The sequence below is a fragment of the Pseudomonas muyukensis genome, assembly GCF_019139535.1.
Lineage (GTDB): Bacteria > Pseudomonadota > Gammaproteobacteria > Pseudomonadales > Pseudomonadaceae > Aquipseudomonas > Aquipseudomonas muyukensis.
In genome coordinates, this window is record NZ_CP077073.1 from 872,672 (window position 1) to 926,924 (window position 54,253).

55 protein-coding genes (2 of these 55 cut by a window edge) are annotated in these 54,253 nt (G+C 65.1%); 36 read left to right on the plus strand and 19 right to left on the minus strand.

The genetic code is table 11. From position 1 onward, the window contains the following. From ubiD to KSS95_RS04010, 3 genes are all read left to right on the plus strand, one after another. On the plus strand, positions 1-1,191 hold the 3' portion of the coding sequence (ubiD, locus tag KSS95_RS04000) for a 4-hydroxy-3-polyprenylbenzoate decarboxylase (RefSeq protein ID WP_217851857.1). Its footprint begins 276 nt before the window's first position; only the last 1,191 of its 1,467 coding nucleotides appear in the window; the start codon falls outside the window, past its left edge; it ends in the stop codon at positions 1,189-1,191. Further along, positions 1,191-2,159, plus strand: a complete 969-nt coding sequence (locus KSS95_RS04005) for a CDP-6-deoxy-delta-3,4-glucoseen reductase (RefSeq protein ID WP_217851859.1) — start codon at positions 1,191-1,193, stop codon at positions 2,157-2,159. The genes ubiD and KSS95_RS04005 overlap by 1 nt, the downstream gene beginning before the upstream one ends. Before the next feature lie 298 nt (positions 2,160-2,457). Then, entirely contained in the window at positions 2,458-3,108 is a 651-nt protein-coding gene (locus KSS95_RS04010; protein ID WP_217851861.1) for a gamma-glutamylcyclotransferase, read from the plus strand. Positions 3,109-3,126: 18 nt separating this feature from the next. Here the strand turns inward: KSS95_RS04010 and tcyN are convergent, their stop codons facing one another. From tcyN to tcyJ, 3 genes are read right to left on the minus strand one after another with little or no spacing between them, the layout of a single operon-like run. Then, positions 3,127-3,888 carry an L-cystine ABC transporter ATP-binding protein TcyN gene (gene tcyN / locus KSS95_RS04015; RefSeq protein ID WP_217851863.1) on the minus strand — a complete coding sequence of 254 codons (762 nt, stop codon included), beginning with the start codon at positions 3,886-3,888 and terminating at the stop codon, positions 3,127-3,129. A gap of 2 nt (positions 3,889-3,890) precedes the next feature. Further along, positions 3,891-4,559, minus strand: a complete 669-nt coding sequence (gene tcyL, locus KSS95_RS04020; RefSeq protein ID WP_217851865.1) for a cystine ABC transporter permease — start codon at positions 4,557-4,559, stop codon at positions 3,891-3,893. Then, positions 4,556-5,362 (minus strand): cystine ABC transporter substrate-binding protein, encoded by an 807-nt coding sequence (gene tcyJ / locus KSS95_RS04025; protein ID WP_217851867.1) that lies wholly within the window; start codon positions 5,360-5,362, stop codon positions 4,556-4,558. The genes tcyL and tcyJ overlap by 4 nt, the downstream gene beginning before the upstream one ends. Before the next feature lie 294 nt (positions 5,363-5,656). On the opposite strand from tcyJ, the gene epsC reads away from it, so the two are divergent. Further along, positions 5,657-6,589, plus strand: coding sequence for a serine O-acetyltransferase EpsC (gene epsC / locus KSS95_RS04030; protein WP_217851868.1), 933 nt, complete (start codon positions 5,657-5,659; stop codon positions 6,587-6,589). Between the two features lie 331 nt (positions 6,590-6,920). After that, complete coding sequence (betT, locus tag KSS95_RS04035) at positions 6,921-8,882, plus strand: choline transporter BetT (protein WP_217853927.1); 1,962 nt, start codon at positions 6,921-6,923, stop codon at positions 8,880-8,882. A 133-nt stretch (positions 8,883-9,015) separates the two neighbouring features. On the opposite strand, the gene tauD is transcribed toward betT, so the two are convergent. From tauD to tauA, 4 genes are read right to left on the minus strand one after another with little or no spacing between them, the layout of a single operon-like run. Continuing rightward, entirely contained in the window at positions 9,016-9,849 is an 834-nt protein-coding gene (gene tauD, locus KSS95_RS04040; protein WP_217851869.1) for a taurine dioxygenase, read from the minus strand. Between the two features lie 49 nt (positions 9,850-9,898). Next, positions 9,899-10,738: a taurine ABC transporter permease TauC gene (gene tauC / locus KSS95_RS04045; protein ID WP_217851870.1), complete on the minus strand. Its 840-nt coding sequence runs from the start codon at positions 10,736-10,738 to the stop codon at positions 9,899-9,901. Next, a complete protein-coding gene (gene tauB, locus KSS95_RS04050) occupies positions 10,735-11,514 on the minus strand; it encodes a taurine ABC transporter ATP-binding subunit (protein WP_217851872.1) in 780 nt (259 codons plus the stop codon). Before tauB ends, tauC begins: the two co-directional genes overlap by 4 nt. An 18-nt stretch (positions 11,515-11,532) precedes the next feature. Next, the gene (tauA, locus tag KSS95_RS04055; RefSeq protein ID WP_217851874.1) at positions 11,533-12,504 is read right to left on the minus strand and encodes a taurine ABC transporter substrate-binding protein; all 972 of its coding nucleotides are present in this window, start codon (positions 12,502-12,504) and stop codon (positions 11,533-11,535) included. A gap of 619 nt (positions 12,505-13,123) precedes the next feature. Here tauA and KSS95_RS04060 point away from each other — a divergent pair. From KSS95_RS04060 to KSS95_RS04095, 8 genes are all read left to right on the plus strand, one after another. After that, the gene (locus KSS95_RS04060) at positions 13,124-14,479 is read left to right on the plus strand and encodes an OprD family porin (protein ID WP_217851876.1); all 1,356 of its coding nucleotides are present in this window, start codon (positions 13,124-13,126) and stop codon (positions 14,477-14,479) included. 165 nt (positions 14,480-14,644) lie between these two features. Further along, complete coding sequence (locus KSS95_RS04065) at positions 14,645-15,283, plus strand: peroxiredoxin (protein WP_217851878.1); 639 nt, start codon at positions 14,645-14,647, stop codon at positions 15,281-15,283. Between the two features lie 343 nt (positions 15,284-15,626). Further along, complete coding sequence (gene ssuE, locus KSS95_RS04070) at positions 15,627-16,220, plus strand: NADPH-dependent FMN reductase (protein WP_217851879.1); 594 nt, start codon at positions 15,627-15,629, stop codon at positions 16,218-16,220. A gap of 92 nt (positions 16,221-16,312) precedes the next feature. Continuing rightward, positions 16,313-17,278 (plus strand): sulfonate ABC transporter substrate-binding protein, encoded by a 966-nt coding sequence (locus KSS95_RS04075; RefSeq protein WP_217851881.1) that lies wholly within the window; start codon positions 16,313-16,315, stop codon positions 17,276-17,278. A gap of 59 nt (positions 17,279-17,337) precedes the next feature. Next, positions 17,338-18,486 (plus strand): FMNH2-dependent alkanesulfonate monooxygenase, encoded by a 1,149-nt coding sequence (gene ssuD, locus KSS95_RS04080; RefSeq protein ID WP_217851883.1) that lies wholly within the window; start codon positions 17,338-17,340, stop codon positions 18,484-18,486. Positions 18,487-18,496: 10 nt separating this feature from the next. Then, positions 18,497-19,294, plus strand: a complete 798-nt coding sequence (ssuC, locus tag KSS95_RS04085; RefSeq protein WP_217851885.1) for an aliphatic sulfonate ABC transporter permease SsuC — start codon at positions 18,497-18,499, stop codon at positions 19,292-19,294. Continuing rightward, entirely contained in the window at positions 19,294-20,106 is an 813-nt protein-coding gene (ssuB, locus tag KSS95_RS04090; protein ID WP_217853928.1) for an aliphatic sulfonates ABC transporter ATP-binding protein, read from the plus strand. The genes ssuC and ssuB overlap by 1 nt, the downstream gene beginning before the upstream one ends. A gap of 30 nt (positions 20,107-20,136) precedes the next feature. Further along, the gene (locus KSS95_RS04095) at positions 20,137-20,352 is read left to right on the plus strand and encodes a TOBE domain-containing protein (protein ID WP_008095172.1); all 216 of its coding nucleotides are present in this window, start codon (positions 20,137-20,139) and stop codon (positions 20,350-20,352) included. A 152-nt stretch (positions 20,353-20,504) separates the two neighbouring features. Here the strand turns inward: KSS95_RS04095 and KSS95_RS04100 are convergent, their stop codons facing one another. The 4 genes from KSS95_RS04100 to KSS95_RS04115 form a co-directional block, all read right to left on the minus strand. Then, positions 20,505-21,131, minus strand: a complete 627-nt coding sequence (locus tag KSS95_RS04100; RefSeq protein WP_217851886.1) for a TetR/AcrR family transcriptional regulator — start codon at positions 21,129-21,131, stop codon at positions 20,505-20,507. Next, a complete protein-coding gene (gene gshA / locus KSS95_RS04105; protein WP_437179570.1) occupies positions 21,131-22,708 on the minus strand; it encodes a glutamate--cysteine ligase in 1,578 nt (525 codons plus the stop codon). Before gshA ends, KSS95_RS04100 begins: the two co-directional genes overlap by 1 nt. A gap of 237 nt (positions 22,709-22,945) precedes the next feature. Beyond that, the gene (locus KSS95_RS04110) at positions 22,946-23,329 is read right to left on the minus strand and encodes a PaaI family thioesterase (protein ID WP_217851890.1); all 384 of its coding nucleotides are present in this window, start codon (positions 23,327-23,329) and stop codon (positions 22,946-22,948) included. Beyond that, complete coding sequence (locus tag KSS95_RS04115; RefSeq protein WP_217851892.1) at positions 23,329-25,653, minus strand: Tex family protein; 2,325 nt, start codon at positions 25,651-25,653, stop codon at positions 23,329-23,331. Before KSS95_RS04115 ends, KSS95_RS04110 begins: the two co-directional genes overlap by 1 nt. 229 nt (positions 25,654-25,882) lie before the next feature. Here KSS95_RS04115 and ompR point away from each other — a divergent pair, with 229 nt between their 5' ends. Continuing rightward, positions 25,883-26,623 carry an osmolarity response regulator transcription factor OmpR gene (gene ompR, locus KSS95_RS04120; RefSeq protein WP_217851894.1) on the plus strand — a complete coding sequence of 247 codons (741 nt, stop codon included), beginning with the start codon at positions 25,883-25,885 and terminating at the stop codon, positions 26,621-26,623. A 93-nt stretch (positions 26,624-26,716) separates the two neighbouring features. Beyond that, positions 26,717-28,030: an ATP-binding protein gene (locus KSS95_RS04125; protein WP_217851896.1), complete on the plus strand. Its 1,314-nt coding sequence runs from the start codon at positions 26,717-26,719 to the stop codon at positions 28,028-28,030. 135 nt (positions 28,031-28,165) lie between these two features. Here the strand turns inward: KSS95_RS04125 and rimK are convergent, their stop codons facing one another. Together rimK and rimB are read right to left on the minus strand one after the other, a co-directional pair. Beyond that, positions 28,166-29,071 carry a 30S ribosomal protein S6--L-glutamate ligase gene (gene rimK, locus KSS95_RS04130; RefSeq protein WP_011531656.1) on the minus strand — a complete coding sequence of 302 codons (906 nt, stop codon included), beginning with the start codon at positions 29,069-29,071 and terminating at the stop codon, positions 28,166-28,168. Then, the gene (rimB, locus tag KSS95_RS04135) at positions 29,068-29,550 is read right to left on the minus strand and encodes a retropepsin-like aspartic endopeptidase RimB (protein WP_134692903.1); all 483 of its coding nucleotides are present in this window, start codon (positions 29,548-29,550) and stop codon (positions 29,068-29,070) included. The genes rimK and rimB overlap by 4 nt, the downstream gene beginning before the upstream one ends. 109 nt (positions 29,551-29,659) lie before the next feature. Here rimB and KSS95_RS04140 point away from each other — a divergent pair, with 109 nt between their 5' ends. Continuing rightward, complete coding sequence (locus KSS95_RS04140) at positions 29,660-30,061, plus strand: RNA-binding S4 domain-containing protein (protein WP_217851898.1); 402 nt, start codon at positions 29,660-29,662, stop codon at positions 30,059-30,061. Between the two features lie 65 nt (positions 30,062-30,126). Here the strand turns inward: KSS95_RS04140 and KSS95_RS04145 are convergent, their stop codons facing one another. Further along, entirely contained in the window at positions 30,127-30,927 is an 801-nt protein-coding gene (locus KSS95_RS04145) for a phosphatase PAP2 family protein (RefSeq protein ID WP_217851900.1), read from the minus strand. Between the two features lie 109 nt (positions 30,928-31,036). Here KSS95_RS04145 and hslO point away from each other — a divergent pair, with 109 nt between their 5' ends. The 12 genes from hslO (at position 31,037) to KSS95_RS04205 (ending at position 42,102) form a co-directional block, all read left to right on the plus strand. Beyond that, a complete protein-coding gene (hslO, locus tag KSS95_RS04150) occupies positions 31,037-31,939 on the plus strand; it encodes an Hsp33 family molecular chaperone HslO (protein WP_217851902.1) in 903 nt (300 codons plus the stop codon). Between the two features lie 179 nt (positions 31,940-32,118). Next, positions 32,119-33,660: a phosphoenolpyruvate carboxykinase gene (locus tag KSS95_RS04155; protein WP_217851904.1), complete on the plus strand. Its 1,542-nt coding sequence runs from the start codon at positions 32,119-32,121 to the stop codon at positions 33,658-33,660. A gap of 268 nt (positions 33,661-33,928) precedes the next feature. Next, the gene (locus KSS95_RS04160) at positions 33,929-34,717 is read left to right on the plus strand and encodes an energy transducer TonB (protein ID WP_217851906.1); all 789 of its coding nucleotides are present in this window, start codon (positions 33,929-33,931) and stop codon (positions 34,715-34,717) included. A 30-nt stretch (positions 34,718-34,747) separates the two neighbouring features. Next, complete coding sequence (locus KSS95_RS04165) at positions 34,748-35,470, plus strand: MotA/TolQ/ExbB proton channel family protein (protein WP_217851908.1); 723 nt, start codon at positions 34,748-34,750, stop codon at positions 35,468-35,470. A gap of 1 nt (position 35,471) precedes the next feature. After that, positions 35,472-35,873, plus strand: coding sequence for an ExbD/TolR family protein (locus tag KSS95_RS04170; RefSeq protein WP_217851910.1), 402 nt, complete (start codon positions 35,472-35,474; stop codon positions 35,871-35,873). A 242-nt stretch (positions 35,874-36,115) separates the two neighbouring features. Next, positions 36,116-36,697, plus strand: a complete 582-nt coding sequence (locus tag KSS95_RS04175; RefSeq protein WP_217851912.1) for an alpha/beta hydrolase — start codon at positions 36,116-36,118, stop codon at positions 36,695-36,697. A gap of 64 nt (positions 36,698-36,761) precedes the next feature. After that, positions 36,762-37,709 (plus strand): sigma 54-interacting transcriptional regulator, encoded by a 948-nt coding sequence (locus tag KSS95_RS04180; RefSeq protein ID WP_217851914.1) that lies wholly within the window; start codon positions 36,762-36,764, stop codon positions 37,707-37,709. A 211-nt stretch (positions 37,710-37,920) separates the two neighbouring features. Then, on the plus strand, positions 37,921-38,706 hold the full coding sequence (locus KSS95_RS04185; protein WP_134692912.1) for a MetQ/NlpA family ABC transporter substrate-binding protein: 786 nt from the start codon (positions 37,921-37,923) through the stop codon (positions 38,704-38,706). 451 nt (positions 38,707-39,157) lie between these two features. After that, complete coding sequence (locus KSS95_RS04190) at positions 39,158-39,823, plus strand: amino acid ABC transporter permease (protein ID WP_217851915.1); 666 nt, start codon at positions 39,158-39,160, stop codon at positions 39,821-39,823. Beyond that, a complete protein-coding gene (locus tag KSS95_RS04195) occupies positions 39,804-40,463 on the plus strand; it encodes an amino acid ABC transporter permease (RefSeq protein ID WP_217851917.1) in 660 nt (219 codons plus the stop codon). Before KSS95_RS04190 ends, KSS95_RS04195 begins: the two co-directional genes overlap by 20 nt. Continuing rightward, positions 40,460-41,233: an amino acid ABC transporter ATP-binding protein gene (locus tag KSS95_RS04200; protein WP_217851919.1), complete on the plus strand. Its 774-nt coding sequence runs from the start codon at positions 40,460-40,462 to the stop codon at positions 41,231-41,233. Before KSS95_RS04195 ends, KSS95_RS04200 begins: the two co-directional genes overlap by 4 nt. Next, entirely contained in the window at positions 41,230-42,102 is an 873-nt protein-coding gene (locus KSS95_RS04205; protein ID WP_217851921.1) for a transporter substrate-binding domain-containing protein, read from the plus strand. The genes KSS95_RS04200 and KSS95_RS04205 overlap by 4 nt, the downstream gene beginning before the upstream one ends. Positions 42,103-42,235: 133 nt before the next feature. Here KSS95_RS04205 and KSS95_RS04210 read toward each other — a convergent pair whose 3' ends face one another. After that, positions 42,236-44,602 carry a penicillin acylase family protein gene (locus tag KSS95_RS04210; RefSeq protein WP_217851923.1) on the minus strand — a complete coding sequence of 789 codons (2,367 nt, stop codon included), beginning with the start codon at positions 44,600-44,602 and terminating at the stop codon, positions 42,236-42,238. A gap of 87 nt (positions 44,603-44,689) precedes the next feature. Here KSS95_RS04210 and KSS95_RS04215 point away from each other — a divergent pair, with 87 nt between their 5' ends. Then, on the plus strand, positions 44,690-45,256 hold the full coding sequence (locus tag KSS95_RS04215) for a sugar O-acetyltransferase (protein WP_217851925.1): 567 nt from the start codon (positions 44,690-44,692) through the stop codon (positions 45,254-45,256). Here KSS95_RS04215 and KSS95_RS04220 read toward each other — a convergent pair. Further along, positions 45,235-45,792, minus strand: coding sequence for a DUF6436 domain-containing protein (locus tag KSS95_RS04220; protein WP_217851927.1), 558 nt, complete (start codon positions 45,790-45,792; stop codon positions 45,235-45,237). The genes KSS95_RS04215 and KSS95_RS04220 overlap by 22 nt on opposite strands. Positions 45,793-45,961: 169 nt before the next feature. Here KSS95_RS04220 and bipL point away from each other — a divergent pair, with 169 nt between their 5' ends. Continuing rightward, complete coding sequence (gene bipL, locus KSS95_RS04225) at positions 45,962-46,888, plus strand: phospholipase BipL (protein WP_217851929.1); 927 nt, start codon at positions 45,962-45,964, stop codon at positions 46,886-46,888. Here the strand turns inward: bipL and KSS95_RS04230 are convergent, their stop codons facing one another. Next, positions 46,889-47,641, minus strand: a complete 753-nt coding sequence (locus KSS95_RS04230) for a DUF2059 domain-containing protein (RefSeq protein ID WP_217851931.1) — start codon at positions 47,639-47,641, stop codon at positions 46,889-46,891. 121 nt (positions 47,642-47,762) lie between these two features. On the opposite strand from KSS95_RS04230, the gene KSS95_RS04235 reads away from it, so the two are divergent. Together KSS95_RS04235 and KSS95_RS04240 are read left to right on the plus strand one after the other, a co-directional pair. Continuing rightward, entirely contained in the window at positions 47,763-48,386 is a 624-nt protein-coding gene (locus KSS95_RS04235) for a 2OG-Fe(II) oxygenase (protein ID WP_217851933.1), read from the plus strand. After that, positions 48,373-48,876, plus strand: a complete 504-nt coding sequence (locus KSS95_RS04240; protein ID WP_217851935.1) for a 2-thiouracil desulfurase family protein — start codon at positions 48,373-48,375, stop codon at positions 48,874-48,876. The genes KSS95_RS04235 and KSS95_RS04240 overlap by 14 nt, the downstream gene beginning before the upstream one ends. A 65-nt stretch (positions 48,877-48,941) precedes the next feature. On the opposite strand, the gene KSS95_RS04245 is transcribed toward KSS95_RS04240, so the two are convergent. Next, on the minus strand, positions 48,942-49,403 hold the full coding sequence (locus KSS95_RS04245) for a transporter substrate-binding domain-containing protein (RefSeq protein WP_217851937.1): 462 nt from the start codon (positions 49,401-49,403) through the stop codon (positions 48,942-48,944). A gap of 227 nt (positions 49,404-49,630) precedes the next feature. On the opposite strand from KSS95_RS04245, the gene KSS95_RS04250 reads away from it, so the two are divergent. Continuing rightward, complete coding sequence (locus KSS95_RS04250) at positions 49,631-50,107, plus strand: DUF4399 domain-containing protein (protein WP_217851939.1); 477 nt, start codon at positions 49,631-49,633, stop codon at positions 50,105-50,107. A 153-nt stretch (positions 50,108-50,260) separates the two neighbouring features. Here KSS95_RS04250 and serA read toward each other — a convergent pair whose 3' ends face one another. Beyond that, complete coding sequence (serA, locus tag KSS95_RS04255; RefSeq protein ID WP_217851941.1) at positions 50,261-51,490, minus strand: phosphoglycerate dehydrogenase; 1,230 nt, start codon at positions 51,488-51,490, stop codon at positions 50,261-50,263. Positions 51,491-51,661: 171 nt separating this feature from the next. On the opposite strand from serA, the gene KSS95_RS04260 reads away from it, so the two are divergent. The 3 genes from KSS95_RS04260 to KSS95_RS04270 all read left to right on the plus strand — a co-directional run. Beyond that, a complete protein-coding gene (locus KSS95_RS04260) occupies positions 51,662-53,059 on the plus strand; it encodes a D-2-hydroxyglutarate dehydrogenase (RefSeq protein ID WP_217851943.1) in 1,398 nt (465 codons plus the stop codon). 25 nt (positions 53,060-53,084) lie between these two features. Next, complete coding sequence (locus KSS95_RS04265; protein WP_217851945.1) at positions 53,085-53,750, plus strand: fumarylacetoacetate hydrolase family protein; 666 nt, start codon at positions 53,085-53,087, stop codon at positions 53,748-53,750. Between the two features lie 171 nt (positions 53,751-53,921). Beyond that, positions 53,922-54,253, plus strand: the start of a protein-coding gene (locus KSS95_RS04270; protein WP_217851947.1) for an SdiA-regulated domain-containing protein. 589 nt of this gene lie beyond the right edge of the window; only the first 332 of its 921 coding nucleotides appear in the window; it begins with the start codon at positions 53,922-53,924; the stop codon falls past the right edge of the window.

Here is a 54,253-nt window from a genome sequence, read left to right on the forward strand (position 1 = left end):
AAGGAACCCGAGCCGCCGAAGGGCCTCAAGGATGCCTGGTCGAAGCTGCCGATCTTCAAGAAGGTCGTGTCGATGGCGCCCAAGGTGGTCAAGGATGCCGTGTGCCAGGAAGTGGTGGTCGAGGGCGACGACGTCGACCTTGGCCAGTTGCCGATCCAGCACTGCTGGCCGGGCGACGTGGCGCCGCTGATTACCTGGGGCCTGACCGTGACCCGCGGGCCGAACAAGGAGCGCCAGAACCTCGGCATCTACCGCCAGCAGGTGATCGGCCGCAACAAGGTGATCATGCGCTGGCTGAGCCACCGGGGCGGCGCGCTGGACTACCGCGAGTGGTGCGAAAAGCACCCTGGGCAACCCTTCCCGGTGGCCGTGGCCCTGGGCGCCGACCCTGCGACCATCCTCGGCGCCGTGACCCCGGTGCCGGACACCCTGTCCGAATACGCCTTTGCCGGCCTGCTGCGGGGCAACCGCACGGAGTTGGTCAAGTGCCGCGGCAGCGACCTGCAGGTGCCAGCCACCGCCGAGATCATCCTCGAGGGGGTGATCCACCCCGGCGAAATGGCCCCGGAAGGGCCATACGGCGACCATACCGGCTACTACAACGAAGTGGACAGCTTCCCGGTGTTCACCGTCGAGCGCATCACCCACCGGCACAAGCCGATCTACCACAGCACCTACACCGGCCGGCCGCCGGATGAGCCGGCGATCCTCGGCGTGGCGCTGAACGAAGTGTTCGTGCCGATCCTGCAGAAGCAGTTCCCCGAAATCACCGACTTCTACCTGCCGCCGGAAGGCTGCTCGTACCGCATGGCGGTGGTGACCATGAAGAAGCAGTACCCGGGCCACGCCAAGCGCGTGATGTTGGGTGTTTGGTCGTTCCTGCGACAGTTCATGTACACCAAGTTCGTTATCGTAACCGACGACGATATCAACGCCCGCGACTGGAACGATGTGATCTGGGCCATCACCACGCGCATGGACCCCAAGCGTGATACGGTGATGATCGACAACACCCCGATCGACTACCTCGACTTTGCGTCGCCGGTATCGGGGCTGGGGTCGAAGATGGGCCTGGATGCCACCCACAAGTGGCCGGGCGAGACTACACGCGAATGGGGTCGGGTCATCGTCAAGGACGAGGCCGTCACCCGCCGTATCGATGAGTTGTGGGACCAGTTGGGAATAGATTGATGCAGGTAACCTTGCAGCCTTCCGGGGCGGTACTGGCGGTCGAACCGGGTGAAAGGATTCTGGATGCCGCGCGGCGCCTGGGCTACGACTGCCCGAACAGCTGCCGCAACGGTAACTGCCATGTGTGTGCCGCGCTGCTGGTCGAAGGCCGTGTGCGCCAGGAAGGCCAGGTCCGCGACCACGGTGAGCTGTTCACCTGCATCGCCGAGCCGCTGGAGGACTGCGTGTTGCTGTGGGATGGTGTGCTGGCCCTGGGCGAGCTGCCGGTGCGCAAGCTGGCCTGTACCCTGAGCGAGTGCCGCGAGGTCGGTGGCGACGTCTGGCGCGTGCGCCTGCGCGCGCCGGCCGGCAAGGTGCCGCGCTATCACGCCGGGCAGTACCTGATGATCGAGCGCGAGGGCATGGACAAGGCAGCGTTCTCCCTGGCCTCGGCGCCCCATGGCGGGCGCGACCTCGAGCTGCATGTGCTGGCCCGCGAAAGCAGCGCGGTGCAGTTGATCGAGCAGTTGCAGCGCACCGGCATCGCCCGGGTCGAGCTGCCATTTGGCGACGCCCACCTGGCCGAGCTGCCCGATGGCCCGTTGGTGCTGATTGCCGCGGGCACCGGCATGGGCCAGATGCACAGCCTGGTCGAGCACTGCCGGGCCAAGGGCTTCAAGCACCCGGTGCACCTGTACTGGGGCGTGCGCCGGCCCGAGGATTTCTACCAGATCGAGCACTGGGACGAGTGGGAGCGCCTGCCGAACCTGTTCCTGCACAAGGTGGTCAGCGACCTGTGCGGTTGGGAAGGGCGTTGCGGCCTGTTGCACGAAGCGGTGTGCGAGGACATTGCCGACCTCAACCAGGTGCATGTCTACGCCAGCGGCTCGCCGAACATGGTCTATGCCACCCTCGATGCCCTGGTCGAGGCGGGTATGGATGCCCATCGCATGCGCGCCGACGTATTCGCTTACGCGCCGCGGGGTTGAAACAACCTGGCACGCCGCGAGAGTGTGCCGGGTTTAATAACCAAGCGTTTTGCGCTTGATTATAGGGCGGGGATTGTTACCGGTGCCGGTAATAAGTTTCGCTATACTCGGACTATTAGTTTCCGTTCAGCGGATGCTTTAATGAAATCCTGTTTTTGGGGTTGAGTGCAAAGTACCTTCTGTCTTACGTTAGGTGCAACGCCCATCGCGGGGCAAGCCCGCTCCCCAGCGATAGCCGCCGAACAGATACGGCAATACCTGCACTTTAGTAGTTCACAGGAAATAATGGCGGCAGCTCATGTCGACACTTGAAAGTTCATCCTGGCAAGTCTCCTATCCGCCGTCGCTCGACTTCGGCCAACAACTCACCGCCGAACAACTGCAGCGCTCGATGCAGGACACCATGTCCCAGCATGAGGGCGGCCCAGTTTGGCTGTTCGCCTACGGTTCATTGATCTGGCGCCCCGAATGCAACTCGATCGAGCGTCAGCGGGCACGGGTGCATGGCTACCACCGTGGCCTGTACCTATGGTCCCACGAGCACCGTGGCACCCCAGAGTGCCCGGGCCTGGTGTTCGGCCTGGACCGTGGTGGTTCCTGCAGCGGTTTCGCCTACCGCCTGGATGAAAGCAACCTCGACGACTCGCTCATGGCCCTGTGGCAGCGCGAAATGCCGTACCCGGCCTATCGTCCACACTGGCTCAGCTGCCGCCTGGGCGATGGTAGCAAGGTGCAGGCGTTGGGCTTTGTGCTGGAGCGGCACCTGCCGTGCTACGCCGGCAACCTGCCGGACACCCTGTTCAGCCAGATTCTCGCCAGCGCCAAGGGGCGCTATGGCAGTACCCGGGATTATGTGGAACAGACCCTCAACGCCCTGCGCAGCCACCAGATGCCCGATCGCAACCTGGAAGCGCGCTTTCGCCGGTGCCACAACCTGCGCGAGGCCTGAGCCCCGCGCGGCTGCCGGTCAGTCCTGGGCGGCGGCGGTGCCGAGGAACTTGCGCAGGAACTGCCGAGTGCGTTCCTCCTGCGGGTTGGCGAACAACGCCTTGGCCTCGCCTTGCTCGACGATCACCCCCTTGTCGAAGAAGATCACCCGGTTGGCCACGTCGCGGGCGAAGCTCATCTCGTGGGTGACGATGATCATCGTGCGCTTTTCCTCGGCCAGGCCGCGGATGGTCGCCAGCACCTCGCCCACCAGCTCGGGGTCGAGCGCCGAGGTGGGCTCGTCGAACAGGATCACCTCCGGCTCCATGGCCAGGGCGCGGGCGATGGCCACCCGCTGCTGCTGGCCACCGGACAGGCGCCGTGGATAGGCGTCTTCCTTGCCCGCCAGGCCGACCTTGGCCAGCAAGCGCTTGCCCAGCTCGATGGCTTTGTCCCGTGGGGTCTTCTTGACGATCACCGGCCCTTCGATGACGTTCTCCAGGGCGGTGCGGTGGGGGAACAGGTTGAAGTTCTGGAACACGAACCCGGCCTGCTGGCGCAGGCGCCGAATCGCCCCTTGCTGGCTGCCCAGCGGGCGGTTGGCGTCGATGCTGATATCACCGATCTGGATCCGCCCGGCATCGGGCGTCTCCAGCAGGTTCAGGCAGCGCAGGAAGGTGGTCTTGCCCGAGCCGCTGGGGCCGATGATGGCCACCACTTCGCCGGGCTGCACGGTCAGGTCGATGCCCTTGAGCACGGTCTGGCCCTTGAACTGCTTGGTCAGGCCTTCTACTACGATCATCTTCAGTGCTCCTGGTCGTGCTGGTTGACCCGTGCTTCCATGCGGTTCTGCAAGTGCGCCAGGATACTGCACAGGATCCAGTAGACGACGGCAACGGCCAGGTACATGGTGAAGACTTCGAAGGTCCGGGCGGTGATCAACTGCGCCTGGCGGAACAGCTCGGGCACCTGGATGGTCGCCGCCAGGGCGGTGTCCTTGACCAGCGAGATGAAGCTGTTGCCCAGTGGTGGCAGGGCGGTGCGCAGCGCCTGCGGCAGGATCGCCCGGCGCATGGCCTGGGTACGGGTCATGCCGATGCTGGCCGCGGCTTCCCACTGGCCGCGGTCGATCGAGGAGATCGCCGCGCGGAGGATTTCGCAGATATACGCCGCCATGTTGAGCGACAAGCCGATCAGCGAGGCCGGGATCGGGTCGAGCTCGATGCCGATCTGCGGCAGGCCGAAGTAGATCACGAACAGCTGCACCAGCAGCGGTGTGCCGCGGAAGAACGACACGTAGATGCGTGCCAGCCAGTCCAGCGGCAGGATCTTCGACAGGCGCATCAGCGCCAGGGCAAAGCCCAGCACCAGGCCGAAGAACATGCCGCCGACGCTGAGCACTACGGTATAGCCCGCGCCCTTGAGCAGGAAGGGCGCGGAATCGACAACGAGTTGCAGGCTTTCAGCGATCATTTGGTGACATCGGCACCGAAGTATTTCTCGGACAGCTTGGCCAGCGAGCCGTCGGCCTTGAGCTTGTCGATGGCCTTGTTCAGCGCAGCGAGCAGCTCAGGTTCGCCCTTGCGCAGGGCAACACCCGACTCCAGCTTGGAGAATTTCTCGCCGGCCAGTGCGGTCGGTTTCTTGTCCTTGGCGGTTTTCTGCACGTACTCGAGGGCGGCCAGGCGGTCGATCAGGATGGCGTCGATACGGCCATTGCGCAGGTCTGCGAACTTGGTGGGGTCATCTTCGTAGGTGCGCACATCGGCTGTCGGCACATCCTGTTTCACCCATTGCTCATAGTTGGTGCCCAGGCCGACACCGACCTTCTTGCCACCGAGGTCCGCGGCGGTCTTGATGTTCTTCTCGTTGTCACTGCCCTTGAGCACCAGGGCCTGAATGCCGGAAACAGTGTAAGGCTCGGAGAAGTCGTACTTCTTCTTGCGCTCTTCGGAGATGGTCACCTGGTTGATCACCACGTCCAGGCGCTTGGACTCCAGGGCAGCGAGGATGCCGTCCCATTTGGTCGGCTGTACCTTGGCCTTGACGCCCAGCTCCTTGGCCAGCAGTTCGGACAGCTCGACTTCGAAGCCGGCCAGCTTGCCATTCTCATCCTGGAAGCTGAACGGTGGGTAGGTGCCTTCCAGGCCGACGTTGATCACGCCCTTTTCCTGGATGGTCTTCAGTTGCTCGCCGGCGAACGCCTGGCCAAGCAGGCCGGTGCCGAGCAGCAGCGCCAGGCTGGCATTGAGAAGGGGTTTGGTGAATCTGGTCATTGGCAGGCCCCGCGCTTGTTGTGGAAGTAGTGAGGTGGCGACTATAGAGGTGGGCTGCATAGGCTGGGAAATAATAAAAAAACAGTTTGTTATTCCCATATTGCCTTTTGGCATGCATTGGCAGCATTGAGGGTAGCCATGAATGGAAAGCCCGTCAGCATTGCTTATGCCCGACTTAGCGCAGGATGGAATAAAGCGTTGTTTTTTCCAAGGGGGGGATATGCCGTATCGTGTTCACACCCGCTCCTACGGGGGACGGGGCATATCGAGAAAGCCGCCTGGCAGGAGAACACCGTGAGCGAACAACCATCAATCGGGCATTGGCAATTGCAGGGCATCGTCAGTGGCCTGCGCAGCGCCCGCGAGCAGTGGCGCAGCAGCAATGGCCGCAGCAGCGGCGAGCAGGGTGGGCGCGAGCTGCCGTCGCGCGAGGCGCTGCGCCAGATCCTCGAGCAGTTGTGCGGCGCGCTGTTCCCGATGCGCCTGGGCCCGGTGGACCTGCGCGAGGAAAGCGAGGACTTCTACGTCGGCCACACCCTCGATGCCGCGCTTACCGCGCTGCTGGCCCAGGCGCGCCTGGAGCTGCGCTACGCCGCGCGCCACGGCAAGACCGAGGTTAGCGATGTCGATGCCCATGCCTTGCGCCTGATCCAGGACTTCGCCGCGGCCTTGCCGGCGCTGCGCGTGCTGCTCGACACCGATGTGCTGGCCGCCTACCACGGTGACCCGGCGGCGCGCAGCGTCGACGAGGTGCTGCTGTGCTACCCGGGCATCCTCGCCATCATCCACCACCGCCTGGCTCACCACCTGTACCGCGCCGGCCTGCCGCTGCTGGCGCGGATCAGCTCGGAGCTGGCGCATTCGGCCACCGGCATCGACATCCATCCCGGCGCGCAGATCGGCCCGAGCTTCTTCATCGACCACGGCACCGGCGTGGTCATCGGCGAGACCGCGATCATCGGCGAGCGGGTGCGCATCTACCAGGCCGTGACCCTGGGCGCCAAGCGCTTCCCCAGCGACGAGTCAGGGACCCTGCACAAAGGCCTGGCGCGGCACCCGATCGTCGAGGACGACGTGGTGATCTATGCCGGCGCGACCATTCTTGGGCGGATCACCATCGGCAAGGGTTCGACCATCGGCGGCAACGTATGGCTGACCCGCAGCGTGCCGGCCGAAAGCAATATCACCCAGGCCAACTTGCAGCTCGATTGCCAGGACAAGAACTGATCACCCATTGCTGTTGTTTTTTCTGATTTGTTCGCCGCCAAGCCGGCTCCTACTCTGTAGCGCAAAGTCGTCTAGAGCGTAGGATCCAGCTTGCCGGCGATGGCCTGCGACACTGCCCCGACAGTGGCCCGCCCAGCGGCATCGGGTCGCATTGAAAGCCGATCCATGGTTAACTTGAACGCTTGTTCAACGAAAAACGCTGGTCCATTGCCGGTGTTCATCAGGAGGGATTGCCTTTGCTGAACCCGTTCAATCCGAACCTCACGCCCCGTGACGAGGTGCCCGTTTCATGAGTGCACCGACCCCCGACCTTGCCAACGGCAAGATCCGCATGAACCCCCCCGTGTTCTACTTCGCGGCAAGTTTCATCCTCATCTTCGGCCTGGTGGTCATCGCCTATCCGCAAGCGGCGGGCGAGTGGTTGCTGGCGGCGCAGAACTGGGCGGCCAACACGGTCGGCTGGTACTACATGCTGGCTATGACCCTGTACCTGGTCTTCGTGGTGGTCACCGCGCTGTCCGGCTACGGCAAGATCAAGCTCGGTGCCGACCACGACGAGCCCGAGTTCAGCTACCTGTCCTGGGCCGGCATGCTGTTCGCCGCCGGCATCAGCATCACGCTGTTCTTCTTCTGCGTCTCCGAGCCCCTGACCCACATGCTGCAGCCGCCTCAGGGCGAGGCGGGCACGGCCGAGGCCGGGCGCCAGGCGATGCAGATCCTGTTCCTGCACTGGGGCCTGCATGGCTGGGGCGTGTTCGCCTTCGTCGGTATGGCGCTGGCCTACTTCGCCTATCGCCACAACCTGCCGCTGGCCCTGCGCTCGGCGCTGTACCCGCTGATCGGCAAGCGCATCAACGGCCCGATCGGCTACGCGGTGGATGGCTTCGGCATCATCGCCACGGTGTTCGGCCTGGGCGCCGACATGGGCTTCGGTGTGCTGCACCTGAATGCCGGCCTCGACTACCTGTTCGGCATCAGCCACAGCCAGTGGATCCAGGTGATCCTCATCACCCTGATGATGGGCGCGGCGGTGGCCGTGGCGGTCGCCGGGGTGGAGAAGGGCGTGCGGGTGATGAGCGACATCAACCTGTTCCTGGCCTGCGCGCTGCTGTTGTTCGTGCTGTTCGCCGGGCCCACCCAGCACCTGTTCAACACGCTCATCCAGAACCTTGGCGATTACCTCGGCGCCTTGCCGCGCAAGAGCTTCGACGTCTATGCCTACGGCGAGAACCGCGACTGGCTGGGCGGCTGGACGGTGTTCTACTGGGCCTGGTGGATTGCCTGGGCGCCCTTCGTCGGGCTGTTCATCGCGCGCATCTCGCGCGGGCGCACCATTCGCGAGTTTGTCTTCGGCGTGCTGCTGATCCCGCTGGGCTTCACCCTGGCGTGGATGTCTATCTTCGGCAACAGCGCCCTGGACCAGGTGATCAACCACGGCATGACCGCCCTTGGCCAGTCGGCCCTCGACAACCCGTCGATGAGCCTGTACCTGCTGCTGGAGACTTACCCGTGGAGCAAGACGGTGATCGCCGTGACGGTGTTCATCAGCTTCGTGTTCTTCGTCACCTCGGCCGACTCCGGCACCGTGGTGCTGTCGACCTTGTCGGCCAAGGGCGGCGGTGCGGATGAAGACGGGCCGAACTGGCTGCGGATCTTCTGGGGCGCGATGACCGCGCTGGTCACCAGCGGGCTGTTGTTCGCCGGCAGCATCGATTCGCTGAAGTCGGCGGTGGTGCTGACCTCGCTGCCGTTCTCGCTGATCCTGCTGTGCATGATGTGGGGGCTGCACAAGGCCTTCTACCTCGAGTCGCAGCGGCAGATCGCGCAGATGCACTCGCTGGCGCCGTTCGCCCAGTCCCGGCGTGGTCGCGGCGGCTGGCGCCAGCGCCTGAGCCAGGCGGTGCACTTCCCGTCACGCGACGAGGTGTACCGCTTCATGGACGACGTGGTGCGCCCGGCGATCGCCGACGTGCGTGAGGTGTTCGAGCAGAAGGGCCTGGTGCTGATCACCCAGGACGACCCGAGCCACGACAACGTCAGCCTGAAGATCGGCCATGGCGAGGAGCAGCCGTTCATCTACCAGGTGCAGATGCGTGGGTATTTCACCCCATCGTTCGCCTTGGGCGGCCTGGGCACGCAGGAGTTGAAGAACCGCCGTTATTACCGGGCGGAGGTGCATTTGTCCGAGGGTAGCCAGAACTACGACCTGGTCGGCTACAGCAAGGAGCAGATCATCAACGACATCCTCGACCAGTACGAACGGCACATGCAGTTCCTGCATCTGGTCCGTTAGATCGCTGGGGCCGCCTTGCGGCCCTTTCCGACCGGCCCGGCGCCCCGGCAAGGCCGCTCCTACAGGGGTTCGCGATCTCCTGTAGGAGCGGCCTTGTGTCGCGAAAGGAGGCCAAAGGCCTCCCGGCTGCCTGTCAGAACGGCGCATCCCCAAGGATGGTCGCCCGGTGCATCACCCGCCGGTTGGGCCGGTAATCATCCACCGCGAAATGCTGGGTCACGCGGTTGTCCCAGAACGCCACGTCGTTTTCCTGCCAACGCCAGCGAATGCTGAACTCCGGCCGCGTCGCATGGGCGAACAGCAGCTTGAGCAGCGCCTCGCTTTCCAGCTCGCTCAGTTCGTTGATGCGCGTGGTGAACCCTTCGTTGACGAACAATGCCTTGCGCCCGCTCACTGGATGGGTGCGCACCACCGGGTGCGACAGCGGCGGGTTGTTGCGCCGGGTCGCTTCCCAGCGCGCCAGGTCCTCGGCGGTGGTGCCGAAGCGCTCCAGCGGGAACGACTTGGTGAAGTCGTGGGTGGCGCTCAAACCGTCCAGCATCTCGCGCAGCGGTGCCGACAGCGCCTCGAACGCGGCGATGCCGCTGGCCCACAGGGTGTCGCCGCCATAGGCCGGCAATTGCTTGGCGCTGAGCACCGCGCCCAGTGCCGGGGTCGGTAAAAAGGTCACGTCGGTGTGCCACACGGCGTTGTCGCGCACATCGGTGACGGCGGTGTCGAGGATCAGCACCTGTGGCGTTTCCGGCACGTTGGGATAGATCGGGTGGATGTGCAGGTCGCCGAAGCGGGCGGCAAAGCGGGCCTGCTGTGCGGGAGTGATCGGCTGGTCGCGAAAGAACAGCACTTGGTGCTCGAGCAGCGCCTGCTCGATGGCGTCACGCTGTTCGGCGGTGATATCGCGGCTGATGTCCACGCCGCTGATCTGCGCGCCGAGGGCCGGGCTCAAGGGGGTAACGGTCAGGCTCATGTCTTTTTCTCGTTGCAGGTGCCGGGTTGCCGGCGTGGTCATTCGTTGCTCAATGGCTCTGCCCGTGCCAGGGCACCAGCTTGCGCTGCAGGGCGCGCAGGCCCATCTCCAGGGCGAAGGCGATCAAGGCGATCAGCAGGATGCCCAGCACCACGACATCGGTGACCAGGAACTGCGCCGCCGACTGCACCATGAAGCCCAGGCCGCTGGTGGCGGCGATCAGCTCGGCGGCCACCAGGGTCGACCAGCCGACGCCAAGGCCGATGCGGATGCCGGTGAGGATGTCGGGCAAGGCACTGGGCAGGATCACGTGGCGGATCAGCTGCGCCTTGCTCGCCCCCAGCGACTGCGCGGCGCGCAGCTTGGCCGGGTCGACGGTGCGCACGCCGGTGGCGGTGGCGATGGCGATCGGGGCGAAGATCGCCAGGTAGATCAACAGCACCTTGGACAGCTCGCCGATGCCGCACCAGATCACGATCAATGGCAGGTAGGCCAGGGGCGGGATCGGCCGGTAGAACTCGATCAGCGGATCGAGGATGCCCCGCGCCACGCGGTTGTAGCCGATGGCCAGGCCTACCGGGATGGCGGTCAGGGTCGCGCCGAGCAGGGCCAGGCCGATGCGCCCCAGGCTGGCGCCCAGGTGCTGCCACAGGCTGGCGTCCATGTAGCCCTGGGTGAGCAGCGTCCAGCCCTTGGCCAGAATGTCGGCGGGCGAGGGCAGGAACAGGGGTTCGATCCAGCCGGCGGCGGTTACCAGCCACCACGCTAGCAGCAGGGCGGCCAGGGTAAGGGCGCTGATCCAGCGGGTCGACAAGGGCTGGCGGGTCTTCACGACAGGAGGCGTGCGTTGTGCCTGCTTGGCGGCGGCCGGCAATTCGATGCTGCTCATGCGGACTCCTGGCGTTGCGAGAACACCCGCGTCAGCACGTGCTCGCGGGTTTCGATGAAACGGGGATCGGACTTGATCGCCCGGGCCGACTCACCAGCGGCATAGCGCTGGCCGAAGTCCAACTGCAGGCGCTCGACCACACGCCCCGGATTGGGCGCCAGGAGCACCAGCTCGGTGGCGAGGAACACCGCTTCCTCGATGTCGTGGGTGATCAGGAATACTGGCTTGGCGGTGCGCTGCCAGACCTGCAGCAGCAGCTCCTGCATCTGTTCGCGGGTAAAGGCATCGAGGGCGCCGAACGGCTCGTCCATCAACAGCACCCGTGGGTCGGCGGCCAGCGCACGGGCCAGGCCCACGCGTTGCTTCTGCCCGCCGGACAGTTGCCAGATGCGCCGCTCGCCGAAGCCGGCCAGGTCGACCAGCGCCAGCATCTCGCGGGCCTTGGCTTGACGCTGGGCACGGGGCACGCCGGCCAGCTCGAGGCCGAAGGCGACGTTGCCCAGCACATCCTGCCAGGGCAGCAGGGCATCGTCCTGGAACACCACGCCGCGCTCGGCCCCAGGGCCTTGCACCGGCACGCCGTCGAGGCTGATGCGCCCGCCGCTGGGGGCGACGAAGCCGGCGATCAGGTTGAGCAGCGAGGTCTTGCCGCTGCCGGAAGGGCCGAGGGCCACCAGCAACTGGCGCGGCCCCAGGCTCAGGTTGATGTCGGCCAGCACCGGGGTGCTGGCGCCGGGGTACTGTGCGCTGATGCGCTCCAGTTCGAGCAAGGCCATGACGGGCTCCGGGCGGTATCAGTTGGGGAGGTACTGGGCGCTGACGTAGGGCGCGTAGTCCGGCAGTACCGCGTCGACCTTGCCTTGCTGCTTGAGGAAGGTCGCGGTATCGCGCAGCGCCTGGGTGGTCGGTGCGCCGAGGGCGCTGGCCTGGTCGGCGGCCAGCGGGTAGACGTTGCCCTGCAGCAGCACCGGGATATCAGCGGGCTTGGCCCCGGACAGCTTGGCCAGCTTGGCGACGTTGGCCTGGTCGGCCAGCCAGGCTTGCGGGTCGTTGCGGTAGTCGGCGTAGGCGTCGAGGGTGACCTTGGCGAAGGCCTTGACGATCTCTGGGTGCTTGCTGGCGAAGTCCTTGCGCACGATCCAGGCATCGAAGGTCGGCGCGCCCTTGGTGGCCAGCTCGCCCGAGGTGATCAGCACCTTGCCGTTTTCCTTGGCCACGCCCAGGGCTGGGTCCCAGACGTAGGTGGCGTCGATGTCGCCGCGTTTCCAGGCGGCGATGATCGCCGGCGGCGCCAGGTTGAGGATCTGCACTTTCGACGGGTCGATGTTCCAGCCCTTGAGCGCGGCCAGCAGGCTGTAGTGGCCGGTGGAAACGAACGGCACGGCGATCTTCTTGCCGACCAGGTCCTGCGGGGTCTTGATGCTGTCGCGGGCGACCAGGGCTTCGCCAGCGCCGATCTGGGTGGCAATCAGGAACGTCTCGACCGGCAGCTTGCGGGTGGCGGCGGCGGCCAGCGGGCTGGAGCCCAGATAGCCAATCTGCACGTCGCCGCTGGCCACGGCGGTGATCACATCGGCGCCGTTGTCGAACTTGCGCCAGTCGATACTGGCCTGGCTGGCCTTTTCATAGGCGCCATCGACCTGGGCGACCTTGGCCGGGTCGACGGTGGTCTGGTAGGCCACGGTCAGGTCCGCGGCCTGGGCTACCCAGCTGGCGCTGGCGAGGGTCAGGGCGGCGAACAGGCGCAGCGGGGCGTGCGGGATCATGGTTGAACCTCTCGTCAGGCATTCGGGGGAATGGATGGCGAGAAGCCTAAGTGATCTAAGAAAATGAAAATAAATAACTTTTTTGCATTAGCTTAGTCGGTGTCGGACTTGTCGGCGTACAGAGGTAGAACCGGTTTGCGGGCGAACACCGCGGCGCCTGCTTCGCCAGCAAGGCTGGCTCCTACAGGTCCGCGGCTGGCCACACATACCGTAGGAGCCGGCCTTGCCGGCGAACACCGGCGTAGCCGGGGCCTGGCTGGCGCGATCGCGGGGGGCTGCTAGGCTTTTCCGGTTGCGCTTGCCGGCCGTCGGTCAGCCTGCCGGCAAACGTTTGCAAATAACCTAAAGGTATTATTGACGTCGTCGATACAACTTTTGGCAGTAAAGGTTCCAAAGTTATTCCGTAAAAATCTTACAGATTCATAAAACGGTCATTTTGGATTTATAGGATTGTCATTATCCTGTAGCGCAGGAGGCGGCCTTAGACGAAAGTCGCGAATCGACCTGTTTTGGTTGACTTGGCGGTCACGCTTTGGTGCTAAATCGCCGATCCGGGTGAGTGGGGCAGCAGATCCCACCACTTGAGACGCACAAAAATTAGAACGTAGAGGAGCAAAACATGTACAAGTCCAGCCTGGCCCTGGCCGTGGCACTGGGGGTTCTCGCCCAACAAGCAGGCGCTGCAGGGTTCATCGAGGACAGCAAGCTGTCCGTGAGCTCGCGCACCATGTACTTCAACAACGACAACCGTGAAGCGCATGGCAGCAAGCCACGCCCAGACGCGCGTGAGTCGGGTCAGGGCTTCAAGCTTGACTACATCTCCGGCTTCACCCAAGGCACCGTCGGCTTTGGTGTCGATGCCCAGGCCCTGTGGGGCATCCACCTGGATGGCGGCAAGGGCTACCACCAGGATGGCAGCACCTTCATGCCGAGCGAGAGCAACGGCTCCTCCGTGGCCCAGTGGGCCCGCTTCGGCGCCAACGCCAAGGCGCGCTTCTCCAAGACCGAAGTTCACTACGGCAGCGCCCTGGCGCCCAACCTGCCGATCCTGGTGTCCAACGATGGTCGTCTGCTGCCGCAAACCTTCGAAGGTGGCACCCTGCAGACCAAAGAGATCGACAACCTGACCATCAACGCGGGCCAGCTGACCCACGCCATGGGTCGTGCCTCGAGCAACCGTACCGGCCTGGCTGTTTCCGGCAGTGGCGCGTTCCGCGACAGCAACAAGTTCCAGTTCGCCGGTGGCGACTGGAAGGTCACCAAAGACCTGACCCTGCAGTACTACTACTCGAACCTGGAAGACTACTACAAGCAGCACTTCCTGGGCCTGACCCACGTTTACCAGATCGACCAGAACCAGTCGTTCAAGACCGACCTGCGCTACTTCGACAGCAGCAAGGACGGCAAGAACGGCGAGACCGGCTATGCCTTCGGCAACAACGGCGGCTACGCCAAGCATGCCGGCGAAGTCGACAACAAGACCTGGTCGGCGATGTTCACCTATACCCTGGGTAGCCACGCGTTGATGCTGGGTCACCAGCAAATCAGCGATGACGGCGGCTTCGTCTGGCTGAACCAGGGCAACGTGCGCAAGGACGGTTCGAACTCCCCGCTGGAAGGTAACGGCGGCGCGAGCTTCTACCTGTTCTCCGACAGCATGATCAACCAGTTCGCCAAGGCCGGTGAAAACACCACCTTCGGCCAGTACTCCTACGACTTCGCTGGCCTGGGCGTTCCAGGCCTGAAGGCGTCCGTCTCCTACCTGCGTGGTGAAGACGGCCGTGCCACCAATGGCCACGGCACCTTCAGCGAGTGGGAACGTGACGCGCGCATCGACTACGTCCTGCAGGGCGGCGCCCTCAAAGGCCTGGGCTTCAGCCTGCGCCAGGGTGTCTACCGCGGCACCGGTTCGGGTTCGGCTGCCGACCAGGACCAGACTCGCTTCATCGTCAACTACACTTACGCCTTCATGTAAGTCGTAGCGCTACGCAAGAAAGCCTCGCCTGATGCGAGGCTTTTTTGTGCCTGCACATTCGTATTCATTATGGTTATAAATAAATCGACATTTATTCTTTTTGTTTTTAACCAGAAGCAGGCACATTGAACCTACAAGGCCAGACACAGCACAGGAGCCGCTTCCATGAGCCTCAAACTCGGCGACATCGCCCCCGATTTCGAACAGGATTCCAGCGCCGGCAAGATCCGCTTCCACGAATGGTTGGGCAACAGCTGGGGCGTGCTGTTCTCCCATCCGGCCGACTTCACTCCGGTGTGCACCACCGAGCTGGGCCTGACCGCCAAGCTCAAGGACCAATTCGCCCAGCGCGGGGTCAAGGCCATCGCGCTGTCGGTGGACCCGGTGGATTCGCACCACAAGTGGATCGACGACATCAACGAGACCCAGAACACCGTGGTCAACTTCCCGATCATCGCCGACGCCGACCGCAAGGTCTCCGACCTGTACGACCTGATCCACCCCAACGCCAGCGACACCCTCACCGTGCGTTCGCTGTTCGTGATCGACCCGAACAAGAAGGTGCGCCTGACCATCACTTATCCGGCCAGTACCGGGCGCAACTTCAACGAGATCCTGCGGGTGATCGACTCGCTGCAACTGACCGACAACCACAAGGTCGCCACCCCCGCCAACTGGCAGGACGGCGACGAGGTGGTGATCGTGCCGTCGCTCAAGGACGAGGACGAGATCCGGCAGCGCTTCCCCAAAGGTTACCGCGCGGTCAAACCCTACCTGCGCCTGACCCCGCAGCCCAACCGCTGATGAATTCCTCGTTGCATTGCTCTTAGCCAAGCAGGGATCTTCGGGCCGTTTCGACGGCCCTTTTTTATGCCTCCGTGTCCCCTGCAGGGGCGGCCTTGTGTCGCGAAAGGGCCGCAAGGCGGCCCCGGGATTCTCGGCATCACTGGGCAAGACCGGGGGCTGCTGCGCAGCCCTTTCGCGACTCAAGGCCGCGCCTGCAGAGCAGAACCTCCAATAGTTATTTATGGAATAAACAAATGAAAAAATATGATTTATGGATATATATGACGAACTGTTAATGTCATTTCCATCCAGCGGGGCCAACCCCTCGCGGCCCTGAATTGATTCGAAGGAAGCGCTTTCAATGCTGGTTGTCTCTGTCGGTGGTAGCCCCAGTCTTCGTTCACGCTCCGGCGTGCTGCTCGAACGCTCGCGCGATTGGCTGCAACAGCGCGGTGTCGAGGTCGTCACCTTCCAAGTGCGGGAATTCCCCGCCGAGGACCTGCTGCACGCCCGCTTCGACAGCCCGCAGGTGCGCCACTTCAACGAGCTGGTGGCCCAGGCCGACGGCCTGCTGGTCGCCACCCCGGTGTACAAGGCATCGTTCGCCGGCGCGTTGAAGACCTTGCTCGACCTGCTGCCCGAGCGTGCCCTGGAACACAAGGTGGTATTGCCGATCGCCAGCGGCGGCAGCATCGCCCATATGCTCGCGGTGGACTACGCCCTCAAGCCGGTGCTGTCGGCGCTCAAGGCGCAGGAGACCCTGCAAGGGATCTTCGCCGACGACAGCCAGATCAGCTATGCCGACGGCGAACGTCCCGCACGCCTGGACGAAGCGCTGGAGCAGCGCCTGCTGGGCGCACTGGAGACCTTTCACGGCGCCCTGGCACGCCGGCCCCGGCCTGTGGCGCCGGGCCTGCTCAACGAACGCCTGCTCAGTGCCCGCTGGAGTATCTGAGCAACCCTGACGCTTCATCGCTGTTCCCACCTTACTCGCCCGCCAACGAGGCAAGCAGGTGCTACCCGAACCCACTCGCACAGGAGAGCGCCATGCGCACAGTCTTCTTGCGTCGCGGTCTGGTCGCCCTGTTCGCGGCGGCTGTATCGTTCGGCGCCATCACCCAGGCCCAGGCTCAAAGCCTGCGCATCGGTTACCAGAAATACGGCACCCTGGTGCTGCTCAAGGCCAAGGGCTCGCTGGAGAAGCGCCTGGCCGAGCAAGGTATCCAGGTGCAATGGACCGAGTTTCCCGGCGGTCCGCAGCTGCTCGAAGGGTTGAACGTCGGCTCGATCGACTTCGGCGTCACCGGCGAGACCCCGCCAGTGTTCGCCCAGGCCGCCGGCGCCGACCTGCTCTACGTCGCCTATGAGCCGCCAGCGCCGCACAGCGAGGCGATCCTGGTGCCCAAGGGCTCGCCGATCCAGTCGGTCCAGGCACTCAAGGGCAAGAAGGTCGCGCTCAACAAGGGTTCCAACGTGCATTACCTGCTGGTCCGCGCCCTGGAAGACGCCGGCCTCAAGTACAGCGACATCCAGCCGGTCTACCTGCCGCCGGCCGACGCCCGCGCCGCTTTCGAGCGCGGCAGCGTGGATGCCTGGGTCATCTGGGACCCCTACCAGGCCGCCGCCGAGCAGCAGCTGCAGGCCCGCACCCTGCGCGACGGCAAGGACCTGGTCGACAACCACCAGTTCTACCTGGCCACCCGTCGCTATGCGACCCAGCACCCGGCGGTGATCGACACCCTGATCGAGCAAGTGCGCGCCGTCGGCCAATGGTCCCAGGCCAACCCGCAGCAGGTCACCGACCAGGTCGCGCCGCTGCTCGGCCTGCCAGCCGACATCACCCTCACCTCGGTGAAGCGCCAGGGCTATGGCGCCGCGCCGCTGACCCCGGAAGTGGTCGCCGCGCAGCAGAAGATCGCCGACACCTTCCAGGCCCTGAAGCTGATTCCCAAGCCCTTGAACATCAAGGACGTGATCTGGACACCCCCGGCCAAGGTCGCCAGCGCGCCTTGAACGCATCGCCCGAGCCGGGGCCTCGCTCCGGCCCTGCCACCCTTGAGGAGACAACTCCAATGAGCCTGAACATCTTCTGGTTCCTTCCCACCCACGGTGACGGCAAGTACCTGGGCACCACCGAAGGCGCCCGCGCCGTCGACCATGGCTACCTGGCGCAAATCGCCCAGGCCGCCGACCGCTTGGGCTTTGGCGGCGTGCTGATCCCCACCGGGCGCTCCTGCGAGGACTCCTGGCTGGTCGCCGCCTCGCTGATCCCGGTGACCGAACGCCTGAAGTTCCTGGTGGCGCTGCGCCCGGGGATCATCTCGCCGACCGTCGCCGCGCGCCAGGCGGCCACCCTGGACCGCCTGTCCAATGGCCGCGCGCTGTTCAACCTGGTCACCGGAGGCGATCCGGACGAACTGGCCGGCGATGGCCTGCACCTGAACCACCAGGAGCGCTACGAAGCCTCGGTGGAGTTCACCCGCATCTGGCGCAAGGTGCTCGAAGGCGAAGTGGTCGACTACGACGGCAAGCACATCCAGGTGAAGGGCGCCAAGCTGCTCTACCCGCCGATCCAGCAGCCGCGCCCGCCGCTGTACTTCGGCGGCTCGTCCGACGCCGCCCAGGACCTGGCCGCCGAGCAGGTCGAGCTGTACCTGACCTGGGGCGAGCCACCGGCCGCCGTGGCCGAGAAGATCGCCCAGGTGCGCGAAAAAGCCGCTGCCCAGGGCCGCGAGGTGCGCTTCGGCATTCGCCTGCATGTGATCGTGCGGGAAACCAACGAACAAGCCTGGGCCGCCGCCGACACACTGATTTCGCACCTGGACGACGACACCATCGCCCGGGCCCAGGCCTCGCTGGCGCGCTTCGACTCGGTCGGCCAGCAGCGCATGGCCGCGCTGCATGGCGGCAAGCGCGACAAGCTGGAGGTCGCGCCGAACCTGTGGGCCGGTGTCGGCCTGGTGCGTGGCGGGGCCGGCACTGCGCTGGTCGGCGATGGGCCGACGGTCGCGGCACGGGTCAAGGAGTACGCGGCGCTGGGCATCGATACCTTCATCTTCTCCGGCTACCCGCACCTGGAAGAGTCGTACCGCGTCGCCGAGCTGCTGTTCCCGCACCTGGACGTGCAGCGCCCGGAGCCGGTGACGAGCGGTGGCTACGTGAGCCCATTCGGGGAGATGGTGGCCAACGACATCCTGCCCAAGTCCGTGTCGCAGAGCTGAGGGCCTGGCCATGAGTCATGCACCTTCAAGCACCTGGAGCCAGCGCCTGGCCCCCTGGGCCTTGCCGTTGCTGTTGCTGGCTGTCTGGCAACTGGCGGTCAGCGCCGGCTGGCTGTCGACCCGCATCCTGCCGGCGCCAAGCGCGGTGGTCAGTGCCGGGGTCGAGCTGGTGCGCAGCGGCGAGCTCTGGAGCCACCTGGCCATCAGCGGCTGGCGCGCCGGCCTGGGCTTCGTCATCGGTGGCGTCATCGGCCTGGTACTGGGCTTCATCACCGGCCTGTCGAATTGGGGCGAGCGCCTGCTCGACAGTTCGGTGCAGATGATTCGCAACGTGCCGCACCTGGCGCTGATCCCGCTGGTGATCCTGTGGTTCGGTATCGACGAGTCGGCGAAGATCTTCCTGGTAGCGCTGGGCACGCTGTTCCCCATCTACCTCAACACCTACCACGGTATTCGCAACGTCGACCCGGCCCTGGTGGAGATGGCGCGCAGCTATGGGCTGTCGGGCTTTGCCCTGTTCCGCCAGGTGATCCTGCCTGGTGCGTTGCCGTCGATCCTGGTCGGTGTGCGCTTCGCCCTGGGCTTCATGTGGCTGACCCTGATCGTCGCCGAGACCATTTCGGCCAACGCCGGCATCGGCTACCTGGCGATGAACGCCCGGGAGTTCCTGCAGACCGACGTGGTGGTGCTGGCGATCGTGCTGTACGCGCTGCTTGGCAAGCTCGCCGACCTGGCGGCCCGTGGCCTGGAGCGTGTGTGGCTGCGCTGGCACCCGGCGTACCAGGTCGCCAGGAAGGAGGGCGCATGATGAGCGTGCTCACGCAACGACCGCCGCGCCTGCTGCCCGGCATCCCGCTCGCCGCCAACGGCCTGCGCCGCGCCTTCGGCCAGCGCGAGGTGCTGCGCGGTATCGACCTGCACATACCGGCCGGCCAGTTCGTCGCCATCGTCGGGCGCAGCGGGTGCGGCAAGAGCACCTTGCTGCGCCTGCTGGCCGGGCTCGACCAGCCTGGCGCCGGCGAGCTGCTGGCCGGCGCGGCGCCGCTGGCCGAGGCCCGCGACGATACCCGGCTGATGTTCCAGGACGCGCGCCTGCTGCCGTGGAAAAAAGTCATCGACAACGTTGGCCTGGGCCTGGCCGGCCACTGGCGCCGTCGTGCCCTGGAAGCCCTGGAGGCGGTCGGCCTGGCCGAGCGCGCCAACGACTGGCCGGCGGCGTTGTCCGGTGGCCAGAAACAGCGGGTGGCCTTGGCCCGGGCGCTGATCCACCAGCCGCGCCTGCTGCTGCTGGACGAGCCTCTGGGCGCGCTGGATGCCCTGACCCGTATCGAAATGCAGCAATTGATCGAGCGCCTGTGGCGCCAGCACGGCTTCACCGTGCTGCTGGTCACCCACGACGTCAGCGAAGCCGTCGCCGTGGCCGACCGGGTGATCCTGATCGAAGACGGCGCCGTCGGCCTGGACCTGGTCGTCGACCTGCCACGGCCACGGGTGCGGGGTTCGCACCGCCTGGCGGCGCTGGAAAGCGAAGTGCTCAACCGTGTTCTGTCCGTGCCGGGCACCCCGCCCGAGCCGGAGCCTGTCGCCCCGTTGCCCACGCAGTTGCGTTGGGCTCATTGAATCCTCGAAGCCGCAAAAAGGAATGACGCCATGACCATCAAAGCCATCAACGTTCGCAACCAGTTCAAAGGCACCGTGAAGGAAATCCTCGAAGGGCCGGTACTCTCGGAAATCGACGTGCAGACCGCCTCTGGCATCGTCACTTCGGTGATTACCACCCGTTCCGTGAAGGAGCTCGAGTTGCAGGTGGGCAGCGAGGTGATTGCCTTCGTCAAATCGACCGAGGTGTCCATCGCCAAGCTCTGAAGCCTTGCACGGTCCCTGTAGGAGCGGCCTCGTGTCGCGAAAGGGGCGCGGAGCGGCCCCAGGTTTTGAGCCACCATCAAAATTGCCGGGGCTGCTGCGCAGCCCTTTCGCGACGCAAGGCCGCTCCTACAGAATTTTTGCAGGGCTCGGGATCAGCGCTTGGCCAGATAAGGCGGCAGATACAACCCCAGATACGCCTCGAACACCCGCATCCCCTCTTCAGCCATGCGCGGCGTGATCGCCTCATGCAGTTGCATCGAGCGGGCATAGACCCGGTCGCTCAGCTCCATCGCCAAGGCGAACACATCCACATCCCGAGGCATCGCCGGCAGCTGGAAATACCGGTCGAACAGCCTGTGCATGAGCTCGCCCAGCTCCAGGTCATGCTGACGATCAGCCTGCACCACTTCGCTCAGGCCATGCTGGGCCAGAATCAGCTGGCGCGCTGCGGCATCTTCGTTGTAGATGTCGAGCATGCGTTGCTCGATCAGCCGCGACAGTTGCGGCCAAGTACTGAATGCGGTGGTGTCGATGGGCGCGCTCAGCGCCTCGCGAAACGCCCGGTGCACATCGGCGGTCAGCGCCTCGAGCAGGGCCGGCACGCTGGCGAAAAAGTGATACACCGACGACGGTGGAATCTGCGCCCGTTCGGCCACGCTGTAGATCGACAACCCCGCCACCCCTTGCCCGGCCAGCAGTTCGCGCGCCGCCGCCAGGATCGCCTCGATCCTGGCCTGGCTGCTGGCGCGCGGCTTGCGCGGGGCGACGACGCGGTTCATCAGTTGCTGATCGCCAGGATACTGGCCTGGTAGGCGCCGACGAACAGGTCGAAGTCGCCGACTTCTTCCTGTTCCAGCGCGGACTGCTTGGCCAGCGACTCGCGCGCCAGGGTTTCGAAGGCCTGTTGCTGCTCGCGGCTCAGCGGTTGCGCGCGGAAGGTCTCGGCGTGCAGGCGGCTTTGGCGCAGGGCGAACTCGACGAAGCTCTCGTCGTGCTCGGTCATGCGCGCCAACACCTGGGCCGATGGGGTCAGCTCGGGATCATCGACCTTGGCCTGCTGTGCTTGCAGGGCCTTGGCGTGTTCCTCGCCACCCTGGGCGCGGTCGAGCAGGGCCGCCAGTTGGCCGATGCGGCCGATCAGCTCGCTGGCCCAGGCCTTGAGCGCGACCGGCTGGCCGTCGCGGCGCAGTTCCAGGCCAGGGCGCCGGCCTTGCTTGACCACGCTGAGGAAGTTGTCGGTGCACTGGCCGCACTCGCCGTTGTCCAGCTGCGGGCTGTCTTCCAGGGCGCAGAACAGCAGGAAGGCATCGAGGAAACGCGCCTCGGGCAGGTCGATGCCCACTGGCAGGAACGGGTTGATGTCCAGGCAACGCACTTCCACGTACTGCACGCCGCGGGAGGTCAAGGCCTGGATCGGTCGCTCGCCGGTGTAGGTGACCCGCTTGGGGCGGATGTTCGAGTAGTACTCGTTTTCGATCTGCAGGATGTTGGTGTTCAGCTGTACCCACTCGCCATCCTTGTGCGTGCCGACCTCGACGTAGGGCGGGTAGGGCGTGCCCACCGCCTTGCGCAGGCTGTCGGTGTAGCTGGCGAGGTTGTTGTAGCAGGGCGTGAGGCCGGCCTGGGCGTTGCTCTGGTAGCCCAGGTCGCTCATGCGCAGGCTGGTGGCGTAGGGCAGGTACAGGGTTTGCGCGTCGAGCTCCTCGAGCTGGTGCGCACGGCCCCGCAGGAAGCCTTTGTCCAGGGTCGGCGAGGCGCCGAACAGGTACATCAGCAGCCAGCTGTAGCGGCGGAAGTTGCGGATCAGCGCGATATAGGCCGAGGACTGGTAGTCGCGGTCGCTCTGCTCGCCGCCTTCGGCCGCGCGCAACAGCGGCCATAGCGTCTCGGGCAGGGAGAAGTTGTAATGGATGCCGGCGATGCACTGCATGGTGCGCCCGTAGCGCAGGGCCAGGCCCTTGCGGTACACGTGCTTGAGCTTGCCGATGTTCGAGCTGCCGTATTCGGCGATCGGGATGTCTTCTTCGGCAGGCAGCGCGCAGGGCATCGACGGGCTCCACAGCAGTTCGTCACCCAGCTGGGTGTAGACGAAGCGGTGGACCTCTTCGAGGCTCTCGAGCACCTTGGCCGGGTCGGCCAGGGCTGGCGTGATGAACTCCAGCAGCGACTCGGAATAATCGGTGGTGATCTGCTCGTTGGTCAGCGCCGAACCCAGGGCCTCGGGGTGCGGGGTCTGGGCCAGGCGACCTTGGTCGGTCACGCGCAGGCATTCGCGCTCAATGCCGTGCAGGCACTGCTTGAGCAGGTCGAGATTGTCGCCGAGCAGGCTCAGGCGGCGGTTGAGGAGGTCGCTCAAGATGGATTCCTTCACGCGTCAGTCGCCCCAATATGGGGGTAGGGATGACGGTCTACAAGGGTAGTTGGGCAAGGAACTGGCGTTGTCGCCTGGTTTACGCGGTTCCGGCTAGGCTCAGCGTCGGTTCTGCACCCTTTCGCCGGCAAGGCCGGCTCCTACCGGGACGGTGTAGGAGCCGGCCTTGCCGGCGAAAGGGTGCATATGTTGCCGAAAATACCGCAGATGGGGCTAGATCAGCTAGAGAACCGCGAAGGTTCCCTGGGCCTTGGCCACCAGCTTGTCGTCCTGAAGCACGTCGGCGTCGACCACCAGCGTGCGCCGGCCGGCATGCAGCACGCGCGCGGTGCAGCGCACCTCGCCCTCGCTGACCGCGCGCAGGTAGTTGATCTTGCACTCGATGGTCACGCTCTGCTGGTCGAAGCCGTGGCTGGCCGAGCAGGCCAGGCCCATGGTGATGTCGACCAGGCTGAAGATCGCCCCGCCGTGCAGCTTCTGGCCACGGTTGCGCAGGTGCGGCGCGAGCGCCAGGGCCACCTCTGCAACGCCCGTGTCCAGGCGTTGCAGGCGGCAACCCAGCAATTGGCTGAAGGCGCTTTCGACGTACTCTTTCGGTACGTCCATCACTTCTTCTTCAACTGCTTGGCGTTGGCGAACAGCGCGGCCATGGCGTTGTTGGCCGGTGCCGCGGCAGTGGTCTCGCGCTGGCGCGGCGCCTGCTGCTGGCGGTTGCCGCCCTGGCCACGGTTACCGCCGCGGTTGCCCTCGACCTTCTCGCCCGGGGTGTCGCCCATGCGCATGGACAGGCCGACGCGCTTGCGCGGGATGTCCACTTCCATGACCTTGACCTTGACCACGTCGCCGGCCTTGACCGCTTCGCGCGGGTCCTTGACGAACTTCTCCGACAGCGCCGAGATGTGCACCAGGCCATCCTGGTGCACGCCGATGTCGACGAAGGCGCCGAAGTTGGTGACGTTGGTCACCACGCCTTCGAGGATCATGCCCGGCTCCAGGTCCTTGAGGTCCTCGACGCCGTCCTGGAAGGTGGCGGTCTTGAACTCGGGGCGCGGGTCGCGGCCGGGCTTGTCCAGCTCCTGGAGGATGTCGGTGACGGTCGGCAGGCCGAAGGTCTCGTCGGTGAACTGCTTGGGGTCCAGGCGCTTGAGGAAGCCGCTGTCGCCGATCAGCGAGCGGATGTCGCGCTCGGTGCCGGCGGCGATGCGCTGCACCAGCGGGTAGGCCTCAGGGTGCACCGCGGAGGCGTCCAGCGGGTTGTCGCCGTTCATTACCCGCAGGAAGCCGGCGGCCTGCTCGAAGGTCTTCTCGCCCAGGCGGCTGACTTTTTTCAGCGCCGCGCGGGTGGCGAACGGGCCGTTGGCGTCGCGGTGGGCGACGATGTTCTGCGCCAGGGTGGCGTTGAGGCCCGAGATGCGGGTCAGCAGCGCCACCGAGGCGGTGTTGACGTCGACGCCCACGGCGTTCACGCAGTCCTCGACCACGGCGTCCAGGCCACGGGCCAGCTTCACCTGCGACACGTCGTGCTGGTACTGGCCGACGCCGATGGATTTCGGGTCGATCTTCACCAGTTCGGCCAGCGGGTCCTGCAGGCGGCGGGCGATGGACACGGCGCCGCGGATCGACACGTCCAGGTCCGGGAACTCGCGGGCGGCCAGCTCCGAGGCCGAATACACCGAGGCGCCGGCCTCGGAGACCATGATCTTGGTGATCTTCAGGGCCGGGTACTTCTTGACCAGCTCGGCCACCAGCTTGTCGCTCTCGCGGCTGGCGGTGCCGTTGCCGATGGCGACCAGCTCCACCGAGTGCTTGGCGCACAGGGCGGCCATGACCGAAATGGTGCGGTCCCAGTCGTTCTTTGGCGCGTGCGGGTAGACCGTGGTGTAGTCCAGCAGCTTGCCGGTGGCATCGACCACGGCGATCTTGCAGCCGGTGCGCAGGCCTGGGTCGAAGCCCAGGGTGGCGCGTGGGCCGGCCGGAGCGGCCAGCAGCAGGTCGTGCAGGTTGTGGGCGAAGACGTTGATCGCCTCGCCTTCGGCGTTGTCGCGCAGCTCGCCGAACAGGTCGGTTTCCAGGTGGGTGTAGAGCTTGACCTTCCAGGTCCAGCGCACCACCTCGCCCAGCCACTTGTCGGCCGGGCGGTTGCGGTTTTCGACGCCGACATGGCTGGCGATCATCAGCTCGCATGGGTGCAGGGTGCCCGGCAGTTCCTCGCCGACCTTCAGCGAGGCGCTCAGCACCCCTTCGTTGCGGCCACGGAAGATCGCCAGGGCACGGTGCGACGGTGCGCTGCGCAGCAGCTCGTCATGGGCGAAGTAGTCGCGGAACTTGGCGCCTTCCTCTTCCTTGCCGGCGACCACGCGGGCGCTCAGCACCGCTTCGTGCTTGAGGAAGCTGCGCAGCTTGTCGAGCAGCGCGGCGTCTTCGGCGAAGCGCTCCATGAGGATGTACTTGGCGCCCTCAAGCGCGGCCTTGACGTCGGCCACGCCCTTTTCGGCGTCGACGAAGCGCGCGGCTTCGCTTTCCGGGGTCAGCTGCGGGTCGTTGAACAGGCCGTCGGCCAGCTCGCCGAGGCCGGCTTCCAGGGCGATCTGGCCCTTGGTGCGGCGCTTCTGCTTGTACGGCAGGTAGAGGTCTTCGAGGCGGGTCTTGGTGTCGGCCAGCTTGATCTCGCGGGCCAGCTCCGGGGTCAGCTTGCCCTGCTCCTCGATGCTGGCCAGGATGCTGGCGCGGCGCTCGTCGAGTTCACGCAGGTAGCGCAGGCGCTCTTCCAGGTGGCGCAGTTGAGTGTCGTCCAGGCTGCCGGTCACTTCCTTGCGGTAGCGGGCGATGAAGGGCACGGTCGATCCTTCGTCCAACAGGCCCACGGCCGCTTCGACCTGCTGTGGGCGCACGCCCAGTTCCTCGGCGATACGGCTGTTGATGCTGTCCATGAAAACCACCTGACAAATAGTGAATGCAAGGCCGCAGGCGGGCGTTCGGCCCCGGCGGCGCTGGGTGAAAGCCGCGCATTATACCCATCGTGCCGGGCTTGCGGTGATGGCCTGGCGCCAGCCGTCGACAGGGCGGCAGTGGCGCGCCGGGAAAAATCTGCTAACAATGCACACGGCACGCGCGGCAATGGCTACGCCATAATGCGCGGCGATATCAGAGGAGTAATTCATGACCAGCACCGCAAACGCCACAGATGGCGACAAGATTCTCATCGTCGACGACGACCCGGGCCTGAGCAGCCTGCTGGACCGTTTCTTCACCAGCAAGGGCTTCCGTGTCCGCACCGTGCCCAATGTCGAACAGATGGATCGCCTGCTGGCCCGTGAGGTGTTCAACCTGGTCGTGCTCGACCTGATGTTGCCGGGCGAGGACGGCCTGTCGGCGTGCAAGCGCCTGCGCGCCTCGAACAACCAGATCCCGATCATCATGCTCACCGCCAAGGGCGACGAGCTTAGCCGCATCAAGGGCCTGGAGCTGGGCGCCGACGACTACCTGGCCAAGCCGTTCAACCCCGACGAGCTGGTGGCCCGGGTCAAGGCCGTGCTGCGCCGCCAGGCCCCGGCCGTGCCGGGCGCGCCGGGCAGCGAGGACGAGACCGTCACCTTCGGCGACTACGAACTGTCGCTGGCCACCCGCGAACTCAAGCGCGGTAGCGAAGTGCACATGCTGACCACCGGCGAGTTCGCCGTGCTCAAGGCGCTGGTCATGCATGCCCGTGAACCGCTGACCCGCGACAAGCTGATGAACCTGGCCCGTGGCCGCGAGTGGGACGCCCTGGAGCGCTCCATCGACGTGCAGATCTCGCGCCTGCGCCGGATGATCGAGCCTGATCCGTCCAAACCCCGCTATATCCAGACCGTCTGGGGCGTGGGCTACGTCTTCGTGCCGGACGGAAACGCCGGCAAATGATTCTGTCGGTGCGTCCGGGTGCAGCAGGGCGGCTCAAGCGAGCCGCCCTGTTTTCGTCTGTGGCGGCCGGCCTTTCAGCACAGTAGTTGATCGATGAAAACGCCTCTCTGGTTCCCGCAAAGCTTCTTCGCCCGCACCCTCTGGCTGGTGCTGATCGTCGTGCTGTTCTCCAAGGCACTGACGCTGGTGTACCTGCTGATGAACGAGGACGTGCTGGTCGACCGCCAGTACAGCCACGGTGTGGCCCTGACGCTGCGGGCGTACTGGGCGGCGGATGAAGAAAACCGCGAGCAGATCGCCGAGGCCGCCGGGCTGATCCGGGTGACTGGGGCCGGCGTGCCCGAGGGCGAACAGCACTGGCCGTACAGCGAGATCTACCAGCGCCAGATGCAGGCCGAGCTGGGCGATGACACCGAGGTGCGGCTGCGTATCCATGCGCCGCCGGCGCTGTGGGTGAACGCGCCGAGCCTGGGCCCGGGCTGGCTCAAGGTGCCGCTGTACCCACACCCGCTGCGCGGGCAGAAGATCTGGAACGTGCTGGGCTGGTTCCTGGCCATTGGCTTGTTGTCCACCGCCTCGGCGTGGATTTTCGTGCGCCAGCTCAACCAGCCGCTCAAGCGCCTGGTGTTCGCCGCCCGCCAGCTGGGCCAGGGGCGCAGTGTGCGCCTGCCGATTAGCGACACGCCCAGCGAGATGACCGAGGTGTACCGGGCATTCAACCAGATGGCCGAGGATGTCGAGCAAGCCGGGCGAGAGCGCGAGCTGATGCTGGCCGGGGTGTCCCACGACCTGCGCACACCGCTCACCCGCCTGCGCCTGTCGCTGTCGCTGATGGGCAACGACAGCGACCTCAGCGATGACATGGTGCGTGATATCGAGGACATGGACGCGATCCTCGACCAGTTCCTGGCGTTCATCCGCGATGGCCGTGACGAACCGGTGGAGGAGGTCGACCTCAACGACCTGATCTACGAAGTGGTGGCGCCGTACAACCAGCACAAGGAGCAGGTGCGCCTGTGCCTGGAGCCGATTCCGCCGTTCCCGCTGCGCCGGGTGTCGCTCAAGCGCATGCTGGGCAACCTGATCGGCAACGCATTGCATCATGCCGGCAAGGGCGTCGAGGTGGCGGCCTATGTGTCGGGTGACCAGAGCGCGCCCTACGTGGTGCTCAGCGTGCTCGATCGTGGCGCGGGCATCGACGAGTCGGAGTTGGAGACCATCTTCAACCCGTTCATCCGAGGCGACCGGGCGCGGGGCGGCAAGGGCACCGGGTTGGGGCTGGCGATCGTCAAGCGGATCGCCGCGCAGCATGGCGGCAATGTGGAGTTGCGCAACCGCTCCGGTGGCGGGATCGAGGCGCGGGTGAGATTGCCGCTGGGGCTGTTGCTGCCGCGTAACGCCGTTTAAAGACAAGCCCAGCCCTTTGTAGCAGCCAGCTTTGCTGGCGAAGAGGCCCGCACCGGCAGCATTGGACAGTTGCCTTGCGCTGCCGCTGCTGGCCCCTTCGCCGGCAAGCCGGCTCCTACAGGGTGTAGCGTATGCCTATCCTTTGCCTTTGGTCCGCGTCTGGTTCGGCCCGCTGTTCTTCTCCAGGTGCTCGATGATCATCCCGGCCACGTCCTTGCCGGTGGTGACCTCGATGCCTTCCAGCCCGGGCGATGAGTTCACCTCCATCACCAGCGGCCCGTGGTTCGAGCGCAGGATGTCCACGCCGGCCACGCTCAGGCCCATCACCTTGGCGGCGCGAATCGCGGTCATGCGCTCTTCGGGGGTGATCTTGATCAGGCTGGCCACCCCGCCCCGGTGCAGGTTGGAGCGGAACTCGCCGGGCTTGGCCTGGCGTTTCATCGAGGCGATCACCTTGTCGCCGACCACGAAGCAGCGGATATCGGCGCCGCCAGCCTCCTTGATGTACTCCTGGACCATGATGTTCTGCTTCAGGCCCATGAACGCCTCGATCACCGACTCGGCGGCCTTGGTGGTTTCGCACAGCACCACGCCGATGCCCTGGGTGCCTTCGAGCACCTTGATCACCAGTGGCGCGCCGTTGACCATCTGGATCAGGTCGGGGATGTCGTCCGGCGAGTGGGCGAAGCCGGTGATCGGCAGGCCGATGCCGCGCCGCGACAGCAGTTGCAGCGAGCGCAGCTTGTCACGCGAGCGGGCGATGGCCACCGACTCGTTGAGCGGGTAGACGCCCATCATCTCGAACTGGCGCAGCACCGCGCAGCCATAGAAGGTGACCGAGGCGCCGATGCGCGGGATCACTGCGTCGAAACCTTCCAGCGGCTTGCCGCGGTAGTGGATCTGCGGTTTGTGGCTGGCGATGTTCATGTAGGCCCGGAGCGTGTCGATCACCACCACTTCATGGCCCCGCTGGGTACCGGCCTCGACCAGGCGGCGGGTGGAATACAGACGCGGATTGCGCGAGAGCACAGCGATCTTCATGCAGCACCTGTGACAGGGGAAAGGGTGGCCGGGAAGGCCGGTTTGTCCTGAACGTACTTGAGGCCGGGGTTGACCACCAGTTGGCCGTGGATCAATGCCTTGGATCCGAGCAACAGCCGGTAGCGCATGTTCTTGCGGCAGGCCAGGGTGAACTCCACCTCCCACACCCGGTCGCCGAGCGCCAGGCTGGTGCGGATGACGTAGCGCGCCTGGGCCTGGCCGTTGGAGCTCTTGATGCGTTTCATGGTCACCAGCGGCGCCTCGCAGCGACGGTGACGCAATTGCACCACCGAGCCCAGGTGGGCGGTGAAGCGTACCCACTGCTGGCCATCGCGCTCGAACGGCTCGACGTCGGTGGCGTGCAGGCTGGAGGTGCTGGCGCCGGTGTCGATCTTGGCGCGCAGGCCGGCAACGCCGAGGTCGGGCAGGGCGACCCACTCGCGCAGGCCGATCACAGTCAGGTGGTCAAATGTCTTCACGAGGCGTGCCCTGTGGATAAGGGGATGAACTGTAATGACGGCACGGATTTTTTGCATCCGTCAGTCACGGTAGTACAGTTCCGTGAAAGACAGAATTCGAGGAAAAACCATGGCACAAAAGCCTGAAGACGAAGACAAGGTCCGCCTGGACAAGTGGCTGTGGGCGGCGCGTTTCTACAAGACCCGCGCGCTGGCCAAGGCGGCCATCGAAAGCGGCAAGGTGCATTGTCGCGGCGAGCGCTGCAAGCCGGGCAAGGAACCGCGGGTGGGTGACGAGTTCGTTGTGCGCACCGGTTTTGACGAGCGCACGGTGCGGGTCAAGGCGCTGTCGCTGGTGCGTCGTGGCGCGCCGCAGGCGCAGGCGTTGTACGAGGAGACGGCCGAGAGCGTGAAGCGGCGCGAGCAGGCAGCCGAAATGCGCAAGGCAGGGGCGATGGGCGTGACCACCGATGGGCGGCCGAACAAAAAGCAGCGGCGGCAGATTCACCAACTGCATGGCAGTTTCGAGTAATCGCCGGGCAAGCCCGCGCCCACGCAGGCACACCGTGGGCGCGGGCTTGCCCGGCGATCGGTCGATCAGGCGTGGCGCATGACGCTCATGCGCCCGATCAGCGGCAACTTGCCGAACAACCGGAACAGCGGCGCCGTCCAGCGCACCAGCGCCGCACTGCTCTTGGCCGCCAGGGGGGTGTGGCAGCTCCAGCCCAATGCCAGCACCGCCATCAGCAGGCCGCCGATGTAGTCGTCCTGGCCCCAGTGGGCGCCGGCCACCAGGCGCGGCAGCATGAACAGCAGGGCCAGCGCCCAGATCACCAGGTGCTGCATCAGGCGGCGGCTGAACAGGCTCATGAACAACGCCCAGATCAGCAGCACCGAGGCGTGGTCACCCGGGAAACTCTGGCTGGAGCGGTCCTTGAGCTCCCATTTCTTTTCCATGTTCGGGTAGAAATCGCTCAGGTGCACGGCATTGTCGAACGTCATCGATGGGCTATTGTGTTGCCAACCCATTGCGCTGACCCACTTGGAAAACAGCGCGCGAATCACCACTAACAGGAGCAGGGTCACCAGGAAGCCGAAAAATGCCTGGCGCACCTGCACGGCCTTGAAGACCCAGTCGCCGCGAATCAGCAGCGACAGCATGATCAGCCCGACCAGGATGTCGAATGGACGCAGGCTGCCGACGGCCCAGATGGAACGCCAGACGATATTGTCGGCCAAGGGCGCGTTGAGGCTATGGAACAGCCATTCGTCGAATGTCAGGCACAGGATCTGGCCAACGGGCCATAACCAGAAACACAGTAGAGCGATGGGCAGCAGCGTGCAGGCTGCCAAGGGTCCCCAGGACCACCTCGCTTGGAACAGTGGTCGATTGTCCATAAGATACCTCGATCTCCTAACGTGAAATGAGCGCCTCGTGAGCGCTCTGCGACGGACTTTTTAGTCTCCGGACATTATTTTGTCATCATTTTCAGATAGCCAGACAACCATGAGCGACTTGCCAGATACCGATTTCACCCAACGTTTCATCTTCGACGAGCGCGATGTGCGCGGCGAGATGGTCGCGCTGGAACGCAGCTACGCCGAGGTGCTGGCCAAGCACGCCTATCCGCAGCCGGTCCAGCAACTGCTCGGCGAGCTGATGGCCGCCGCCGCGCTGCTGGTCGGCACCTTGAAGTTCGATGGCCTGCTGATCCTCCAGGCGCAGTCCCAGGGCCCGGTCCCGCTGCTGGCCATCGAGTACACCAGCGAGCACGACATTCGTGGCCTGGCGCGCTATGAAGCGGAGCAGATCGAGGCGCACGCCAGCCTTGCCGACCTGATGCCGGGCGGCCACCTGGTGCTGACCATCATTCCGGTCAACGGCCAGCGCTACCAGGGCACTGTCGAGCTGGACGGCAAGGACCTGTCGGAGTGCTTCACCAACTACTTCGTCATGTCGCAGCAGATCAACACCTGCATTTCCCTGACTGCCGATGGCCAGCGCGCCCGTGGCCTGCTGGTACAGCAACTGCCGGCCGACCGCCAGAAGGACAGCGAAGAGCGCGAGGAAAGCTGGGCCCACGTGAAGGCCCTGGCCAACACCGTCAAGGCCGAGGAACTGCTTGGCCTGGACAACGAAACCGTGCTGCACCGCCTCTACCACGAAGACGCCGTGCGCCTGTTCGACATCCAGCCGCTACGCTTCAAGTGCAGCTGCTCGCGCGAGCGTTCGGGCAACGCCCTGGTCAGCCTCGGCGAGGCCGATGCCACGGCGTTGGTGGCCGAATGTGGCGGCACCGTCGAGATCGATTGCCAGTTCTGCAACGAGCGTTATCTGTTCGATGCCACCGATGTCGCGCAATTGTTTGCCGGCGGTGGCACCGAGGCGCCCTCAGAAACTCAGCACTGAAACGGTTCACTACAGGACTATCTCCTGTCGAATTGCGCAAAAGCGCAGTTCTGACAGGAGGGGCCTACTTTTTTTGGGCTTTTCTGGCATAATCCGGCCACTTTTTTCGCTGTAGTAGTTTTTTAAAGACAACTACAAAACGTTTGGAGCACTCGGCCTCGGGCCGGATGGGGTATCTCATGACGCAAGCCAACAACACCGTGTACACCGACCTGAGCGTCGATGAGCTGGTAAAAGAAGCGCTGTCCCGCGGTGAAGGCGTGCTGGCCGATACCGGCGCGCTGGTGGTGGAAACCGGTCACCGCACCGGTCGTTCGCCGGCTGACCGTTTCATCGTCGAAGAACCTTCCACCCAGGACCAGATTGGCTGGGGCCCGATCAACCGCAAGTTCCCGGCCGACAAGTTCGATGCCCTGTGGAACCGCGTCGAGGCGTTCAACAACGCCCAGGATCACTTCGTATCCTACGTTCACGTAGGTGCTGCGGCCGAGCACTACCTGCCGGTCAAGATGACCACCCAGACTGCCTGGCAGAACCTGTTCGGGCGTTGCCTGTTCATCAACCCGGCCCAGTACAACCTGGCTGGCCGCGGTGAGTGGCAGGTGCTCAACGTCGCCAACTTCGTGTGCGAACCCGAGCGCGACGGCACCAACTCCGATGGCTGCGTGATCATCAACTTCGCCCAGAAGAAGGTGCTGATCGCTGGCATGCGTTATGCCGGTGAAATGAAGAAAGCCATGTTCTCGGTGCAGAACTTCCTGCTGCCGGCCGCCGACGTGCTGCCGATGCACTGCGCCGCCAACATTGGCGAAGCAGGCGATGTGACCCTGTTCTTCGGCCTGTCCGGCACCGGCAAGACCACCCTGTCGGCCGACGAAAGCCGTTACCTGATCGGTGACGACGAGCACGGCTGGGGCGAGGGCGTGGTCTTCAACATCGAAGGCGGTTGCTACGCCAAATGCATCGACCTGTCCGAGAAGAACGAGCCGGTCATCTGGAAAGCCATCAAGCATGGCGCAGTGCTGGAAAACGTCGTCATCGACGATGCCAAGCACGCCGACTACGCCGATGTCAGCCTGACCCAGAACAGCCGCGCAGCCTACCCGCTGACCCACGTGGCCAAGGTCTCCGAGAAGAACCTGGGCGGCGAGCCGAACGCGGTCATCTTCCTGACCTGCGACCTGACCGGCGTACTGCCGCCAGTGTCGATCCTGAACAACGAGCAGGCGGCCTATCACTTCCTGTCCGGCTACACCGCACTGGTCGGTTCCACCGAAATGGGTTCGGGCAGCGGCATCAAGTCGACCTTCTCCACCTGCTTCGGCGCACCGTTCTTCCCGCGCCCGGCCGGCGTTTACGCCGAGCTGCTGATCAAGCGCATCAAGGCGTTCGGCTCCAAGGTCTACCTGGTCAACACCGGCTGGACCGGCGGTGGCTACGGCGTTGGCAAGCGCTTCAGCATCCCGACCACCCGTGGCGTGATCGCGGCTATCCAGAGCGGCGCGCTGGTCGGTGCCGAGACCGAGCACCTGGACATCATCAACCTGGACGTGCCGAAGGCCGTTCCGGGCGTCGAGACCGAGCTGCTCAACCCACGCAACACCTGGGCTGACAAAGCGGCCTACGACGAAGCGGCCAAGGGCCTGGCCGGCCTGTTCATCGAGAACTTCAAGAAGTTCGACGTATCCGCTGCGATCAAGGCTGCCGGTCCGCAACTGTAAGGTTGCAACACGGTTGCATGAAGAACCCGGGCCTGGTCCCGGGTTTTTTATTGCCGGGTGAATGCCTCTGGGGCATTTTTTTCATGCACTCAGGGCATGGTCAGGCCCCGATTTGGCTGCAGCCCTTTGATGGCGGGGGCTGGCACAAGCAGCCAAATCAAATAGATGTAAAAGTTCTAGAGTTAACATAAAAAATTACTTAATTGCATAAGCCTCTGGCGTCGATGATTCAGCCACACACCTGAATCGAGACCCAGGAGTTTGAGCAATGGGTAATGTCCAGACGGCCGTCAGGGCCTACGACCAGCCATGGCACCCGGCAGCGGGTGACCTGGTCGAGCTCGGGCGCACGCTACGCCTGCCGCTTGGCCAGCAGCGCCTGCAGCGCGCGCCGGTCAGTGGCCTGAAGCGCCGCGACCAACTGGCGCTGGGCCTGCTGGTGCTGGCGCTGCATGGCGCCGCGGCCTACTGGGTCAGCCAGGCGCCGACCCCAGCGCTGCCGATCGTGCCGCCGCAGATCCCCCCCATGACCATCGAGTTCGCCGCGCCGGCACCGCCGGTCGTTGCCCCACCGCCCCCGGCACCTGTGGTCGAGCCGCCGCCGCCACCGCCGGTGGTCGATGAACTGGCGGCCAAACCTAAGCCCAAGCCAAAACCGCTACCCAAGCCGGTGGCCAAGCCCAAGCCCAAGCCAGAACCTAAGCCCGAGCCAAAACCAGCCCCTGCCCCTGCTGCGCCACCTGTGGCTGCAGCGCCGCCTGCTGCGCCGGCCCCGGTGACGCCGCCGTCGGCCAACGCCGCCTACCTGAAGAACCCGGCGCCGGAGTACCCGCAGATGGCCCTGCGCCGTGGGTGGGAGGGCACCGTGCTGCTGCGCGTCGAAGTGCTGCCCAGCGGCAAGCCGGGGCAGATCCAGCTCCAGCAGAGCAGTGGTCGCCCGGCCCTGGACGAGGCCGCGCTGGCCGCGGTCAAGCGTTGGAGCTTCGTGCCGGCCAAGCAGGGCGAGGTGGCGCAGGCGGGCTGGGTCAGCGTACCTATCGATTTCAAGCTTCGTTAATTCGCGATCGCACAAAGGAAGGACTACATCATGAGCCTGTTGGCATCCCCTCTCGAGTCTGTTGAAAGCGCGGTCATCTGGCTGCTGGTGGGTTTCTCCGTCGCCACTTGGGCGCTGGCCCTGGTCAAGGTCGTGCAGTTCGTGCGCCTCAAGCGCCAGGACAAGCGTTTCCACCAGCAGTTCTGGGCCGCATCCAGCCTCGATGCGGCCGCGCAGATCAGCCAGGATCAGCCCGGGCCGGCGGCGCGGGTCGCCCAGGCCGGCTACGCCGCCATTGCCGTGGGCGAACCGGGTCAGCCCGGGGACCTGAGCCAGGCGATCAATCACCAGGACCGTCTCGAGCGTGCCCTGCGCCAGCAGATCGTGCGCGAGCGGCGCTCGCTGGAGACCGGCCTGGCAGTGGTCGCCAGTATCGGCAGTACCTCGCCGTTCATCGGCCTGTTCGGCACGGTGTGGGGCATCATGGAGGCGCTCAAGGGCATCAGCGCGGCGGGCTCTGCGAGCCTGGAAACCGTGGCCGGGCCGATCGGCGCGGCGTTGGTCGCCACCGGTGTGGGGATCGCCGTCGCGGTGCCGGCGGTGCTGGTCTACAACTACTTCCTGCGCCGCCTCAAGCTGACTGCCGCCGACCTCGACGACTTCGCCCACGACTTCTACGGCCTGGCGCAGAAGAGTGCCTTCCGCGTGCTGCTGCACCCGGCGGTGCACAAGGCCCAGGCCGGTTTCACCCAGCCGGTGAAGGAGGCCTCCTGACATGGCCTTCTCGACCCAGGACAGCGACGAAGTGTTGAGTGAAATCAACGTCACGCCCTTGGTGGACGTCATGCTGGTGTTGCTGGTGGTGTTCATCGTCACCGCGCCGCTGCTGACCAACGCCATTCCCATCAACCTGCCCAAGACCGAGGCCGTGGCCCCGGTCGAGCAGAAGGATCCGTTGGTGGTGAGCATCGATGGCAGCGGCAAGCTGTTCATCAACAAGGACGAAATCCAGCCGGACCTGCTGGAGACCCATCTCAAGGCAGCCAAGGACAAGGACGCCGAACTGCGGGTGCAGTTGCAGGCCGATGATGGCGTGAACTACGGCGAGGTCGCGCGGGCGATGGCGGCCATCGAGCGGGCCGGGATCAGCAAGCTGGCGGTGATTACCGCGCGCTGACCGGCGCAACCCTCTTCAGGCAAGTGCTTAGGGGCCATTTTCCTTGGCAGGGGATGGCCCTTTTTTTATCAATGATCAGGTATCCCCTCTCTCCTACAGGGGGGAGGCGCAGGGCTTAACACTGTGCAAGACAGTTGCTTTCAAATAATTTTGGTTATAAATAAATATCTTCTTATTCCTTTACGAATATAACCCCCTCCCTATACTTGCAGCCAAGCACGCAAACTTCCGGAGGCGTCCCCATGCGCAATGAGTCGATTCGTTACCTGATTGTGCCGGGCTGGCAAGGATCGCCAGACAACCATTGGCAGAGTCACTGGCAACGCAGCCTGCCCAACAGCGCCCGGGTCGAACAGCGCGACTGGCTCACCCCGCAGCGCGCGGACTGGGTGCAGGCGCTGGAGCAGGCCATCGACGCCGAACGCTCGCCGGTGATCCTGATTGCCCACAGCCTGGGTTGCGTGACGGTCGCCCACTGGGCCGCGCAGGCCAGCCCACAGCTGTTGCGGCGGGTGCGCGGAGCCTTGCTGGTGGCGCCGGCGGATGTCGAGCGAGCGACCTGCGCGCCGGCCTTGCGCAATTTCGCGCCCATTGCCCTGCAAGCCTTGCCGTTCCCCAGCCAGCTGGTCAGTTCTGACAACGACCCCGCGGTGAGCGTGCCGCGCGCGTTGCACCTGGCGCGGGCCTGGGGCGCCGAGGCCGGGTTGCTGGCCAATGCCGGGCATATCAACGTCAAGTCGGGCCATGAGCGTTGGGAGCAAGGCTTTGCCTACCTCTATCGCCTGCAGGCCCGTATCGACCAGCGCGCCTTGCGCCGCGCCTGAGGCGGCGGTTTTTCCTCGAACGCACTGAAGCCTCGGCACGCCATGGCCGGGGCGGGAGCATTGCATGACTTTGCACAGCCCTTTCGGCCAGCCGTTGCTGACCTTCCCCGAACAGGACAAGAGCCCGCTGAGCATCCGGGCCAAGGCCCTGGTGTTCGTCGATCCGCGCTCGCAGGCGTTGCGCCAGGCCCTTGAGCGCTTGGCGCCGCAATCGCTGCCGGTGCTGATTCGCGGCGAAACCGGCACCGGCAAGGAGCTGCTGGCGCGGCAGATCCATCGCGCCAGCGACCGCGGCGGCCTGTTCGTCTCGGTCAACTGCGCGGCGATCAGCCCAACCTATGCCGATGCCGAATTGTTCGGCTACAGCGCCGGCAGCCAGGGCGGCACCGCCAGCAGCCGGGCCGGCTGGTTCGGCTCGGCCAACGGCGGCACGCTGTACCTGGATGAAATCGCCGACCTGCCATTGGCCATCCAGGCCAAGCTGCTGGCTGCGCTGGAAAACCGCGAGGTAACCCGGGTGGGTGCCGCGCACCCGCAGCCGGTGGACGTGCGCCTGGTGGCCGCCTCCAGCATCGACCTGGGCAGGGCGGTGCAAGCCGGGCGCTTCAACGAGCGGCTCTACCACTACCTGCACGAAGGCGAACTGGCCCTGCCGGCGTTGCGCCAACGTATCGGCGACATCCTGCCTCTTGCCGAGTACTTCGTCGGGATCTACAGCCTGCGCCTGGACCGCCCCGTGGCGCTGATCAGCGAGGCCGCGCAACAAGCGCTGGAGGCCCATGCCTGGCCGGGCAATACCCGCGAACTGGAGAACGTCATCCACTTTGCCCTGCTGGTCAGTGACGGCGAGGACATCCGCCCCGAGCACCTCGACCTGCCGAACCTCGAGCCCTTGGCCAACCTGGCCCGCCAACTGCAGCAACTGGGCAGCAGCGGCGAGCCGCAGACCCTCGTTGAACTGCGCCTGCTGCTGAACGAAGCCCTGGCGCGACTGGATGAAGGCGCGTCCTAGACGACCGTCTTGCAGTGCTCTTGAGATCGAGCGCCGCGCGGGCGGCGCTCGATCTAACAGGCACATCAACTCTCCAATTTGGAATAAACAGCTAATCAAAAGATATTGTTACGGAATAAAAAATCCCGGTATCGTCGGCTGCATGCCCACCCGAACGGATGGGCACCCGACTCGCCATCTGCGATGGCCCAGCTCCAGAACAAGGATCACCATGAAAAAGACCCTGCTGACCACCGCCCTGGCCGCCGCCCTGTCGTTCACTGGCCTGGCCAACGCCGCCGAGAAACTGGTGGTCGCCGCCACGCCCGTGCCGCACGCTGAAATTCTCGAACTGATCAAGCCGACCCTGGCCAAGGAAGGCGTGGACCTGCAGATCAAGGTCTTCACCGACTATGTCCAGCCCAACGTGCAGGTCGACCAGAAGCGCCTGGACGCCAACTACTTCCAGACCCTGCCGTACCTGAAGAACTTCAACGAAGGCAAGGGCACCCACCTGGAGACCGTGGTCGGCGTGCATGTCGAACCCTTCGGTGGCTACTCGAAGAAGGTCAAGAGCCTGAGCGAACTGAAGGACGGCGCCACCGTCGCCATCCCCAACGAAGGCAGCAACAGCGGCCGCGCCTTGCTGCTGCTGCAAAAGGCTGGGCTGATCACCCTGAAGGACCCGAAGAACGCCTTGGCCACGCCCAAGGACATTGCCGAGAACCCGAAGAAGCTCAAGTTCAAGGAGCTTGAATCGGCCATGCTGCCGCGCGTGCTGGACCAGGTCGACCTGGACATGATCAACACCAACTACGCCCTGGAAGCCGGCCTGAACCCGGCCAAGGACGCCCTGGTGATCGAAGGCAGCGACTCGCCGTACGTGAACTTCCTGGTAGCCCGTCCGGACAACAAGGACAGCGCCGCCATCCAGAAGCTGGCCAAGGCCCTGACCAGCCCGGAAGTGAAGGCGTTCATCGAGAAGAAATACCAAGGCGCGGTACTGCCGGCGTTCTGATACGCGGCCTCGACCAGCCCGGGCATGAAAACGCCGACGCCATTGCGTCGGCGTTTTCGTTTGTGCCGTTGGCGCTGTTCGCTACGCGTTGGCCAGCGCCCGGCGCAGGGCCAGGAGCCACAGCAGCTGTTCGTTGGAGGTCGGCGAGCAAGGGCTGTTCATCGTTATCGTCCTTGTAGGGGTGATGGCCGTGCAAGACAGGATCTGAACCCCTTTGAGGGGCAATCTTGCTGAAAGATCCCCCCACGATGAACGATTTTTATCGTTAGCCCCGCCAGGGATATCGATATGCAATATGGGTATTTATAAAAAGTTTTTTATACCCGTAAAGTCTGTCCAACGTGCTTACCGGCACAACGCCATCTCTTATGAACGACGCCGAGCGACCCTCGTGCCGACCCTGGACGCAGCCCATGCCGTACCCTCTTGATCCCGTGCCGAGGCGCCAACCATGAGCTTCGACACCGCCTTCATGCTCAGCACCTTGCCGGCTTTCCTCAAGGCCGTGGGGGTGACCTTGCAGGTCGGGCTGATCGCCATCGCCACCTCGTTGCTGGTGGCGCTGGTCAACGCCACCTTGCTGGTATTGCGTACCCCGTACCTGTGGCGCCTGGTCAAGGGCTACGTCGAACTGGCACGCAACACGCCGTTGCTGATCCAGTTGTTCTTCGTCTACTTCGCGCTGCCGAGCCTGGGGCTGAAAGTCTCCGGCTTCAGCGCGGCAATCATCACCATGACCTTCATGGGCGGCGCCTACCTCACCGAGGTGCTGCGCGCCGGGGTCGAGGCGGTGCCAGCGGCGCAGCTGGAGTCGGGGCGCGCCATCGGCCTGTCCGAAGCCCAGCTGCTGCGCCATGTGATCCTGCCCCAGGCTGGCATCCTCAGCCTGCCGGCGCTGTTCGCCAACTTCGTGTTCCTGCTCAAGGAGACCACCGTGGTCTCGGCGGTGGCGGTGCCGGAGATCCTCTACACCACCAAGAACTACATCGCCCTGTACTACAAGACCTACGAGATGCTCGCCGTGCTGACCCTGTTGTGCGTGCTGATCTTCCTGCCGCTGTCGCTGCTGCTGCGCTACCTGGAACGGAGGCTGCAACATGGCCAGTTCGGGCTTTGAGCTGTTGCAGGTGTCGTTGCCGCAACTGGCGGCCGGCGCCGGGCAGACCCTGGCGATCTCGGCGCTGGGCATTGTCCTGGCGACCGTCGGCGGCGTGCTCTACGGCGTGTTGGCGAGCCTCGGCAATCGGCTGCTGAATGCCTTGTTGCAGGTGTACCTGGAGCTGTTCCGGGCGATCCCGGTGCTGGTCTGGTTGTACCTGGTGTTCTTCGGCCTGCCGATCTTCTTCGGCCTGAGCATTCCCGGTTTCTGGTGCGCGGTGCTGGTGCTGGGCCTGTGGGGCGCCAGCGAGGTCGGCGAGGTGGTGCGCGGCGCGTTGCGCTCGCTGCCCCGCGGCCAGCGCGAGGCCGGGCTGTCGATCGGCTTGTCCGGCTGGCAGCTGTACGGCTATGTGCTGCTGCCCCAGGCGCTCAAGCGCATGACCCCGCCGACCATCAACCTCTACACGCGCATCGTCAAGACCAGTTCGCTGGCGGTGCTGATCGGCGTGGTCGAGGTGATCAAGGCCGGCCAGCAGATCATCGAGCGCACCTACGAGTCGGTGCTGATCTACGGCGCGCTGTTCCTGTTCTTCTTCCTTGTCTGTTATCCGCTGTCCGCCGCCTCGCGCGTGCTGGAGCGGCGCTGGGCCCACGCATGAACCCATTGATCGAGTTCCAAGGCTTCAACAAGTTCTTCGGCCAGCACCAGGTGCTCGCCGACATCGACCTGCAGGTGCACGCCGGCGAGGTGGTGGTGATCCTCGGCCCCAGCGGCTGTGGCAAGAGCACCCTGCTGCGTTGCCTCAACGGGCTGGAGACGGCCCAGGGCGGCAGCCTGCGGCTGGCCGGCGAGGAACTGCTCGGGCCGGATACCGACTGGCGCCAGGTGCGCCAACGGGTCGGCATGGTGTTCCAGAGCTACCACCTGTTCGGCCACATGAGCGTGCTCGACAACCTGCTGCTCGGTCCGCTCAAGGTGCAGAAGCGCGAGCGCGCCGAAGCCCTGGCCCAGGCCGAGGCGCTGTTGGCGCGGGTGGGTTTGCTGGACAAGCGCGACGCTTTCCCGCGCCAGCTCTCCGGCGGCCAGCAGCAGCGCATCGCCATTGTCCGCGCGCTGTGCATGAACCCCCAGGTGATGCTGTTCGACGAGGTCACCGCGGCCCTCGACCCGGAGATGGTCAAGGAGGTGCTACAGGTGATCCAGGGCCTGGCCCGCGACGGCATGACCCTGCTCATCGTCACCCACGAAATGGCCTTCGCCCGCGCGGTGGCCGACCGCATCGTGTTCATGGAGGCCGGCAGGATCCTTGAACAGAATCACCCCGAGCACTTCTTCACCCGACCGCGAACCGCACGCGCGCAGCAGTTCCTGGAGAAATTCTCGTTCGTCGAAAGCCTGCCCACGTCATCGCAAAAGGAACTGTCATGAAGACTGCCCCGTTCGCCAAACTGCTCGCGCCCTTGCTCGGCCTGGCCCTGCTGGCCGGCTGCAACCAATCCGAGGCACCGGCCAAGCCCGCTGCCGCGTCGCCGGCCAGCAGCTACCTGGAAACCATCAAGGCCCGCGACAAGCTGATCGTCGGCGTGTTCACCGACAAACCGCCGTTCGGCTTCGTCGATGAAAGCGGCCGCTACGTCGGTTTCGACACCGACATCGGCCGGCGTTTCGCCAAGGACCTGCTGGGCGACGAGAACAAGGTCGAGTTCGTCGCCGTCGAGCCGGCCAGCCGCATTCCGTTCCTGCAGAGCGACAAGGTCGACCTGATCCTCGCCAACATGACCGTCACCCCGGAGCGCAAGGAGGTGGTGGACTTCACCAACCCCAACCTGCGCGTGGCGGTGCAAGCCCTCGTGGCCGACGGCAGCCCGGTGCGCAAGCTCGACGAGCTGGCCGACAAGACCATCATCGTCACCACCGGCACCACTGCCGATATCTGGCTGAGCAAGACCCATCCGGACTGGAAGCTGCTCAAGTTCGAGAAGAACACCGAGTCGCTGGCGGCCCTGGCCAACGGCCGTGGCGACGCCTACGCCCAGGACAACCTGATCCTGTTCAGCTGGGCCAAGCAGAATCCGGGCTATCGCGTGCTGCCGGACCTGCTGGGCGATGAAGCGCCGATTGCCCCGGCGGTGAAGAAGGGCAACACCGAGCTGCGTGACTGGGTGAACGCCGAGCTGGCCAAGCTGGGCGAGGAGCAGTATTTGCTCAAGCTGTACGACCAGTACGTGCGTAAAGAGCTGAGCGACGACACCAAGCCCGAGAGCGTGATCGTCGAAGGGGGCAAGTGGCAGGGGTGATTGTGTAACCGGGGCTACAACCCCCGGCAATTGAGCGATGGCCCCCTGTAGGCGCGGCCGCGATGCGGGCACTGCGGTGCATGGCATCCGCTGTGCTGGTGATCGCTACAGGGGTTGTGCAACGCGCTGGCCATTATTTGTCCGGCACCAGGCGCAACGTGCTCTGCGCCGGGATCACCCCCATCCGCGCCTTGTGGTAGCGCCCGTCGATGTAGTCCTGCGCCTGGTCGCCATAGTGCCGGTCGAACGGCACGCCGCTCTGCCCGACCGGGTTGATGGTCAGTGCCGCGCCGGCGTCGGCGAAATCGATCAGGCGGCGGGTGGATGGCCCGTAGGTGACAGGCCAGGGCGCCGGGCCGATCTTCGCCGACAGGTTGTTCGGCACCTCGTGGGTCCCCGGCGCGGCGTAGGGGCCGACATTGAACAACAGGTTCAGCGGCTTTTTCACGCCCAGCGGATGGTTGTGGGTGAGGGTGTGGGCCTTGCCCCATTGCCAGCTGGCCGGGTCCTTGCCCAAGGTCGCGCGCAGGTGCTTGAGGCTGCGCTGCCAGGCCAGGCGCACGATGGCGTTGCGATCGGTGTGTTCGTTGCTACCGCTCAGGTTCCACCAGGGCGATTCAGGATCGGCAGCCAGGCGAGGCAAAGCAGCGTCGATGGCACGGGTACTGATAAGCACCGCGAACCAGGTGTCGCCCAGTTCGTCGTGCAGGGCGGCGAACGCCAGCTCGTAGAGGAACTGGTTGAACAGCGTGGCGCTGGTGGAGTCCAGCGGGTAGTCGCCGCGCCAGGCCGCCAGTTGCTCGACCAGTTCTTTCTCTTCGTCGCCCTGGGCGACGTTGCGCAAGGTGCCGAGCAGCGGTGCCAGCGTACGCGGGCCATAGTCGGTGCTGGTGTCCAGCTGCAGGGCCTGGCTGTTCTGGGTGTCCCACTTGATGTCCGGGTCGCGTAACAGGCGATCGAGCTGGTGCCCCCGGTCGGCCAGGTTGTAGTAGCCGGGCACGGGCAGGGCGCCCGGTGGCTGGTAATTGGCCGAAACGATGTAGCCACTGGCCGGGTTCTCCTGTTGCGGATTGGCGCTGAACGGGTAGAAGCCCGGCTTGTCGGCCTGGCCGCTGGCGCCATCGAGAATGAACGCCGGGTTGACGCCGTCCGGGCGGATTGGCAGCCGCGCCGCCGCCCACCAGCCGATATCGCCGCGGGCATTGGCCCATACCAGGTTCAGCCCCGGTGCCTGGACCTTGGCTGCCGCCTCGCGCATCTTGGCCAGGGTGTCGGCGCGGTTGATCTGGTAGAAACCCTCGAGTATCGGGTTGTCAGTTTCCAGGAAGGCCCACCACATGGCGATGGGCGTCGGGCCAGCGGTGTCGCCAAGCACGCTGTTGACGATCGGACCGTGGGGCGAGCGGCGCAAGGTGATGCTGGCCGGCTCCGCGTCCTTGACTGCGATTTTCTGCTCGGACTTTTCCAGTGGCTGCCATTTGCCGTCGACCATCACCTGCTCGGGGTCCTGCGGATTGGTCCGCTCCGCGATCAGGTCGACGTCGTCGTTCTGGAACATGGTCAGGCTCCAGCCAAAGTCGCGGTTGTGGCCGAGCAGGGCGAACGGGTTGAGGGCCTGGAAATAGCCATACAGGCTGAAGCCTGGCGCCGACAGCTCGGCCTCGTACCACACCGCCGGCACGGCGAAGCTGATATGCGGGTCGCCGGCCAGCAACGGCCGGCCACTGTGGGTACGGCTGCCGGCCACGGCCCAGGCGTTGCTGCCCTCGAACTGCGGGATGCCGGCATCGCCCAGGGCATCCTGGCTGAGCCGCGCCAGTCGCTCCAGGCCGCGCCAGTCAGTGGCGGCCAGGGGCGAGCCCAGGGCACCGTTGGGTTGCCAGTCGAGGTCGAAGATCTTCAGGTACTCGGCGCCGAGCTGGTCGCGGATGTAGGTCAGCGCCGGCTCGGTGCGAAACGCCGCGGCAAAGCTGTAGGCCAGGTAACCGGCAATGCTCAGGGTGTCTTCGGCGCTGAAGGGCCGTGGCGCGATGCCGAGCAGGTCGAACTCCATCGGCTTAGGGTGGCTGGCCTGCCACTGGTTGATGCCATCCAGGTAGGCCAGCAGCGCCTGCCAGGCCGGCGCTTGCGGGTCTTGTCGCTGCACCATCAGCGCCGCCTGGTCGCGGATGCGTAGGCTGCGGAACAGGGTATCGGTGGCCAGCAGCTTGGCGCCCAGCACCTCGGCCAGTTCGCCGCGGGCCAGGCGGCGCATGATTTCCATCTGGAACAATCGGTCCTGGGCGTGCACGTAGCCCAGGGCGCGATAGAGGTCTGCCTGGTTCTGCGCTTGCAGGTGCGGTACGCCACGGGCGTCGTAGCGCACGCTGACCGGCGCCTGTAGCCCGGCGACGGCCACTTCGCCCTCACGTTGCGGCTGCTTGCCCTGCACGTACCAGTAACCGGTGCCAGCGGCGGCCACGGCGATCACCACCGCCAGCAGGGTCAGGCTGCGCTTCATCGAGACTCCTTGTGCATTCGAGGGTTAAATGTGGTCCGATCATCGACGCAATCGCGAACTGAGCATAGTCCCCTGACAGGAGTTTCCATGTCCCTCAGCGAAAAACAGAAGATGTTGGCCGGCCAGCTCTACCATGCCGGTTGCCCCGAACTGCAGGCCGAACAGATCGCCAACAAGCACTGGATGCACCGCTACAACAGCAGCGTCGAGTTGCTCAACGACGCGCGCCACGGCCTGCTGCTCGAGCATTTCGGCCAGGTCGGCGACGGTGCGGTGATCCGCCCGCCGTTCCATTGCGACTACGGCTACAACATCAGCATCGGCGCCAACAGCTTCATGAACTTCAACTGCGTGATCCTCGATGTGCTGCCGGTGCGCATCGGTGCCGACTGCCAGATCGGCCCGGCGGTGCAGATCTACACCGCCGACCACCCCATGGACGCGGAGCTTCGCCGCAGTGGCCTGGAGAGCGGGCGGCCGGTGAGCATCGGCGACAACGTGTGGATCGGCGGCGGGGCGATCATCCTGCCCGGGGTGAGCATTGGCGATAACGCCGTGGTCGGCGCCGGCAGCGTGGTGACCCGCGATGTACCGGCAGGGGCGGTGGCGGTGGGCAACCCGGCGCGGCTGCGTCAGCCGGCCCAGGGGCAGTAGCAGCCCAGCGCGAGGGTGTTGGAGGCCTGGACCCGGCGCCCTTGTTCCAGTGCCTTGAGGATCGGCTCGATGAAACTGTTGCTCGAGTTGCACACCGCGCCTTCGCTGTAGGGGCCGAAATAGGCGAGGTTGCCTGCGGGGTCCCAGATCGCCACGGCGGGCGTGGCGGGCAGCCGTTCACTGCCGGGCAGGCTGGCCAGGGGCTTGAGGGCGGTGAGGTTGGCGGGGAGCTGGCCGTGGCTGGCGGGTTTTTGCACCACGTAAAAGCGCACGCCCCGTGGGACGAACTGCGCGACCAGCTCGCCCAGGTGCTGCTGGTTGCCGACATTGCAGGGGCAGGCCGGGTCCCAGAAATGCATCACGCGGATCGGGCCGGGGCCAGCCAGCTCGGCTGGCAGGCGCAGTTGGCTGCCATCGAAGAAGGTCGCCTGGTTGTCGAATGGGCGCAAGTAGCGGCGCTGGAAGCTGTCGTAGGCCCACCACAGGGCGGCAGCGCAGAGCAGCAGTGCAAGAAGTGTGAACAATCGCTTGGCCATAGGTGCCTTGGCGCGCTGTGCGTGGGAGCGGGCTTGCCCCGCGATGGCCGCTGTTCAGCCATCGTCCCCAGCAGGTCGCGTGGTTCGTTGAAAAAGGCGCCAAGCTTGCCATGGCGCGGCCCAGAGCTGAATATCGCAGATCAATACTCGCTGCACTTCGGATCTACCCATGCCTGCCAGTTTTCACCCCGACCTGCTGCGCACCAGCCTGTCGCCCCTCACCGCGCGCCAGCCGTTGTCCGCCCAGGGCCAGGCCTACCAGCGCTTCTACGGCCTGGACCTGCCCGCGCACAGCTGGCTGGGCGGTTTCCAGGCGGCGGGCTTCGACCTGGTCGGCCAGGCCTGGCTGCCCGAGCAGGCGCAGGCCACGCTGTTCCTGTTGCACGGCTACTACGACCACATGGGCCTGTACCGTCATGTGATCGCCTGGGCGCTGCGCCAGGGTTTTGCGGTGATCGCCTGCGACCTGCCGGGGCATGGCTTGTCCAGTGGCGAGCGGGCCAGCATCGACGATTTCGGGCGTTACCAGCAGGTGCTCGATGCCTTGTTCGAGCAGGCGCGCCAGCTCGGCCTGCCGCGGCCCTGGCACCTGTGCGGGCAGAGTACCGGTGGGGCGATCGTGGTCGATCATCTGTTGCTGCATGGCGAGCAGAGCCCGGCGGACGGCGAGGTGATCTTGTTGGCGCCGCTGGTTCGCCCGCGCGCCTGGCACTGGTCCAAGCTCAGCTATTGCCTGTTGCGTCACTTCGTCGATGGTATCGAGCGGCGCTTCAGCGAGAACACCAACGACCCGGCCTTCCTGGCGTTTCTCCAAGCCGACCCGCTGCAGCCACGGCGCCTGCCGACTGCCTGGGTCGGGGCATTGGTGCAGTGGATCCGGCGTATCGAGGCGGCGCCGCGCAGCCCGCGGCGACTGCTGATCGTGCAGGGCGAGGCGGACGGCACGGTGGACTGGCCCTACAACCTGCAGGTGCTCAAGGCCAAGTTCGCCGAGCCGCAGATCCTCATGCTGCCCGAGGCGCGGCATCACCTGGCCAATGAACTGCCCGGCATTCGCCAGCGCTACTTCGACTTCATCGGCCAGCGGCTGGGCTGATCACTTCAGCTCGGCGGCGTTCTGGCCCACCGCCAGGGCGGCGCGCACCGCGCTCACCGCGGCCTTGTAGTAGGCCTGGCCGTCGCTGGACTCGGCGAAGCTGGCGAATTGCTCGAGCTCGGCATCGGAGAGGTCGCGGTAGACATACAGCAAGGTGTTGTTCAGGTCTTCGCCCACCTGGTTCATCAGCCGTTGGCGCTGGCCGTCGAGCAGGTTCTGGGCCTGGCCGCCGCCAAACAAGCCAGGCAGCATCGAGCTGAGGCTGTCGGCGGCCACCCCGGCGATGGCCAGGCTGACTTCGGCACCGGCTTCGCGCGCGGGCAGGGCCTGGGCCAGGTGGCCAACGATCAGCAGGCGGTTGTCGCTGGCCTGGATCTTCGGCAGGCCCTTGGCGTTCTTCGCCAGCTGGTCCTTGCGCGTGGCCAGCAGCTCGGCGGCCACCACCTTGCGCCCCAGCGGCGACTGGAAGAACGCCAGGGCCGGCGTCGGGTTACCCAGGTTGGCGCGCAGTTGCGCCTGGGCGCGACGATCCATGGCCTGGGCCTGGAAGCGCTGGTTGCTGTTGTTGACCAGGGCTTGGTAGACGGCAGGCGGCAGGCTGTTGCGGTAGCGCTGCTGGGCGGCGCTCACGGCATCGTTGAAATGGGCGCGCTGGTCGGGCCAGCCGGCGGCCTTGTACAGTTGGTCGAGGCTGTCTGCCCAGACAGGCATGGTGCAGGTCAGCAGCACTAGCAGGGAAAACAAACGGCGCATTCAGGACTCCTGTCGGCAGGCGGCTATTGTCCGTGGCGTGGCGGGGCTTTGTCGAGACGCCAATGGCGGTTCCTGACCAAGTGGCGCTGTGCGAGTGACGGGCGAATGGATATGATGCGCCATGCACAATCCTTCCGAACATTCGCTGCTGTCGGCCATCGTCGACGACCTGGCCGCCCGTGGCTGGTCGCAGCAATCCCTATTCCTGCCCGCCGAGCTGTCGCGCGGGCTCGCCGCCGAGTGCCGACGCCGCTACGCCGAAGGTGAGCTCAACCCCGCCGGGGTCGGGCGCGGCGCCGCGCAGGAGATCCGCGAGGCGATTCGCGGCGACCAGATCCAGTGGATCGACCCTGGGGAATCGGACGTCTGCGACCGTTACCTGGGCAAGATGGATGGCTTGCGCCAGGCCATCAACCAGGGGTTGTTCCTGGGGTTGGAGGATTTCGAATGCCACTTTGCCTTGTACCCGCCGGGGGCGTTCTACAAACGCCACCTCGATCGCTTCCGCGACGATGACCGGCGCATGGTCTCCGCCGTGCTCTACCTCAACGAGGGCTGGCAGGTGGACGACGGCGGGCAGTTGCGCATGTTCCTGGCCGAGGGCGTCGAGCACGACGTGCAACCGCTCGCCGGTAGCCTGGTGGTGTTCCTCTCCGGCGATGTGCCCCATGAAGTTCTGCCGGCCGGGCGCGAGCGCCTGTCGTTGACCGGCTGGTTCCGGCGCCGCGGCAATGACCCGTTCTGAGCGACCGAAGGTGCTGGTCAGCGCCTGCCTGCTGGGCCAGCCGGTGCGCTACGACGGCCGGGCCAGTGGCCATCCCGACCTGCTGCAACGCTGGCAGGCCGAGGGCCGGGTGGTGCCGTTGTGCCCGGAGGTTGCCGGTGGCTTGCCGACGCCACGCCCGCCTGCGGAGATTGCGGGCGGGCAGGGTGGTCAGGTGCTGGACGGGCAGGCCCAGGTGCTGACCGTGACAGGCGAGGACGTCAGCGCGGCGTTCATGGCCGGGGCGCAACTGGCGCTGGCGCTGGTGCGCCGGCATGGCATCGGCGTGGCGGTGCTCAAGTCCGCTAGCCCGTCGTGCGGCAATCGGTTGACCTATGACGGCAGCTTCACGGGCGTGAAGGTGACGGGGGAAGGGGTGACCACGGCGTTGCTGCGACGCGAAGGGGTGCTGGTGTTCAGCGAGCTGGAACTGGACCAGGCGGCGCAGGCCCTGAGCCACGCCGAGCTGTAGGCGCCAGCCTTGCTGGCGAACGGCGCCGCAGCGTTTTCAGGGCTGTTCGCCAGCAAGGCTGGCGCCTACGGGAACCACTTCTGTTCCAGCTCGGCCAGGCGCCCATTGTCCTTGAGCCGCTGCAAGGCATTGTTCAGCGCGCTTTCGAATGCCGGATTGTCCTTCTGGAATGGAATCACCAGGTGCTGGTCGCCAAAGGGCTGGCTGGCGCTCAACGCGGGTGGGCGTTGGTTTTGTGCATCGGGCTTGTCGACCGTGATGTCGACCTTGCCGCTCTCTACCCCCGCCAGCGCTTGCGCAGCGGGCGTTTCGATGAACTCGGCGCGCAGGTCCAGCTCCCGGGCCAAGGCCTGGCCAAGCTCGATATCGAAGCCGGTCAGGTGTTCGTCCTGCTTGAAGGCATAGGGCGCGGCGTCGCTTTGTACCGCTATGCGCAACTCCCCCCGGTCGTTGATTTCATCGATCAGTTCGGCCTGGGCCAGTGGAGTGAACAGTGCTGCCAGCAGTACGCCAGTGGTCAAGCGCATGAGAGCCCCTTTGTTGTTTGGCAGGAGGGTTTCATCCGCCGGTGCTTTGTGCGTGCGCCGGTCGAACGCAGCCTATGACCTCGGCCCAAGCCTTATGTTTGCCATGCCGCGCAAATATTTGCGCGGTGATTTTTGAACCACTCGAGGTGCAGGTGGACTATGGTGAAGTACCGCTGCACTTCGTTTAAGTGACAGCGGTCAATTGAAGTGAATCACAGGAGAAGTGAATGAAAAGCCTATTTTCGCGTGCTGCCGTCGCCGGTCTGCTGATGGGGGTGTCGGTGTTCGCCAGTGCCGCGGATGCCCTGAAGAGCCAGCAGCCACCGGAAGGCGCCAAGGTCTTCATCGTTTCCCCGGCCGACGGGGCCACGGTCGACAAGACCTTCACCGTCAAGTTCGGCATCGAAGGCATGGGCCTGAAGCCCGCTGGCGACCAGACCCCGCACACCGGGCATCACCACCTGCTGGTGGACGTGGACAAGGCGCCGGTCGCCGACATGCCGCTGCCGACCAGCCTGATGCCGGAGAACAACGCACCCTTGCCGGCCGGCCCGCAGGTGCTGCACTTCGGCAAGGCGCAGACCGAGGCGACCATCACCCTGACCCCAGGCAAGCACACCCTGCAACTGGTGCTGGGCGACATGTACCACGTGCCGTTCAAACCGAGCGTCGAGTCGCAGAAGATCACAGTAGACGTGAAGTAAGCGTGTAGGAGCCTTGCTGGCGAACGCAAGGCGACGCCTTGCGCCTGCAACCGCGTCGCCTGTTTCGCCAGCAAGGCTGGCTCCTACAGGTGAAACCGAGGGCGCAAAAAAGGGAGGCCACCAGGGCCTCCCTTTTTCATGCCGCAGGAAAAATCAGAACAGAACGCGCGAGCGGATGGTGCCCTTCACGTGCTGCAGTTTTTCCTGGGCCAGGTCCGAGTACTCGGCGTCGACGTCGATCACCACGTAACCCACTTTCTCGTCGGTCTGCAGGAACTGGCCGGAGATGTTGATGCCGTTCTCGGCGAACACCTTGTTGATCTCGCTGAGCACGCCCGGGATGTTTTCGTGGATGTGCAGCAGACGGTGCTTGCCCGGGTGCGCCGGCAGGGCCACTTCGGGGAAGTTGACCGACGAAACCGAGGTGCCGTTGTCGCTGTACTTGACCAGCTTCTCGGCCACTTCCAGGCCGATGTTGGCCTGGGCCTCGGCGGTGGAACCACCGATGTGCGGGGTCAGGATCACGTTGTCCAGGCCACGCAGCGGGCTTTCGAACTCTTCGTCGTTGGAGCGCGGCTCGACCGGGAACACGTCGATGGCGGCGCCGATCAGGTGCTTGTCCTTGATCGCGGCGGCCAGGTGGTCGAGCTCGACCACGGTGCCACGGGCGGCGTTGATCAGGATCGCGCCCTTCTTCATCGCGCGGATTTCCTTCTCGCCGATCATCCACTGGGTGGATGGCAGCTCGGGCACGTGCAGCGAGACGATGTCGGCCAGGCCCAGCAGTTCGTTCAGGCTGGGGACCTGGGTCGCGTTGCCCAGCGGCAGCTTGGTCAGCGGGTCGTAGAAGTACACCTGCATGCCCAGGCTCTCGGCCAGGACCGACAATTGGGTGCCGATCGAGCCGTAGCCGACGATACCCAGCTTCTTGCCGCGGATCTCGAACGAGTTGGCCGCGCTCTTGATCCAGCCGCCACGGTGGCAGGAGGCGTTTTTCTCAGGGATACCGCGCAGCAGCAGGATCGCTTCGGCCAGCACCAGCTCGGCCACCGAGCGGGTGTTGGAGTACGGCGCGTTGAACACGGCAATGCCGCGCTCGCGGGCAGCGCCCAGGTCGACCTGGTTGGTACCGATGCAGAAGCAGCCGACCGCGACCAGTTTCTTCGCACAGTCGAAGACCTCTTCGGTCAGCTGGGTGCGCGAGCGGATGCCGATGAAGTGGGCATCTGCGATCTTTTCCTTCAGTTCGGCGTCTGGCAGCGAACCGGTGAGGTACTCGATATTGGTGTACCCGGCAGCCTTCAGGGTATCCACCGCATTCTGGTGGACGCCTTCAAGAAGAAGGAACCTGATCTTGCTCTTGTCGAGAGAAGTCTTGCTCATCTGCGTAAACCTGTATCCCGGAGAAAAATGGCGAGGGGGGGTGAAGCGGCGCGGCGTCGGCCTTAGCACGAACAGCGGGAGGGCTATGCTAGCATACGCGACTCAATCTGAGCTTATCCCGACAGGTGAAGCGTGCTCAGGGTGACTATGAATAAGTCGAGAGTTCCCGCGATGACCCAGTCCGTGGTAATTGATGAACTGATGACCCTGGTCGACCCTGGCAAGGTCCTCACCGACCCCGCCTCGCTCGACACCTACGGCAAGGACTGGACCAAGCACTATCCGCCCGCGCCCAGCGCCATCGTCTTTCCCAAATCCATCGAGCAGGTCCAGGCCATCGTCCATTGGGCCAACCGCCACAAGGTCGCCCTGGTGCCTTCCGGCGGGCGTACCGGGCTGTCGGGCGCCGCAGTGGCCGCCCACGGCGAAGTGGTGGTGGCCTTCGACTACATGAACCAGATCCTCGCCTTCAGCCCGTTCGACCGCACCGTGGTCTGCCAGCCTGGGGTGATCACTCGCCAGTTGCAGCAGTACGCCGAGGATCAGGGGCTGTACTACCCGGTGGACTTCGCCTCCAGCGGCTCCAGCCAGGTGGGCGGCAATATCGGCACCAATGCCGGGGGGATCAAGGTGATTCGCTACGGCATGACCCGCAACTGGGTGGCCGGGTTGAAGGTGGTCACTGGTCGGGGCGAGTTGCTCGAACTGAACAAGGATCTGATCAAGAACGCCACCGGCTACGACCTGCGCCAGCTGTTCATCGGCGCCGAGGGTACCCTGGGCTTCGTGGTCGAGGCGACCATGCGCCTGGACCGCGCGCCGCGCAACCTCACCGCCATGGTACTGGGCACGCCCGACTTCGATGCGATCATGCCGGTGTTGCATGCCTTCCAGGGCAAGCTCGACCTGACTGCCTTCGAGTTCTTCTCCGACAAGGGCCTGGCCAAGATCATGGCCCGCGGCGACGTGCCGGCGCCGTTCGCCACCCAGTGCCCGTTCTACGCCCTGCTGGAGTTCGAGGCCAGCACCGAGGAGGTGGCCAACGAGGCGCTGGCCACCTTCGAGCACTGCGTCGAGCAAGGCTGGGTGCTGGACGGGGTGATGAGCCAGAGCGAGACGCAGCTGAAGAACTTGTGGAAGCTGCGCGAATACCTGTCCGAGACCATCTCCCACTGGACCCCGTACAAGAACGACATCTCCGTCACCGTGTCCAAGGTGCCGGCGTTCCTGCGCGAGATCGATGCCATCGTCGGCGAGCACTACCCCGACTACGAAGTGGTCTGGTACGGCCATATCGGCGACGGCAACCTGCACCTGAACATCCTCAAGCCCGACGCCATGAGCAAGGACGACTTCTTCGCCTCGTGCGCCAAGGTCAACAAATGGGTGTTCGAGATCGTCGAGCGCTACAACGGCTCGATCTCCGCCGAACACGGCGTGGGCATGACCAAGCGCGACTACCTGGGCTACAGCCGCTCGCCGGAGGAAATCGCCTGCATGAAGGCGATCAAGGCAGTGTTCGACCCGAACGGCATCATGAATCCGGGTAAGATCTTCGCTCCCGAATAAAAAGCAGTGTTCACAGGAGTCGGCCATGAGTTACCAGCACCAGTACGTAGACGGCACGCGCATTCACTTCCCGCTGGGCAAGGTGGTGTGCATTGGCCGCAACTACGCCGAGCATGCCAAGGAACTGGACAACCCTATCCCCAGCGAACCGCTGCTGTTCATCAAGCCGGGCAGTTGCGTGGTGCCCCTGGAAGGCGGCTTCAAGATCCCTGCCGAGCGCGGTGCGGTGCACTACGAAGCGGAGATCGCCGTGCTGCTGGGCAAGCCGCTGTCCACTCATCCTTCCGAGGAAGAGGTGCTCGACGCCATCTCCGGTTTTGCCCCGGCGCTCGACCTGACCCTGCGCGACGTGCAGGCGAAGCTGAAGGAAAAGGGCCTGCCGTGGGAGCTGGCCAAGTGCTTCGACGGCGCCTGCGTGCTGCCGCCTTTTGTTTCGGCAGGTACCTTCGAGGACCTGGCCGACATCGGCATTCGCCTGACCATCAATGGCCAGGTGCGCCAGGACGGCAACAGCGCGCTGATGCTCAACCCCATCGTGCCGATGATCCAGTACATGGCGGCGCAGTTCTCGCTGCAGGCCGGCGATGTGATCCTCACCGGCACTCCGGCGGGTGTGGGGCCGTTCACTGTGGGGGATGAGCTGGTGCTGGAGCTCCCCGGCGCCAGCCGCTTCGAAGGCCGGGTGCTCTGACCCGGCCCCGCCCAGGTCCAGGTAGGCGCCGGCGTAGCCGGTGCCATCCTCAGCGTCGCCTGGTTCGCCAGCAAGGCTGGCTCCTACAGGCTTTGCCTGTGCGTTTACCGTTTTTTCACACCTTATCCGGATAATGCGCGAAACTTCGCCTATTTCTTCCAGGACCCTTGCATGCCGTCTCCCGCCAGTGCCCCGATTCCTGCCAAGCGCCGCTTCTATCGGCGCTGGCCCTTTGCCTTGGCTGTGGCAGCGTTGATCGGCTATGGGGTGGTGATGGCCATGCACTGGGACGACCGCGGCCTTTTGTGGATAAAAGAAGGCTTCGAGAGCCAGGCTGAACGCCAGGAAAGCATCTGGTTGCCAGACTATGTGGCAGACATCGATGCCAAGCCATTGCCTGGCATGGAGCGTGACGAGGCGTCCGATCTGGCCTACAGCCCGAAAACCCGCACGCTGTTCTCGGTAATGGGCAAGCATCCGTTCCTCGTCGAGCTGAACCTCGA

What these genes read in the sequence shown, in the direction of transcription:
- KSS95_RS04250 (WP_217851939.1), top strand. Translation starts at nt 49,631, where the DNA reads ATGAAAAGCCTATTTTCGCGTGCTGCCGTCGCCGGTCTGCTGATGGGG.
- KSS95_RS04155 (WP_217851904.1), top strand. Translation starts at nt 32,119, where the DNA reads ATGACGCAAGCCAACAACACCGTGTACACCGACCTGAGCGTCGATGAG.
- ssuE (WP_217851879.1), top strand. Translation starts at nt 15,627, where the DNA reads ATGCTGGTTGTCTCTGTCGGTGGTAGCCCCAGTCTTCGTTCACGCTCC.
- KSS95_RS04125 (WP_217851896.1), top strand. Translation starts at nt 26,717, where the DNA reads ATGAAAACGCCTCTCTGGTTCCCGCAAAGCTTCTTCGCCCGCACCCTC.
- ssuD (WP_217851883.1), top strand. Translation starts at nt 17,338, where the DNA reads ATGAGCCTGAACATCTTCTGGTTCCTTCCCACCCACGGTGACGGCAAG.
- KSS95_RS04195 (WP_217851917.1), top strand. Translation starts at nt 39,804, where the DNA reads ATGGCCAGTTCGGGCTTTGAGCTGTTGCAGGTGTCGTTGCCGCAACTG.
- bipL (WP_217851929.1), top strand. Translation starts at nt 45,962, where the DNA reads ATGCCTGCCAGTTTTCACCCCGACCTGCTGCGCACCAGCCTGTCGCCC.
- KSS95_RS04145 (WP_217851900.1), bottom strand. Translation starts at nt 30,927, where the DNA reads ATGGACAATCGACCACTGTTCCAAGCGAGGTGGTCCTGGGGACCCTTG.
- KSS95_RS04215 (WP_217851925.1), top strand. Translation starts at nt 44,690, where the DNA reads ATGTCCCTCAGCGAAAAACAGAAGATGTTGGCCGGCCAGCTCTACCAT.
- KSS95_RS04185 (WP_134692912.1), top strand. Translation starts at nt 37,921, where the DNA reads ATGAAAAAGACCCTGCTGACCACCGCCCTGGCCGCCGCCCTGTCGTTC.
- ompR (WP_217851894.1), top strand. Translation starts at nt 25,883, where the DNA reads ATGACCAGCACCGCAAACGCCACAGATGGCGACAAGATTCTCATCGTC.
- KSS95_RS04075 (WP_217851881.1), top strand. Translation starts at nt 16,313, where the DNA reads ATGCGCACAGTCTTCTTGCGTCGCGGTCTGGTCGCCCTGTTCGCGGCG.
- KSS95_RS04160 (WP_217851906.1), top strand. Translation starts at nt 33,929, where the DNA reads ATGGGTAATGTCCAGACGGCCGTCAGGGCCTACGACCAGCCATGGCAC.
- KSS95_RS04095 (WP_008095172.1), top strand. Translation starts at nt 20,137, where the DNA reads ATGACCATCAAAGCCATCAACGTTCGCAACCAGTTCAAAGGCACCGTG.
- tcyJ (WP_217851867.1), bottom strand. Translation starts at nt 5,362, where the DNA reads ATGACCAGATTCACCAAACCCCTTCTCAATGCCAGCCTGGCGCTGCTG.
- tcyN (WP_217851863.1), bottom strand. Translation starts at nt 3,888, where the DNA reads ATGATCGTAGTAGAAGGCCTGACCAAGCAGTTCAAGGGCCAGACCGTG.
- KSS95_RS04265 (WP_217851945.1), top strand. Translation starts at nt 53,085, where the DNA reads ATGAGTTACCAGCACCAGTACGTAGACGGCACGCGCATTCACTTCCCG.
- KSS95_RS04245 (WP_217851937.1), bottom strand. Translation starts at nt 49,403, where the DNA reads ATGCGCTTGACCACTGGCGTACTGCTGGCAGCACTGTTCACTCCACTG.
- rimK (WP_011531656.1), bottom strand. Translation starts at nt 29,071, where the DNA reads ATGAAGATCGCTGTGCTCTCGCGCAATCCGCGTCTGTATTCCACCCGC.
- KSS95_RS04065 (WP_217851878.1), top strand. Translation starts at nt 14,645, where the DNA reads ATGAGCCTCAAACTCGGCGACATCGCCCCCGATTTCGAACAGGATTCC.
- ssuB (WP_217853928.1), top strand. Translation starts at nt 19,294, where the DNA reads ATGAGCGTGCTCACGCAACGACCGCCGCGCCTGCTGCCCGGCATCCCG.
- KSS95_RS04110 (WP_217851890.1), bottom strand. Translation starts at nt 23,329, where the DNA reads ATGGACGTACCGAAAGAGTACGTCGAAAGCGCCTTCAGCCAATTGCTG.
- KSS95_RS04210 (WP_217851923.1), bottom strand. Translation starts at nt 44,602, where the DNA reads ATGAAGCGCAGCCTGACCCTGCTGGCGGTGGTGATCGCCGTGGCCGCC.
- tauB (WP_217851872.1), bottom strand. Translation starts at nt 11,514, where the DNA reads ATGGCCTTGCTCGAACTGGAGCGCATCAGCGCACAGTACCCCGGCGCC.
- KSS95_RS04060 (WP_217851876.1), top strand. Translation starts at nt 13,124, where the DNA reads ATGTACAAGTCCAGCCTGGCCCTGGCCGTGGCACTGGGGGTTCTCGCC.
- KSS95_RS04220 (WP_217851927.1), bottom strand. Translation starts at nt 45,792, where the DNA reads ATGGCCAAGCGATTGTTCACACTTCTTGCACTGCTGCTCTGCGCTGCC.
- hslO (WP_217851902.1), top strand. Translation starts at nt 31,037, where the DNA reads ATGAGCGACTTGCCAGATACCGATTTCACCCAACGTTTCATCTTCGAC.
- KSS95_RS04165 (WP_217851908.1), top strand. Translation starts at nt 34,748, where the DNA reads ATGAGCCTGTTGGCATCCCCTCTCGAGTCTGTTGAAAGCGCGGTCATC.
- KSS95_RS04175 (WP_217851912.1), top strand. Translation starts at nt 36,116, where the DNA reads ATGCGCAATGAGTCGATTCGTTACCTGATTGTGCCGGGCTGGCAAGGA.
- KSS95_RS04235 (WP_217851933.1), top strand. Translation starts at nt 47,763, where the DNA reads ATGCACAATCCTTCCGAACATTCGCTGCTGTCGGCCATCGTCGACGAC.
- KSS95_RS04205 (WP_217851921.1), top strand. Translation starts at nt 41,230, where the DNA reads ATGAAGACTGCCCCGTTCGCCAAACTGCTCGCGCCCTTGCTCGGCCTG.
- KSS95_RS04200 (WP_217851919.1), top strand. Translation starts at nt 40,460, where the DNA reads ATGAACCCATTGATCGAGTTCCAAGGCTTCAACAAGTTCTTCGGCCAG.
- KSS95_RS04230 (WP_217851931.1), bottom strand. Translation starts at nt 47,641, where the DNA reads ATGCGCCGTTTGTTTTCCCTGCTAGTGCTGCTGACCTGCACCATGCCT.
- tauC (WP_217851870.1), bottom strand. Translation starts at nt 10,738, where the DNA reads ATGAGCAGCATCGAATTGCCGGCCGCCGCCAAGCAGGCACAACGCACG.
- ssuC (WP_217851885.1), top strand. Translation starts at nt 18,497, where the DNA reads ATGAGTCATGCACCTTCAAGCACCTGGAGCCAGCGCCTGGCCCCCTGG.
- KSS95_RS04100 (WP_217851886.1), bottom strand. Translation starts at nt 21,131, where the DNA reads ATGAACCGCGTCGTCGCCCCGCGCAAGCCGCGCGCCAGCAGCCAGGCC.
- KSS95_RS04190 (WP_217851915.1), top strand. Translation starts at nt 39,158, where the DNA reads ATGAGCTTCGACACCGCCTTCATGCTCAGCACCTTGCCGGCTTTCCTC.
- KSS95_RS04115 (WP_217851892.1), bottom strand. Translation starts at nt 25,653, where the DNA reads ATGGACAGCATCAACAGCCGTATCGCCGAGGAACTGGGCGTGCGCCCA.
- KSS95_RS04010 (WP_217851861.1), top strand. Translation starts at nt 2,458, where the DNA reads ATGTCGACACTTGAAAGTTCATCCTGGCAAGTCTCCTATCCGCCGTCG.
- KSS95_RS04140 (WP_217851898.1), top strand. Translation starts at nt 29,660, where the DNA reads ATGGCACAAAAGCCTGAAGACGAAGACAAGGTCCGCCTGGACAAGTGG.
- KSS95_RS04180 (WP_217851914.1), top strand. Translation starts at nt 36,762, where the DNA reads ATGACTTTGCACAGCCCTTTCGGCCAGCCGTTGCTGACCTTCCCCGAA.
- KSS95_RS04260 (WP_217851943.1), top strand. Translation starts at nt 51,662, where the DNA reads ATGACCCAGTCCGTGGTAATTGATGAACTGATGACCCTGGTCGACCCT.
- tauA (WP_217851874.1), bottom strand. Translation starts at nt 12,504, where the DNA reads ATGATCCCGCACGCCCCGCTGCGCCTGTTCGCCGCCCTGACCCTCGCC.
- tauD (WP_217851869.1), bottom strand. Translation starts at nt 9,849, where the DNA reads ATGAGCCTGACCGTTACCCCCTTGAGCCCGGCCCTCGGCGCGCAGATC.
- KSS95_RS04005 (WP_217851859.1), top strand. Translation starts at nt 1,191, where the DNA reads ATGCAGGTAACCTTGCAGCCTTCCGGGGCGGTACTGGCGGTCGAACCG.
- KSS95_RS04170 (WP_217851910.1), top strand. Translation starts at nt 35,472, where the DNA reads ATGGCCTTCTCGACCCAGGACAGCGACGAAGTGTTGAGTGAAATCAAC.
- KSS95_RS04240 (WP_217851935.1), top strand. Translation starts at nt 48,373, where the DNA reads ATGACCCGTTCTGAGCGACCGAAGGTGCTGGTCAGCGCCTGCCTGCTG.
- betT (WP_217853927.1), top strand. Translation starts at nt 6,921, where the DNA reads ATGAACCCCCCCGTGTTCTACTTCGCGGCAAGTTTCATCCTCATCTTC.
- serA (WP_217851941.1), bottom strand. Translation starts at nt 51,490, where the DNA reads ATGAGCAAGACTTCTCTCGACAAGAGCAAGATCAGGTTCCTTCTTCTT.
- tcyL (WP_217851865.1), bottom strand. Translation starts at nt 4,559, where the DNA reads ATGATCGCTGAAAGCCTGCAACTCGTTGTCGATTCCGCGCCCTTCCTG.